Source organism: Bacillus sp. K2I17, from assembly GCF_002209985.1.
Taxonomy (GTDB): Bacteria; Bacillota; Bacilli; order Bacillales; family Bacillaceae_G; genus Bacillus_A; species Bacillus_A wiedmannii.
Window position 1 is genome coordinate 461374 of record NZ_NJGF01000001.1, and the last position, 57671, is coordinate 519044.

Below are 57671 nucleotides of genomic sequence, written 5' to 3' on the forward strand. Positions count from 1 at the left end.
GTTTCTATATGTTCTTGACTCCCAATTAATATACTTTCTCCTTTGGCAAAAAGAGATCCATACGCCATCGCAACCTTCACAATAAATTGAGGAGTGATTTCAACATTACCTCTTCCTACAATGCGGCTTTTTTGCAACCATCCTGCACTCTTTTCACTTTCTTGAACACCAGCCGATCCTACTACTGAATAGCTGTCAATCGCCTTATATGGCCATAGTTTTCCCTTTTGCTTAATTACCGTACTTTTCCCTATATGACAATGATCCGCTACAATGCTTTTTTGAAACAGTGTAACGTCATCTTCCACCATTGTATGCTCTCCTATGGTCGTTTCTAATAGCTCGCAATACTGACCAATGTGCGCATTTGCAAAAACAATACTTTTTTGAAGATGAGAATAACTTGAAACAACACTATTTTTCCCGATAATAGAGTATGGCTCAATTACAGCTCCAACACCAATCTTTGCTCCTTCTCCAATAAAAGAAGGACCGTGAATTTTCGTTCCTTTTCCAATCGTCACACCTTCCCCCATCCATACCATCGGCAATACTTCCGTGTAAGGAATAGGTACTTGCAATTTTTTCGTTAACAAATCAAATTGTGCTTGTCGATATTGATCAAATGTACCGATATCTAACCAATAACCTTCTGACAAATATGCAAATAACGCGTTCTTATTTGCCAAGAGCGGAAACACATCTTGACTGAAATCGAAAAACTCTCGGGGCGGTATGTAAGAAAAAATTTCTGGCTCCATAATATATATACCTGTATTCACAATATTAGAGACTACTTCATTCCAGCTCGGTTTTTCTATATATCGTGTAACCTCTTGTTCTTTGTTCATTACAACTAAACCGAATGAGAGTGGGTTTTCTACTTCCTTTACAAACATAGTTACCATTCTTTTCTTTTGTTCATGAAACGTAATTCCTTCTGATAATTGAAAATCAGTTAACGCATCCCCGCTTATCACAACAAACGTTTCATCTAAAAATGTTTCCGCTTGTTTAATACTCCCTGCGGTTCCAAGCGGGGGAGAATCTTCAAAGTAGTACAAGTTAACTCCCCATTTGCTACCGTCTCCAAAATATTGCTTAATGGCCGTACTCATATACTGAACAGTAATTGCAATTTCACGAATCCCATGCTGACGTAATAATTCAATATTGTATTCCAAAACTGGCTTTTCTAATAACGGTAACATCGGCTTTGGAGTATTACATGTTAATGGTCTAAGGCGTCGTCCTTTTCCTCCAGCTAAAATAACCCCCTTCATATACTTCAGCCTCCACTTATATAATGATCAGTAACTTCATATACGATATGTATATTATCTACCCCGCATTAACTAGCAGTATAAAATGAAACTTTAATTAGTAGGGATTTTGTGCATCTCCCACTGATTATTAGCCCTGACCACTCGGGCTTTTACAGGCGGTAAAACTGTCTATATACATGTACCTTTTCAACACCACAAAAGAAAGCGTTTACCATTAACTTAGTAAAATATCCCTTAATAAGTGAAAAACATATATGTCCTATTTTTTCCATTATATTATGATACATCTTATCATCATAAACTAAAGGAAACAACGAGCTTTTTTTGTCATGTTTTGACTAAAAAAAGCAGGTGATGTTTCACCTGCCTTTTTCTTTATTCATTTAATAAGTAATGCTTTCCTTTTACTAAATAAAAAACATTTTCAGCAATATTTGTAATATGATCTGCTACACGCTCGATATATCTCGCCACAAAGGATAATTGTGTAATTTGTGTAATTGCTTCTGGTTGTTCTGGAACTGAAGATATAAATTCACGAATCGCTTTCCCATATATTTCATCAACTGAATCATCCATTTCGGCAATTTGTTTCGCAAAAGTTAAATTTTCTTGCTCATATGCTTCTAGCGCTAACTGTAGCATCTTATTTGCAATTGCAAACATTTCATCAAGATTGTGCAAACTCACAACCACCTCTTTTTCCCCAAGACGAATTGTTGATTTCGCAATATTAACAGCATGATCTGCAATACGCTCTAAATCTGTCGCTGTTTTAATTGAAATGAAAATCCTTCTTAAATCACTTGCTACAGGTTGCTGCTTCGTAATAAGCATAAGCGCAAGATCATTTATTTCCTCTTCTAAATTATCCATACGATAATCACCATCTATTACCTCTAACGCTTTCTCTACATCCCTTTTATGAAGACCTTCCATAGCAAGCAATAATGCTTCCCTCGCTAGCTCTCCAAGCTCAATCACCTTTAGCTGTAACATTTTTAAATCACATTGAAACTGTTCTCTTACCATTGTTTCTTCCCCCTCAATATTATGTGCCATTATATATAGATCTCCTACCTAGCCTACTTGTAATAAGCCTTAAGATAGGAGAAGTATTACTTCTCTAATTAAATGAGGTAAAAATAAGAAATACCCTCTGTTAAGAGGGTATTTGCTCTTAGCCTTGCAACGATATCAACCGAATCGGCCTGTAATATAGTCTTCTGTACGCTTATCTGAAGGTGTCGTAAATAATTTATTTGTATCTGTATATTCCACAACTTCTCCACTTAAGAAGAAAGCAGTTTTGTCTGAAATACGTGCTGCTTGTTGCATGTTATGCGTTACGATCACAATACTAAAGTCTTTCTTTAACTCTTGAATTAATTCTTCTACTTTTAATGTTGAAATTGGATCTAGTGCCGATGTTGGCTCATCCATTAAAATAACGTCTGGTTCAATTGCTAAACAACGTGCGATACATAGACGCTGTTGCTGTCCACCAGATAAACCGTATGCATTATCATGCAAACGATCTTTTAACTCATCCCAAATCGCTGCTCCACGTAAACTTTTTTCAACAATTTCATCCAATGTTTTTTTATCACGAATACCATGAATTTTCGGGCCATATGCTACATTTTCATAAATAGATTTCGGAAATGGGTTTGGCTTTTGGAACACCATTCCCACATGAGTTCTTAATTCTTCAACTGGGTATGATTTTTCAAATATATTGCGCTCTCTGTATTCAATTACACCTGTAGTTCGCACGATTGGTACTAACTCTACCATACGATTTAATGTTTTTAAGTACGTTGATTTACCACAACCACTTGGCCCGATAATTGCTGTAACTTCATTCTCATGAATGCTTAAGTTAATATCTTTTAAAGCATGGTCTTCTCCGTACCATAAATTTAAGTTTTTCGTATCAAATACTACTTTCTTTAGTGCAGTCTCGATTTTCTCCTCGTTTTTCACCTGTACATTTACTACTGTTGCTACCATTTGAATTCCCCTTTCATCCATTTCCAACTTATTTTCGATTTCGTAACCATAAGACAAATATATTGATAAAGAGTAATAAACCTAACAAAACAATCATCCCAGCAGCTGCTACGTACTGAAATTCTTCTTGCGGTCTACTCATCCAATTAAAAATTTGAATTGGTAAAACTGTAAATCTATCAAACATACTAAATGGAACATAATTTGCAAATGCAAGTGCCCCGATAACTAATAGCGGTGCCGCTTCTCCGATCGCCCTTGATATCGCTAACGTACAACCCGTTATAATTCCTGGGAAAGCAGATGGCAATACAATTTGATACATCGTTTGCCACTTCGTAGCACCTAATCCGTAAGAGGCTTCTAATAATGAACTTGATACAGATCGTATCGCTTCTTGACTCGCTACAACAACTGTCGGTAAAACGAGTAAACTCATCGTCAGTGCCGCCGCAATAATACTCTCACCTAAATGAAGAGCATATACAAAAATAGTTAAGCCGAGTAATCCAAATACAACGGAAGGTACTCCTGCTAACGTTTGATTATTAATTTCTATTACCTTTTTAAATATAGATTCCTTCGCATATTGCTCTAAATAAAGAGCAGTTCCGACTCCAAATATAAAGGAGACCGGTATAACAATACTCATAAATAATATTGTTCCTGACAAAGCTGCAGCAATCCCAGCTTCTTTCGGATTACGCGAAGCGAAGTTTGTAAAGAAATCTAACGAAAGGTAACTTATACCTTTTTCAAAAATTTGAAAAAGTAAAATAAGCAGTATTACTATTGAAAACAAAATTGCTATATAAAATAACAATTTGTAAACTCGGTCTTTTAAAAAGCGTGATGCCATATTCTCTTGTATTTTTTTATGATTCAACATTCGCATATTATGTCACCCTCCTAAAGCGGCGCATAATAGACTGCGAAATGATGTTCATGATAAAAGTAAATAAGAATAAAGTTGCGCCTACAGCATACATGCTGTAATACGTAATTGTTCCATGCGGAGCATCACCTAAACTCACTTGCACAATATAGGCTGTTAGCGTTTGAATAGAGTGTGTCGGATCGAGCGATACATTCGGTGTAGATCCCGCTGCAATTACAACTATCATCGTTTCACCAATTGCCCTGGAAACAGCTAATATGATCGCTGCCATAATCCCTGTAAAAGCCGAAGGAAACACGACTTGTTTTACCATCTCAAACCGAGTTGCTCCAAGTGCTAACGAAGCTTCTTTCGTTCCTTTCGCTACAGCTCTCATCGCATCTTCAGATAGAGATGCAATTGTAGGTATCATCATAAAGCCAATAACAATACCTGGACTGATCGCATTAAAAAACTGTAAATCTGGTATAATCCGTTGTAAAAGTGGTGTGACAACTGTTAATGCAAAAAAACCATATACAATTGTCGGAATACCTGCTAATAGTTCTAACATCGGTTTTAATACTTTCCTTGCACCGTTTGAAGCATATTCGCTTAAAAATACGGCACAGGCTAAACCGATAGGAATTGCTACGAGCATGGCAATTCCTGTTACAAGGAACGTTCCACATATAAGTGGTAATATACCGAATTTAGGATCTTCAAAAAAAGGTAACCATTCTTTTCCCGTCAAAAAGGAGAGTAATGGTATTTTTTGAAAAAACATCAATGTTTCATTTGCCAATGTAAAAATAATTCCAAGTGTCGTTACAATAGATACGCTAGCAATTATTTTTAGTAATAATGGAACGATTCGATTGATTCGCTGCGTTTTTTTTCTTTGTTTTGTATTTCTTTCAATCAAATGTTGTACAGAAAATGTAATTTGACTTTTGTCATTATGAGCCAAAGATGAAAACCCCTTTCCACCCTGACATTACCTTTTTGTTTCTGTTAACATCCGCAGCTGTTCATTGTATTTTTCTTTTGGTAATTTTACATATCCAACCTCTTCAGCAAGATTACCTACATGCTGAATCATAAACTCAATATAATTTGCTACATTCATTTCATTTCGGATAGATGCATCATTTACATAAGCAAATAACGGCCTAGATAATGGCTTATACTTACCTGATTGAATGGTATCTTTTGTCGGAAGTACACCATTCACTTTTATTGCTCTCACCTTATCTCGATTGGCCATATAATAAGCATATCCTACAAAAGCAATGGCATTTTTATCATTCATTACCCCTTGCATAATAACTTGATCATCTTCAGACAAAGAGACTTTTTTTACAATGCGACTATTTTGTAAGATGACATTTTGAAAATAATCATACGTACCAGAGTCTACACCTGGCGCATAAAACTTCACCTGTTCACGTGGCCATGATGAATGAATTTGTGACCATCGCTTTTCGCTTCCATCTTCACTCCATAATAGACGTAACTCGTCTACCGTCATATTGTCTACCCAAGTATTTTGGCGACTCACAACGATCGTAAGGCCATCGTAAGCGACTTCAAACGGTGTAAACTGAATGGAGTTTTTTTTCATCTCATTTTCTTCCACTTGTTTCATTGCTCTCGAAGCATTATTTATATCTACTTCTCCTTTACTGAAACGATTAAATCCTCCTCCTGTTCCAGAAACACTGATGGAAATTTTCACGTTTGGATGCACCTTTGTATATTCCTCCGCTACCGCTTCTATAATAGGAAAAACTGTTGAGGATCCATCAACTCTCACTTCTCCCATTTCATTCACAGCAAATGCAGTAGACGTGCCAACATAAAAGAAACATGTCGACAATATGAAAACTTTAATCGATGCACTTATCCATTTCACGTGTTCTTCCTCCTAGAAGTAACCGGAAATAACAGGATTACAGATATAAGAATACTGCTAAACTATTAATTCGGTTTTAATTGTTTGTAAAAGTTTTGTAAAGTTCCACAAGAATCAACATTAGGTGAAATTCTAATCCGTAGCCATTGTTCATCTTCACTGATGATTGGTCCATAAAACCGTTATCCTCCAGAAAGATGCATAAGTATCATTTATGAGGCCCCTTAATTTTCCGCTATGATACGCTTGTCCATTTTATTAAAACGTATGCATGAACCATAAAAAAAAGCACACTATCTTTTCAGATAGTGTGCTTTTTTTACAACTTTTTTATTCATCATCTTGCTCTTTATTTTTCTTATCTATTTCATCTTTTGTAGCTTCGCCATTTTCTACCTTTTTCAAATCAAAGTACGCGTCCATAATGTCACGGCTAATATATCCATTAATACCTGATTTATCATCTACCCAAGGTACAACAACAGAAAATGCTACTTCAGGGTCTTCAAATGGCGCATAACCTACTAACGTTAAGTTATATGTCTCTTTGCGCTCACCTTTTGCATTTCTACCAATCTCTTTATCTCCGCCATACACAGTTTCGGCTGTACCTGTTTTACCAGCAGCTTTATACGGTGCACCTGTAAAGTATTTCGCAGCTGTACCACCTGTATCGTTAAATACTTGTCTAAATCCTTCCTGAACACGTTTAATTTGTGATTCAGGCATATCTACACGGTTTAGTACTTTCGGTTCCATTGAATGAACAACTTTTCCAACTTCATCTGGTTTCACTGCCGGTTGACGAATTTCTTTTACAACTTGCGGCTGCATACGGTAACCACCATTTGCAATTGTTGAAACATATTGTGCTAATTGAAGTGGTGTATACGTATCATACTGTCCAATTGATAAATCCAATAAGAAACCTGGCATATGATCTGTTCTACCTCTTTGTCCAGCCGTTTCATTCGGTAAATCAATGCCAGTTTTTACACCAAGTCCAAATTGACCGAAATAGTAACGCATCGTATCATATGATTTTTGTTTTATATCTAACGTACCGCCTCTTACATAGGGAACACCAGCAATATTCATCGCTGTTTTAAACATATAAACGTTTGAAGACATTTTTAACGCTGTAAGGTCATTAATATATCCCATCGTCTTCCAAGACGATTTTTTTAGCGGTCCTTTTAATACAATTGGTTCATCGAGTTGAACTGAACCTGGTTGAATCGCGCCTGTTTGATATCCAGTAAGTATTGTCGCGCCTTTTACAGTTGATCCCATCGGATAAGAACTTGTCATCGTTCCTAATGCGAAATCTTGTACTTTCGTTTCGCCATTTTCATTCACTAACTGTTTCCCTGCCATAGATAAAACTTCACCATTTTTCGGATTCATCATTACAACGAATGCACGATCTAAAAGAGGTTGCCCACCTTTATATTTCAATAAACTTTTAGTGATAATTTCTTCTACACGCTTTTGTAATTCCATATCAATTGTTAAATTCAAATCATTACCACTTTGCCCTTTTGATACATTAATCGTTTCTAAAATATTACCGTTTTTATCTGTAATATTTTTCACTTCCGCTTTCGTACCGTGCAAACTATCTTCATATTGCTGTTCAAGATAACTTTTTCCTACTCGTTCATTTCGATTATAATCACGAACAAGATAGTAATCTAGTCTTTCTCTCGGTAAACCTTCATCAGACGTTGACACCCCGCCAAGTACACTTCGGAATAAATCATCATACGTATATTTTCGATCCCAATCAACATTCGTATCTACGCCTGGTAATGCTGCTAGGTTTTCACTAATAATCGCATATTCTTCTGGTGTAGCATCTTTTTTTATAACTTGTGGTGTCATTGCATATCCGCCGTCCATTTTGCTTTTAATCGCTAGTATTTCTAAATCTTTTGCGGATAATTGATTCACTTCTTCTTCTGTCACGCGACTTCGTTGACGCTCATCTAATTCTTTATCGTCAATTTTTTTATCTTTTAACTCTTGACGATCTTTATTCGTAATTTTTTCTTTCGCTTCCTCTTTATGCATAGCAAGCCAATAATCTTTTTTATCACGATCTGTTAATTTATCTGTCGGTACTTCAATCAAATCTGCCAGCTTTTTCGCTGTTTCTAAGCGAGCCTCTGCAGTTGATCCTTTCATTTTTGTAAATGTAATCGTACGTACAGCTGCATTATCTACTACAGCTCGCCCATAACGGTCAAATATTTTCCCACGTGGTACAGGATTACTTATCGTCGAGTTCTCTTTCCTCTCCACTTCATTCTTATATTCCTCACCGCGAACAATTTGTACATAACCAAGCCTTACAATAACCGCGGAGAACATTAAAAACACGCAGAAAAACAGCACGTTTAACCGAAAAGGAACGTGAGTCTTTTTCTTTTGTTGTTTCTGCTTCTTGCTCATACAAACCCCCTCTACCAACAGCTATGTAATGTGAAAGGGACACCTTCATACAGGTGTCCTCACTGCTGTCTTACATCTTTTTCTATTCTAGCATAAAACAACCGAGAAGTTAACCTTCTGGTTCTGTTTGATTCTGCGCATTTGCTTGCGTTACAACACTTGTTTTACTTGCATTTCCCTCATCATATTTGACATTTTTAACTGCAAAATAAATAAGAAAATGTCCTGCACCTAAAATACATAATAAGTAAGGTAAACTTTTTTCGGGCGGAAAGAATAGTACAGCACATAAAAAACTTAAAATCGAGCAAATCCTTCCTGCATTTAACCATAATTCTCGGACAACTACATACTCTACACGCCACTCTCTCGCATTTTTTGCTCTGCCAATTACATCATATGTCATGGACCCGTACGGAACAAGCAAAATAGGGTATGCAACCGCAATACACGCTGCATAAATAAGTAATTTTGCGTATGTAACGTTGAATATAACTAAAAATACGACAGCATATAAAATAATGCCTCCAAGCAAAATTGCTTTTTTCCGCCACTCTTTCTTTAACATACGAGTGACTAAGTAGTAACATACAAATGATACAGCAGAATTTACTAAGCTATATTTTCCTAAGGCGAGTTCGCTATCCGTCGCTAAATACACGTACACGGAAATCACAAAAATAAACGTTCCCTCTCTCAACCCTTGGAAAAAATGAGCACGTGTAATTCTTCCCCAATTTTTATCAATCTGCCGCTCTTTCAATACTTGTACAATTTCATACCGTCCTTCACATTCTCTCTTAGATACAAAAAAGCTTAAAATAACAGCAATTGCAAATAACACTAACGAAAGAAAGAATATGACCGTATAGCCACTCCATTTTTCCATACGTGAAATTGTGTATCCAGCTGCTATCGGTCCAATCATGCCAGAGAAGGATGTAAGAAGTCCAAGAAACCCATTAAAGAAATCTCTTGTTTCTGGTTCTGTAATCTCAAATGTTAATAAGTTAAACGCGAGCCAGTAAAAACCATATCCGACTCCTAAAAGAGCCCCCATTAATAAAATATAGTGAGAAGCGCTTTTTCCCGCTACTAAAACAACGATAAAAAAAATAGCTAACGTGCCTACGCCTATTCGTAACAAGATTGAGCGATCAATACGCTTCGCTAATTTCCCACCTATAAGAAATGTGAGAGGCTGTAATACAACGCTGGCCAAATTATACAAGCCAAGATTCACATAATTTTGTGTCTGTTTCCATAAATAAATGTTAACAAACGTATTCGATAAAGAAATTGCGAGCGTGTATAAACCTCCAATAAGGAGCAACAACACTAAATCCCGATTCACTTCAACGTCACCAATTATATGTTTCCACTTCATACACAACTCTCCTTTACTTCATGTTCTAGTCTTCCAAAGACAAGCCCAATTATGTAAAAGGAAAGCATAGAAAAAAGCTAGGAGCATTCTCCTAGCTTTTTCTATCGTTATTACAATTATTTTGCTTCTTGGTAACGTTTTTCAGCAGCGTTCCAATCTACAACGTTCCAGAATGCACCGATGTAGTCAGGACGACGGTTTTGGTAATTTAAGTAGTAAGCATGTTCCCAAACATCTAAACCTACAACTGGAGTTTTACCTTCAGTTAGAGGAGAATCTTGGTTTGGCGTGCTTGTTACTTCTAACTCACCATTGTTTACTACTAACCAAGCCCAACCAGAACCGAAACGAGTTGCGCCAGCTTTTGCGAATTCTTCTTTGAATGCATCGAAGCTACCGAATTTCGCTTCAATTGCAGTTGCAAGTTCGCCTACTGGTTGTCCGCCGCCGTTTGGAGATAAGATTGTCCAGAAGAATGTATGGTTAGCATGTCCGCCACCATTGTTACGTACTGCTGTACGGATTGCTTCTGGTACTTCGTTTAAGTTTGCAACTAATTCTTCTACGCTTTTGTCAGCTAATTCTGCATGACCTTCTAAAGCAGCGTTTAAGTTTGTAATGTAAGTGTTATGATGTTTTGTATGATGGATGTTCATTGTTTCTTTGTCAAAGTGAGGCTCTAAAGCATCATACGCATAAGGTAAATTTGGTAATTCGTGTTTTGCCATTGTTATATTCCTCCCAGTTTATGTATTGCCACTTAAGTGACATACAACTTCATTCTACCCTAATTGCCATAGGGTGCAAACAAATAAATCACATTGTCTTGCTATCATTAACGTAGCAAAAATCCCACTTCTTTTCAATTAAAATGCTCATATATTCCGTAAAAAAAGCTCCCTTCTACAAGGAAGCTTCCCACTGACATAATAAACATGCGAAATGGATATGGACCCTGTAGGACTCGAACCTACGACCGGACGGTTATGAGCCGTCTGCTCTAACCAGCTGAGCTAAGGGTCCACAATTATGTGTGTAACAACATATCAAATAAAGGAATTCCTATCGGATATATCCTTTAAGAAATGTAAGATAAATTTACCATATGGCAAAGAAAAGTGTCAATTGTATTTTTCTCATATAAAAGAAGAAAATTAATAAAAAGAAATTTAGTTATCTCCACTATATGTAAATATAATATATCTTGAGATTCTCTAGATTCCTACGTTACAATGATTTTATACATACATAAAGGAAGTGAATCTATGTCCATATTTACCCAATTAGCAAAAAGCGTATATTCGCCTAAAGATATGGCGTTATTCCGTTTTCAAAAAATCGGAAAAACCATTTTGTATATTATGCTACTTTGTCTAATCACTACTATTCCAAGAACATTCTTTTACGGCAGCTTTATTCAAGATAGTGTTACCATGGTAAATCAAGCAATTGAAAAAGATTTACCTGATTTTAAAATCGAAAACGGTGAACTAAAAGCAGATATTGAACAACCTATTCTAAAGGAAGAAGGAGATGCTCTTTTCGTATTTGATCCCAATACAACAGATATAGAAACATATCAAAACAAAACTGGTTTATTTATTTTAAAAGATAAAGTAGTTTCTATAGGAAATGGTCAAACACAAACATACTCCTATAATGATTTATTAGGGACATCTCTTGAGAAGAAAGACTTGCAAGATTTCATTTCTGTATTCGATAGTATTTATCCAATTTTACTAGCTGTTATCGGCGTGTTAGTATATCTATTCCAATTGTTTATTACTTTCTTAGGAATTACTTTACTTGCGTTTATAGGTTCTGCTATGAGTGGTCAACGTAAATTATCTTATAAGCAAGTATGGACGTTAACTGCATACAGCTACACAATTCCAACAATCTTCTTTATGATTATGGATCTATTCAAAATTGTTGTACCTGGTTCAACATTCATTTATATCGCAGTTGTTTTAATTGTTCTTTACTTAACGATTAAAGAAGTTCCAAAACCGAAAGAAAAATAAAAACGAAAAAATGCCTAAATAGGCATTTTTTTTTTGGACAAGCATATATTCCTAGCAAAGGAGTGAAGAATATGAAAAGATTAGGTATATTCTTATTCGTGCTTGTTCTTGGTTATATATTTTATTACGATATAAAAATCGGCACTTTACCGATGTTAAGTTCATATAAAAAAACAACCGCTGCCCAAACGATAAAGCAAGAAAATACAGATACAAAACAAAAGAAAGAGAACAAAGCAGAAAAAGAAACAGATGTAACTTATAAAACAATCGAAGTCAAAACAGGTGAGACAGTTCTTTCTATTACCGAACAAATTAATAAGAAAAAAATCCCTTCCATTGAAAAGGTAATTGATGACTTTAAACAACTAAACAAAAGTACATCTGCTACAAAAATACAAATTGGAAAGTCTTATAAATTCCCGTTATATCAATGAGCAATCACTTAATCCTTGTCAATTACATAAAGGCGCTGATACAATAGTAAAAGTGAAACCGAGCACTTCGGTTTCTATAGCCCTGTATCACGTATACTTTCATTGATATGAGGGACTAAATAAGAAACTTCTTTTATAAGGAGAGCGATCTATTCGTGAATGAAATGACTCATCGTACAAAAACACGTCCAGTTAAAGTCGGTAATTTAACAATTGGCGGTAATAATGAATTAATTATACAAAGTATGACAACAACAAAAACACATGATGTTGAAGCAACAGTTGCTGAAATTAAACGTTTAGAAGAAGCTGGCTGTCAAGTCGTCCGTGTTGCTGTTCCAGACGAACGCGCAGCAAATGCTATTGCTGATATTAAAAAACAAATCAACATTCCACTTGTTGCTGATATTCATTTTGATTATCGTCTTGCTTTAAAAGCAATTGAAGGTGGCATTGATAAAGTACGTATCAATCCAGGTAACATTGGTCGTCGCCATAAAGTAGAAGCTGTTGTAAATGCAGCAAAAGAACGCGGTATTCCAATCCGTATCGGTGTAAACGCAGGTTCATTAGAACGTCACATTTTAGAAAAGTACGGATACCCAACTGCAGATGGTATGGTCGAGAGCGCCCTACATCACATTAAAATTTTAGAGGATTTAGATTTCCACGATATTATCGTATCTATGAAAGCCTCTGATGTTAACTTAGCAATTGAAGCATATGAAAAAGCTGCTCGTGCTTTTGATTACCCATTACATTTAGGTATTACAGAATCCGGAACATTATTTGCCGGAACTGTAAAAAGTGCCGCTGGTCTTGGCGCAATCTTAAATAAGGGCATCGGAAATACACTACGCATTTCATTAAGTGCTGACCCAGTTGAAGAAGTAAAAGTTGCGCGTGAACTATTAAAGTCATTCGGTCTTGCATCTAATGCAGCAACACTTATTTCTTGTCCAACTTGTGGTCGTATTGAAATTGATTTAATTAGCATCGCTAACGAGGTGGAAGAATACATCTCTACACTAAAAGTACCAATTAAAGTTGCAGTACTTGGTTGCGCTGTAAACGGTCCTGGTGAAGCTCGTGAAGCTGATATCGGTATTGCCGGTGCACGTGGAGAAGGATTATTATTCCGTAAAGGGCAAGTTGTTCGTAAAGTACCAGAAGAAATAATGGTAGAAGAACTGAAAAAAGAAATTGATGTAATTGCTGCTGAAATGGCTGCTGAACGAGAAAAAGAAAAAGAAACACAAGAACAATAAAAAGAAGGTTGCCACAATATTTGTGGGCAACCTTCTTTTTTACGTAAAAAAGCTCGTCAGTTATGTAACCGACGAGTTCTTATTTTGCACATTTTGGACAACGGCCATATATTTCAAACTTATGACCGGTTACTTCATAACCGTTAAAATCTTTATTCATAAAATCCATCGGGCAGGAAGTAATCTCTTTCGTTCCCCCGCAATCTAAACAAATAAAATGATGATGATGTTCCATAATAGAACATGTAAAACGAAAATGTTTTTCACCATTTAATTCCGTTTGTTCTAAAACACCGATTTCAGCAAACACCGTTAAGTTACGATAAATCGTATCAAAGCTAAGACCTGGATAATCATCCTTCATATGCTCTAAAACGTCTTTCGCCGTTAAATAACGATTGTGAGCTGCAAATAACCTGAGCATTTCTTCCCTTTTCCCCGTATGTTTGTATCCTTTATCTTTCATTAGGCGTAAAGCTTCTGTTAGATTCATATCTATCCCTACTTTATGCAGTTTTTTTCTTTTTCCATAAAATCGCACCAATTAAAATAAGAACTGCTATCATAACAATTGTACCACCTGGTGCTAGATCAAGTTGATATGAAGCAAACATTCCACCAATTACTGAAATTTCACCAAATAAAATGGAAAAGAAAATTGTTTGTTTAAATCCATTTGCAATACGAATACTTGCTGCAACTGGTAACGTCATTAATGATGATACGAGGAGAACCCCTACTACACGCATTGATACTGCAATAACAAGAGCAACCAATATAATGAAAATAAAGTGAATCCACTTTGCACTCAAACCGGTTGATACAGCATATTCCTCATCAAACGATAGTAAAAATAACTCTTTGTATAATAAAGTGATCGTTACAATAACAACAATTGCTACAATGCCGATGATTATTAAATCCGTACTTGTTACAGCACTTACACTCCCAAATAAATAACTAAATAAATCAGTGTTAAATCCATTTGCAAGTGATATAAAAATAACCCCAATCCCCATTCCTGCTGAAAGAATAATCGGAATTGCTAATTCTTGATAATGTTTATATACAGTACGTAATTTTTCAATTAGTAACGCCCCACCAATAGAAAAAATCATTCCCATATATAACGGATTTAAAAATCCTCCTGTGAAAATTGTTTTTTCTAGTAGTAAACTTGCAGCAATACCCGATAATGTCACGTGACTTAAAGCATCCGCAATAAGCGACATTCGGCGAATGACAACAAATACACCGATAAGCGGCGCAACAAGTCCTATTAAAATCCCTGCATATAAAGAGTTCCGTAAAAAGTCATATTGTAAAAAATCTTGTATCATTATATCCTCCCGTGATGCTCATGCTCGTGTTCTAAACGATGAACATGATGTCCATATAAGACGGACATTTCTGCATCTTCTAACTCTCGGAACTTCTCTACATTTCCATGGAAATGTAGATGTTGGTTTAAGCATGCAACATGTGTTACCTTCTCTGTAACAGCTCCCATATCATGAGTAACGAGAATTAATGTGATTCCTAACCTTTTGTTTAAATCCTCTAATATCTCATAAAAACTTTCTACATTCTTCACATCGATTCCAACAGTGGGCTCGTCCAAAATAAGTAATTCAGGATCACTAACGAGCGCACGAGCAATAAATACACGCTGTTGTTGTCCACCAGAAAGTTCTCCGATATTGCGCCCTTGAAACGCACTCATCCCTACATCAGCAATCGCTTTTTCTACCTTTTCCTTATCGTTTTTCGTGAAAAAGCGAAACAGCCCTTTTTTCGAAACGAGTCCCATTGATACAACTTCAAAAACAGTGGCCGGAAAACCAGAATTAAAGCTATTTGCCTTTTGCGACACATAACCGACTTTGTTCCATTCTTTAAACTTCTTACTGTCAACACCAAACAAACGAATACTTCCCTGTTTTGGCTTTAAAACGCCTAATAAACATTTTAGCAAAGTAGATTTCCCAGAACCATTTGGCCCAACTAAACCTAAAAAAGCTCCCTTCGGAACTTGCAAATTAATATCTTCTAACACATTTCGATCTTCATATCGAAATGACAATCCTTCTATTTCTAATATATTATTCATAGCATCTCACCTATTTTAATTCAGAATGATTCCGATTTATATCTATTTGAATTATAGTACAGCTTATTATAGTTGTAAACCAATCTGCCTAAAATATATCAATTTTTTCAAGAAACCTTACTATTATAACAAAAAGCAGAGAAAAATTCTCTGCTTCCGAAAAATATTCCTATAAAATGAAACCTTAATCAGATGAGGCCATCCCCTAACGATTGGCGAGGGTTTTTACTGGATAAATTTTCTAGTGGATAGCCGATTTAAACTTGCCACCATTTGTCTCTTGTGTATTCATAATCGTAACAAACGCATTCGCATCAATTTCATACACAATTGATTTTAACTTCGTCACTTCCAGACGCGTTACAACTGCATAAATAACTTCTTTTTCTTTATCCGTGTAACCGCCTTTCGCTACAAGCTTTGTAGTTCCACGACCAAGACGATGCAAAATCGCATTTGATACTTCCTCATATTGATCCGATACAATTAAAACTGCTTTCGTTTCATCTAAACCTTGAATGACTGTATCAATTGTTTTGAATGCGATATAGTACGTCATAACAGAATACATAGCTTGTTCAACACCAAATACAAATGCTGCCCATGCAAAAATGAATAAGTTCACAAACATTACAAATTCGCCAACAGAGAAAGGTAATTTTTTCGTTAATAAAATACCCATAATTTCTGTTCCGTCCATTGATCCACCATGGCGAATAACGAGCCCTACACCAATACCTAAAATAAGACCACCAAACACTGTTGCTAAAATCGGCTCTGTTGTAAATGGCGGAACAGCATGTAACGTTGATTCAATAAACGCTAAAGCTACAATACCGAACGCCGAAGATAACATGAACGTTTTCCCGATTTGCTTATAACCTGAATACATAAATGGGATATTGAGAATAACGACTAAAGTAGAGAAACTTAACCACCAAATATTAGGAGTAAGATAATCTAATATAAGAGAAATACCAATAATTCCACCATCAATAATTTTATTTGGCATTAAAAATAGTTCAATCGCTACCGCTGCGCATGCTGCCCCAAAAATAATCATAACTAAACGATAAATAAGATGGATAACACTTTCTTTTCGATGTTGCTTTTGTTCCATAGGTCCTCCTTATACTCTTTTTCTATAGTTTTGTCCTTATATTATAACATACGCTTCTTTTTCTCATGGAAAAAGAAACTCTATACGAATATGTACAAGCTACGTACTCATATATTTCGATAGAAGAACGTGTGAAGGAGGATAACTCGATGAACCTCATTAAACAACTTGTAAATAAAAAATTAAATCATATTTCTACAAAAGAGTTATTGAAATATAGTAAAGAATATGAAGTTTCTATTACGACTGCACAAGCGGATCAAATTGTTTTACTTATGAAAGGAAAGAATATTAACATTTACGATAATGACGAACGGCTAGAGCTCTTAAAACAAATAGCAAAAGTAACCTCCCCTGCTACTGCCCAACAAGTAAATACTTTATTTCAGCAACTACTAAAATAAGGAGGGGAAAATCCCCTCCTTATTGCTTATTGCGCTTTAATTTTCTCAAGAATTCCTTCATCAAAAGTACCATTTTTCAGCATTTCGATTTCTAATTTATATGGTGGCTTCTTATCTTTTTTATCTTCACCTACATATGGCGTTTCAAGAATTTTTGGTACGTGCATTAACTGCGGATGATGCACAATATGATGTAACGCTTTATAACCGATATGACCGAAGCCGATATTTTCATGACGGTCCTTTCCTGCGCCGCATACATTTTTACTATCATTAATATGAAGTACTTGCAAACGATCCATACCAACAATCTTATCAAATTTATTTAATACGCCGTCAAAATCATTTACAATATCATATCCTGCATCGTGCGTATGACACGTATCAAAGCATACTGATAATTTTTCATTATATTTTACACCATCAATAATCTTTGCAATTTCTTCAAAGCTACGACCGCATTCTGTTCCTTTTCCTGCCATCGTTTCTAACGCAATGTTAACCGTCTGCTCTGGCATTAATACTTCATTAAGCCCTTTAATAATTTGTTGAATACCAGCATCCGCTCCTGCACCAACGTGCGCACCTGGGTGAAGAACGATTTGTTTCGCTACACCTAATGCCGATGTTCTTTCAATTTCCATGCGAAGGAAGTCTACACCTAATTGGAATGTTTCTGGCTTCGTCGTATTCCCAAGATTAATAATATATGGCGCATGTACGATAATTTCCTCAATACCGTTTAGTTCCATATGTTTTCTTCCTGCTTCTATGTTCAATTCTTCAATTGGTTTTCTTCGTGTATTTTGCGGTGCACCTGTATAAATCATAAACGTCGTTGCACCGTATGAAACAGCCTCTTCACTTGCTGCTAATAACATTTTCTTACCACTCATAGAAACATGAGATCCAATCTTTAACATACAATCACCTCTTCAATATACAATAGATATAATGATAGCATAATTTGTAGAAATATGTAGCGAATTGTTTGTTCCTAAAACACTACGCAAATTGTAACTAGCTACACCGAAACTTTAATCAGTGTTTTTTCATTCCCCACCGATTATTATCCCGCAAATATCCGGATAAAAAAAGATAAGGGGGCTCCCCTTATCTTTTTTTATTGCTATATTTTTTCTTCACTTTATCACGTTCTGTTGCAAGTTTACGTTTATAGTTTGGTTTTACTTTTTTCGGCTTTTTAATAACTTTCGTTGCCATAACATCAAGTTCATCATTTGGTTTTTTACGGCTCTTACGACGACGACGTTCACCTAAATCCGCCCACTCATCTCCGCGTAACTCTACATGCTTGAACTCAATATGACGTTGTTTTTCTAAACTATCTAACGCTTCTTCGTTTGCTGGATCATAAATCGTCACTGCAATACCTGAATGCCCCGCACGTGCTGTTCTTCCAACGCGGTGAACGAAGAAATCTAAATCTGATGGAAGTTCGTAGTTAATAACATGACTAATTCCTTCAATATCAATACCACGTGCTGCTAAATCAGTTGCAACAATATATTGGAATTCAAGATCACGAATTTGTTTCATCATTTTTTTACGATCACGCGGTGATAAATCTCCGTGAATTCGTCCAACTTTTAAGCCACGTTCCATTAATCCGTCAGCAACCTGATCCGCCATCTTCTTCGTATTCGTGAAAACAACTGCTAAATACGGTTTAAATTGTAGCAACATTTTTTTCACTAAATCGATTTTGTTACGATGTTTAGAAGGTACTAAATAATGCTCAATATTCCCAGCCGCAACTTGTTTTGGATTGATATGAATATGCTCTGGATTCTCCATATATTTCTTCAGAAACGGTTTTAGTTTTTGAGGAATTGTTGCAGAGAAAACTAGCATTTGCAGGTTTCTAGGCATGCGTGATGCAATTTTGTCTACATCATGAATGAATCCCATATCAAGCATTAAGTCTGCTTCATCGACAATAATAGTATTTGCTTTATGAACAAATAATGCTTGTGCTTCCACTAAATCTTTAATACGTCCTGGTGTTCCAACTACAATATGAGGTTGTTTTTTCAACTTTTCAATTGATCGTTGTTTATCAGTTCCACCAATTAAACAACGTGCTGTAATCATTTGATCTTCCGCACAAAACTTTGTTAATTTCACGATTTCTTCGTAAATTTGTTGTGCTAACTCACGAGTAGGCGCTGTAATAACAAGTTGTACTTCTTCACGACTTGCATTAATTCTGTTCAATGTAGGAAGTAAGTATGCATGTGTTTTCCCAGAACCTGTTTGGGATTGTCCAATTACACTTACACCTTTTTTCACGACCGGGAAAATTTTCTTTTGAATTCCTGTCGGCTCTGTAAAGCGTAGTTCACGAACTGCATCTATTAAAAATGGTTTAAAATCATACTGTGTAAAAGTTTGTTGTGTCATAAGTTACACCTTCTTTCTAAATTTCTACTGCGCGCACAAATCAGCCAAGTCTACATTATATCGAAATCTACAAGTAAAATCCATCTTTAGTTTAGGTTTTTACTTCAAAAACTAACCTTCTTCCCTCTTATTGCATATTGTATGTGTATATACCTAACTGAAGAAAGGAGGATTTCTCACATGTTTCCAAAATCCCATACAAGGCAAATGTATCCGAATCAAGGACAGCAACCTTATACACCATATCCAATTCCACAACTACCACCGATGGCACAAAAAAAGAAAGGGTTCCTTGCTAAACTCTTTAAAAAACACGATCCAACCGAGCCTTTCATGCAAATGGTTCCACCTTATCGACAAATGGATGGACCGCCGCCAATGATGCACCAGCAACCGCCGCCCCAATATCAACAACAATACCAATACCAATACCAACAACAATACCCGCAGCAATACTCACAACAATATCAACCATACATGCAGCAACACCCAGAGCAAATGATTCCCCCTCAAATGTATGAATCAAATGAAACGCGCGGCGGTGCAGCAACTACAGCAGCATCAAGTAGCGGCATCGGCAGTTTTTTTGCAAATTTAATTTCGAATCCAACTAATATGATAAACAATATTGAAAAAGTATCCCAAGTCGTTCAATCTGTAAGCCCTGTCGTCGAACAGTACGGTCCTATTATGCGTAACCTACCAAGCATTGTTAAAATCCTCACCTCTGGAAAAAGTACGGAAGAAGATCCAACTAAAAATCCAACTGAAGACATAACAGAAAAGGTTGAGGTAGCAACTCCGCCTCCTCCACAAAAAAAAAGAAAAAGAAAAAAAATAGTGATTGAGCCTGTCATAGAAAAAGAATTACGAGAGGAGCCTGTTCAAAAAATAGCAACAAAACCAAAACTATATGTGTAACAATCCTTTGTTTTCTATCCATTCCTCCTTTATAATGTAAAAGACTATGCACAAAAGTATCCCTTGTTTAGAAGGAGAGGATTACTCATATGAAAATTGTTAAAATTTCCCCTCGTGGTTATTGCTACGGTGTTGTGGACGCGATGGTTATTGCACGTAACGCCGCATTAGATACATCATTACCAAGACCTATTTATATTTTAGGTATGATTGTTCACAACAAACATGTAACAGATGCATTCGAAGAAGATGGCATCATTACATTAGACGGTCCAAGTCGATTAGAAATTTTAGATAAAATCGATTCTGGTACTGTTATTTTCACTGCACACGGTGTTTCTCCAGAAGTTAAACAACGTGCAAAAGAAAAAGGTTTAACGACAATCGATGCCACTTGTCCAGATGTTACAAAAACACATGACCTTATTGAAGCAAAGAAAGCTGAAGGTTACCATGTCATTTATATCGGCAAAAAAAATCATCCAGAACCAGAAGGTGCAGTTGGTATTGCACCTGACATCGTTCACCTTATCGAAAGAGCTGATGATTTAAAAACATTAGAAATTCCAACAGATAAAATTTTAGTTACAAATCAAACAACGATGAGCCAATGGGATGTTCAACATTTAATGGAGGACATTCAGAAGAAATTCCCAACAGCAGAATTCCATAAGGAAATTTGTTTAGCAACTCAAGTTCGCCAAGAAGCTGTCGCTAAACAAGCTGATGTTGCAGACTTAACAATTGTTGTCGGTGATCCGAAAAGTAACAACTCAAACCGTTTAGCACAAGTATCACAAGAAATCGCTGGTACGAAAGCATACCGCGTTGCAGACGTAAGTGAGATTAAATTAGAGTGGCTACAAGGTGTAGAAAACGTAGCTGTTACAGCAGGTGCTTCTACTCCAACTCCAATTACAAAAGAAGTTATCGCTTTCTTAGATCAATATGATCCAATGAATCCCGCTACATGGGAGAGAGTTCGAAAAGTACCATTACAAAAAATATTGCCTCGTGTAAAAGTGAAAAAAGAACAATAATAAAAACCGTTGCCTATAAGCAACGGTTTTTATTTTTCTTATACAAATGTAAATGGATCTGTATGTAATTGCGAAGCATGAATGTGTACATTGAGTTTCTTGTCATCCAATTTTTCTTGTAATTGCTTTTGTACACCTTGCTTCATTACTTTTTCAACGTTATGTCCTGGGTCAACTATATTTAAACCGAGCATCATCGCATCATGAGCAACATGATAATACATGTCACCTGTTACATATACATCCGCTCCTTTAAATTTAGCTTGATTGATGTATTTGTTACCATCGCCACCAAGTACAGCTACTTTGCGCACTTTATCATTTAAATCCCCAACAACTCGTGCACCCTTTACATCTAATGATTTCTTTACATGTTCCGCAAACTGTCCAAGTGTCATTTCTTCTTGTAAATATCCTATTTTTCCAAGCCCTAATGTTTCACCTTTGTTATCAAGTGGATACACATCATATGCTACTTCTTCATATGGATGTGCCGTTACCATTGCTTTAATCACTTTTCGCTGTAGTGAAGCTGGAATTATCGTTTCGATTCGCACTTCTTCTACGCGTTCTAACTGCCCAGTTTCCCCGATATAAGGATTTGTTCCCTCTTGAGGTACAAACGTACCTGTACCCTCGCTATTAAACGTACAGTGGCTATAATTGCCGATATGACCAGCACCTGCGTCTCCTAATGCTTTTCGTACTTCTTCTGCATGAGTTACTGGCACAAACACAACAACTTTTTTCATTTCTTCTGCATATGTCGGTGCCAAAACTTCTGTATTTTGCAATCCTAACGCCTCAGCAAGTAAATCATTTACCCCACCCTTAGCAACATCCACATTTGTATGTGCTGCATAAATGGCAATATCATTTTTAATACACGTTTCAATAATTCTTCCGTACGCTTTATCTGTATGAATTGCTTTTAACGGATTAAAAATTAAAGGGTGATGCGCAATAATGACATTCGCCCCTAATTGAATTGCTTCATCCACAACTTCCTCCGTTACATCTAACGCAATCAATACGTGTTGTACGGGTTTATTAAGCGCTCCAATTTGCAGGCCAATCTTATCTCCTTCCATCGCCAAATGCTTCGGATACATACTTTCAAATAAAGAAATAATTTCATGGCCATTTGGAATTTTACTCATGATAAAACCTCCCGTATCATTTTCATTTTCGCTTCTACTTCCGCACGCTTCGCTTTTGTTTCTTCAGAATCAGCCGCACGTTCTAACTGCTTTAAAATATTTTGGAAGTTTTTCAATTCCCCTTCCCATTTTTCAACGAAAGCTTCACCTTTTTCTTTTATTAAAAATGGTCCCATAAATAATTCCGCTTGTTTATTTTCAGAATAAGGCACCGCAACGTCTCCTCGCTCGCCTACTAAAATCTCGTAAATTTTCCCATCTTCTTTTACGATTTTTTCATGGATAAGCTCCCATCCATTCTCAATAAACCATTCACGAATGTGATGCGCTGCAATATTCGGCTGTAAAATTAAACGAGTTACCCCTTCTAATTTTTCTTTACCACTTTCTAAAATGTCACGAATTAACGCTCCGCCCATTCCAGCAACCGTAATTACATCTACTTCTCCTGGCGCGATAACAGCTAATCCATTCCCTTTACGCACATCTACTTTATCTTGTAAGCCACTTTCAGCTACAGTTGCTTGTGCAGAGCGAAATGGTCCATCTACAACCTCTCCAGCAACTGCTTTTGTAGCAATATTATTTATAATTGTATAACACGGTAAATACGCATGATCCGATCCAATATCAGCTACTGTAGATCCTACCGGTATTTCACGCACTACTTCTTCTAATCGTTTTGAAAGCTTTACTTCATTCATGTATTTCCATTACTCCTTCTCTTGTCAGTCTGTCTCCATGATAATGAATTTATAGTCGTTGTTGCAAGCCTATAAAAACAATTCACTTCTCTATCACTCATCGTATTTTAGAAAATATAGAAAAACAAGCCCTTTGCATAAGCAAAAGGCTTGTCATACGGAACTTTATTTTTTCTTCGATAACCAATCAGCTACTTTAGCGGCTTGATCAGCTGGAACTATATTTGGTGGCATATTTCCTTTTCCTTTCGAAAGAATTTCTTTAATTTCATCTTTTGAAAGTTTTCCACCAATTTTTTGTAAATTAGGTCCTACTGCCCCTTGTAACTGATCACCGTGGCAGCTCGTACAGCTTTGCTTCACAATATCCTCTGGTTTTGATGCTGTTTGTGCTGGCTTCCCGCCATTTTTTGCATCAGCTAACTCTTTAGATTTATTTAGCCCCTGAAATGAAAATACAAACATAACGATAATACCTAATGCTGCAATAAGAGCGAACGGAATCAGCGGATTACGTTTCATATCTCTTCTCCCCCCTCTATACCCCTAAATAGTTAGATGATTCAGTCATTTCCATTGTACTTGAAAACGCTCTATCAGAAAAGAGTAAACTACTAATCGTTAAAAATATTCCATAAATTCAGTTTATTGTTTTTTATTGTTATATCGCTTATTATTTCGATAATTATTAACGTTTCTCATCATATTTTTCACTTTTCTACATATATTTTTGTATAGAATACACAAAATTAATCGAAAAATCGAAAAATGAGCATTTGCAAATCAAAAGACAATTCTGTAAAATAAATTACAAGAAATTGTAATCGTTGCTGATAGCTAAAGTTTAACAAAAGTTAACAAAATAAAAAAGTTTACTTCACAAAGGTGAAGTAAACTTAAAGGTAGCCTATTCTAAGAAATCCTTAAGACGCTTACTACGGCTTGGATGTCTTAATTTACGAAGTGCTTTTGCTTCAATTTGACGGATACGTTCTCTCGTTACGCCGAATACTTTCCCAACTTCTTCAAGCGTACGAGTTCGTCCATCATCTAAACCAAAACGAAGACGTAGAACATTTTCTTCACGATCTGTTAGTGTATCTAACACATCTTCTAATTGTTCTTTTAGCAATTCATACGCTGCATGGTCCGCAGGCGATGTTGCTTCTTGGTCTTCAATAAAATCACCTAAATGGGAGTCATCTTCTTCACCGATCGGTGTTTCAAGAGAAACTGGCTCCTGTGCAATTTTTAAGATTTCGCGTACTTTTTCTGGAGCAAGATCCATTTCTTCACCAATCTCTTCAGGAGATGGTTCGCGTCCTAAATCTTGTAGTAATTGACGTTGTACACGAATTAACTTATTAATCGTTTCAACCATATGAACTGGGATACGAATTGTTCGTGCTTGGTCTGCAATCGCACGTGTAATCGCTTGGCGAATCCACCAAGTTGCATACGTACTAAATTTGAAACCTTTACGATAATCGAACTTTTCAACCGCTTTAATTAGACCCATATTCCCTTCTTGGATTAAGTCTAAGAAAAGCATACCACGGCCCACGTAGCGCTTTGCAATACTTACTACAAGACGTAAGTTTGCTTCTGCAAGACGACGTTTCGCTTCTTCATCGCCTTCTTCAATACGCGTTGCAAGTCGAATTTCTTCTTCTGCAGATAGTAAATCTACACGACCAATTTCTTTTAAATACATACGAACGGGATCATTGATTTTAACCCCAGGTGGTACACTTAAATCATTAAGGTCAAATTCTTCTTCCGCTTTTGTAATTTGGCGATTATTAGGACCTTCGTCGTTATCATTGTCACCAACTAAGTCAATCCCTTGTTCACCTAAATATTCATAGTATTCATCCATTTGATCGGATTCAATTTCAAATCCATTCATGCGTTCTGCAATCTCTTCATATGTAAGAACGCCACGTTTTTTTCCGAGCTCAGTGAGTTGTTCTTTCACTTGCTCAAGGGTCATTTCAGTTTCAATTTGTTTAGAACGAGCTGGTTTGTCAGCCATCTGTTCCCCTCCTTACGCGAGATACAAACATTCATTATACTAAAAATTTATCAAAAAAGCTATTTTCTCGCTTTTTGATTTTGTAAATATGCTACATAATATTTAGCAGCCTCTACAGGATCTGTTTTTTCCATTTGTTTTACCTTAAAGATGATTTCCATCTTTTCAAGTTTTTCTTGATGACGGCTGAGCGTCTCCAAATGGCCTTGTAACACTTCTTCTGTGTATTCTGGATTAATAAATTCATCCGTCGAAATATCAGTGATAATATTTTTCAACTTCTCATCAGAGAGCCAACTTAAAAATGTTCCGACTGAAGGTTCATTTCCCTTTTCATAATATGCGTATAGTTCATATAAAATCCCTTTATGTTCTTCTGTATGAAAATCTTCTATGTGGGATTCCATACGAACAGCCACTTCTGGACTTTGCAACATATGATAAATAATTTCTCTTTCTGCCCTTTCAAAACCTGTTAACTTCGGTTTTGTTTGAACAATTTGAGACGGCTTAGAAACCTGCTTTACTTGTTTTTGCTGTACCTTTTGTTCTTTGCGATATTGGTGCAATTGATTCAAAAGAGTTTCCATTGAATACGAAAATTCTTGCGATAATGACTTCAAATATGATTCTGCCTGCATCGCATCCTGTAGCAACGATAACTCTTTTAAAACACTTTTCACATATTCTTCTTTGCCAGACTCATCTTGCAAATTTTTCCCTAAACGCAAATAATTTATTTTAAAACCAACAAAACTTATACTTGATTTCACAAGATTTTCAAAAGCAGTTGTCCCATATTGTTGCACATATTCATCAGGATCAAGCTTATCTGGCAAGGATGTAACTTTCACTTGGCAACCAACTTTTAGCAATAATTGCCCTGCTTTCATCGTTGCTTCTCGCCCTGCTTTATCACCATCATAGCAAAGAACAACAGTTTCAACGTTACGTCGCAGAAGTTTTGCTTGTTCTTCAGTTAAAGCTGTTCCCATTGTCGCGACAGCTTCTTCCACACCACTTTTTACCGCAGCCATTACGTCGGCATACCCTTCAAAAAGGACCACTTGCCCACGCTTTCTAATAAACGGCCTCGCTTGGTGGAAGTTATACAACAATTTACTTTTATGAAAAATCGGTGTTTCAGGGCTATTTAAATATTTTGGAGTGTCATCTCCTAATGCCCTTCCACTAAACGCTATCACTTTACCTTGTAACGTATAGATTGGAAACATAACTCTTCCACGGAAGCGATCATAATGACTACCATCCTTCTCGCTTCTTATGAGAAGACCAGCTTGTTCCATACTAGACAGCGATAAACCTCTTTTTTGTAAAATTTTCGTTGCTGCATCCCAAGCAGGTGACGCATAACCAATTTCAAACTTCTCAATCATCTCTTTCGTAATACCACGTTTTAACAAATACGAAAGTGCTTCATTTCCTTCTTCTGTATTTACTAATAAATGATGATAGTACTTTTTCAAAAGTTCATGAGCCTGTTGCATGATGACAGTGTCATCAGATATGTCTTCTTGTTGTCCTTGCCCTGATGTATACTCTGCAACCGCCATTCCATTTCTTTCACCTAGCTTTTGAACAGCCTCGGTAAAAGCCAATCCTTCCATTTTCATTAGAAAGGAAAATACATTTCCACCTTCTCCACATCCGAAGCAATGAAAAATTTGCTTATCAGATGAAACAGAGAATGAAGGAGAATTCTCACCATGAAATGGACAAAGGCCAAAATAGTTACGCCCCTGTTTTCTAAGTTGAACGTATTCACCAATCACTTCTACAATATCCGATGACGTCCGAATCTGTTCAACAACTTCTTCGGGAATTCTGTTCCCCATAAATCCATCTCCGTGTCGTATTTTGTATTCGATAAAAATTAAAAAATTCCTTTATAATTCGACAATATTTTTTCTAAACTTATTAGAAAGTGTTGTCGATCACGTTATCAAACGATTTTGTAGGCCCTTTTCTGCGTAATTTCGCAGATACGTACCTACTATATAAAATTGTATCCATTTGCTCACCTGTTACAAATGTACCTCCTGGAGACAATACATATACACTTTTTACAAGAAGACTAGCAAGCACCATATCCTATGTGATCACGAGATCTGTTTTTTTTGCATGTTGATACATATAAAAAATCAACTGTAGCTTATTCAGTATCTACGTAGATCCAATTTCCCTTGCTACTTCCTTAAACGATGAGCATACGATGTGACAAACAAAATTTCGACATGAACTTTCGTTCCAACTTGCACAATTTTCAGCATTCACAGGCTATGCATCTGCATCAACTAATACGATATTGATGTTTTGCATATTTCTGTATTCTACATCCCTTCTGCGAATCCTTCCATAATGTGCGTTTTCTTGTATAGATTTTGTCGATTTAACGTAATTACATGTCTTTTCGTAAATCCTATCCCTAGTTTATTCTGAAAAATTAAAGTCTAAACGTAAAATATAGGTTTTTATCACAATTTTTTATTATAATATATTTTCTTCAACTACGCTACATATCCCTTTATTTTTTCATCTTCTATTTCAGGATAACGAAACCCTGCCTTTAGCATAATAAAAAGACAGAAGAATATAAGTATAACCACTCCGCTATAATCTATTACGAAATTAACAGGTATTGTGTTTCTCACGAGCGAAAAAAGCACATTCACCTTTGGTAAATGTGCTAAAACAATTTTTGGTTTTGCACTGCATTCACAATAATGTTGGCTGTTTCTTCAATCGCTTTATTCGATACATCAATTACTTGACAATTTATTTTACCAACTACATTCTCAAAGTGATCAATTTCTTCTTTAATACGATTAATATTGGCATATGTTGCACCATCACTTAGTCCAAGTGATTTCAATCGCTCTTTTCGAATATGATTCAACTTCTCTGGCGTAATTTTCAAACCGAAGCATTTTTCTTTAGCCACTTGATATAACTCTTCAGGCGGATCTACTTCTGGTACGAGCGGTACATTAGCAACTTTCAAACGTTTGTTATGAGCTAAATATTGAGAAAGTGGTGTTTTTGATGTGCGCGAAATCCCAATCAACACGATATCTGCTTTTAAAATACCACGCGCGTCTCTACCATCATCATACTTTACAGCAAACTCAATCGCTTCAATCTTTTTAAAGTATTCTTCATCTAATCTACGAACAACACCCGGCTCATATCTTGGTACTTGCCCTGTAATTTCTTCAATTTGATCGATAAGAGGCCCGATAATATCATATGCCTCTACGCCTTCTTTCGCAGCCTCTGTCACTAAATACTGACGCATGTCAGGCTTTACTAACGTAAAACAAATAAGCGCTTGATTGCTCTTAGCAATCGAAATCACTTCTTTTAATGTCCCTGTATCTTCTACATACGGTACACGTCTAATATCAGGAGCAAATGGGAATTGCCCCATCGCTGCTCGAACAACCAAATCAGCCGTTTCTCCAACAGAGTCAGATACGACATATACGATTTTATTATCCATTATATTACCTCACTTTAAACAAATTACACTTATTCGTTATTTACTAAGTTTACAAACGCACGTGTAATATTTGTTTTTGTAATTCGTCCAATCACTTCTAAACCTTGCTTCGTATCTTTCACAACCGGCATCGCATCAATCTGTCTTTCTATTAATTCCATCGCAATATCATACAAAGAATCCTCTCTACGACACATCGCAATGTTTGGCATCCTTGTCATGATAATATTAACCGGAAGAGAGGTTAAATCCTGCTTTCCAAGGCTAGCTCTTAATAAATCTTTACGAGACACAACACCAACTAATAGAATCGCCTGATCTACAACAAATAAGGTACCTACGTCCTCTAAAAACATTGTACAAATCGCATCGTATACTGATACATTTTTATCAATTACAGCTGGTCTAGATTGATAATCTTGTACTTTAATTTTCTTAACAGCCTCAGATAATAGCTGCCCCCCGGTTTTACCCGTATAAAAATAACCTACGCGTGGACGCGCTTCTAAATAACCAGCCATCGTTAAAATTGCTAAGTCTGGTCTTAGTGTTGCACGTGTTAATCCTAATTGCGCAGCAATTGACTCCCCTGTAATAGGACCGTGATCTTTTACAATCTGAATGATATGTTCTTGCCGTTTATTCAGCTCTATGATAATCACCACCTTTAATGCACAACGAAAAAAGTTATACTATCTCTTAAATATTATATACTAAATATGCTATTTGAAAAAGATAGGATGTAAAAAGGACCGTATACGGCCCCAAATTATATTTGAAACTTATCAAGTTGTTCTAAGAAACGTCTTGACTTCAAATAAATCCCGCAATATTCATCATAATATGTATTCAATACTAAACGCATTTGTTTTTTTGTGCTATCCTTCACCGATACATTGCCAAGTCTATGTAAATCGAAGTGGTAGAAAAGACGTAATAATTTATGAACAGCTTCCCCCACTGGTATACGATACTGGTCTTGCTCAGCATGACGCGAGCACAGAAAACCGCCTTCCCGGACAGAGAAGGCGACAAAATCTGTTTCTTGATGACAAATCGCACATGTATCAAAGTACGGGCGCATCCCTAATACCGGAAGCATTTTCGTTTGATAAATTAATGATAATACTTCTGAATCAACACCCTCACACATATAATGCAACGTTTGATATAACATTTCAAATAAATATGGATTATGTTTTTTATCTTCTGTTGCTTTATCAGTTAACTCAACAATAAATGATGCATAAGCAGTTAAAAATATATCCTCGCGAATTTCTTTCATAGTTGAAATAATCTCGCCTTGTTGCAAAGTTCCAAGTCCAGATCCCATTTGAATAAGAAAATTACCATGGGTCATAAGTTGCGAAACAGATGCTAACCGGCTTTTCGGTTTTTTCGCTCCTCTTGCCATTGCACTTACCTTACCCAATTCTCTTGAGAATATTGTAACAATCTTGTTCGTTTCTCCGTAATCTGTCGTACGGATAACGATGCCCTCAACTTTTTGAAACATGTTCGTCACCATCCAAGGTTTGAACAAAACGGGTCAAGAAATTGGAGAGTCTAGATGCGCTAGCTCCTCTTCATGTTGATCCATCTCATCGTTTACGTCTTTTTCCATTTCTTTCAAAAGCAAGTACGTTTCAATGCTTCCTGTTTTGGAGAAAAACTTCCAGGTAAAATCTAGCATAAGAATCCACCTTTCTCAATAAGCGTAGCCTATAAACCAATTTCCTTTGTTGTTATTAAATTGACCCATTTTGTCCATTTTCATGTGAGAAAAATTTTTCCTAATTTATCAAAACTCATAAAAACCAATAATCAGCGGATGAACAAAACATCCGCTGATTACAGATTTACTCTATTTTAGTACTCGTCTTCGCGGAAACCAAGGTCACGAAGCTGAGACATTTTATTACGCCAATCTTTTTGCACTTTTACCCATACTTCTAAAAATACTTTAGAACCAAGTAATGCTTCAATGTCAAAACGAGCTCGCTTACCGACTTCTTTTAACATCTTTCCTTGCTTACCTATAATAATTCCTTTTTGTGATGCACGTTCAACAACAATCGTTGCGTTTATATAAACCGCTCCGCCCTCACGTTTTTGAATTGCATCAATAACAACCGCTACAGAGTGCGGCACTTCTTCACGTGTTAAATGTAATACTTTTTCACGAATAAGCTCTGAAATAATAAATCGCTCTGGATGATCCGTTACTTGATTATCTGGATAGTATTGCGGTCCTTCTGGTAAATACTTTTTAATTGTTCCAATTAAAGCATCCACATTATTGCCGTCTAATGCAGAAATTGGTACAATCTCTGCAAACTCATATAGTCTACGGTATTGATCAATTAACTCTAATAATTGCTCTGGATGAAGTTGGTCAATTTTATTAATTACTAAAAATACTGGTTGTTTCGTTTCTTTTAATTTCTCAATAATGAATTCCTCACCGCGACCAAATCCTTCAACTGCATTGACCATAAACAGAACAATATCAACTTCTTTTAATGTCGTTTGAGCCATCTTCACCATGAAGTCGCCTAATTTATGTTTAGGTTTATGTATTCCTGGTGTATCAATAAAAATTACTTGTGAATCATTTTCTGTATACACGCCTTGAATTTTATTACGAGTTGTTTGTGGCTTATCACTCATAATGGCAATTTTCTGGCCGATAATACGATTTAAAAATGTAGATTTCCCAACATTCGGTCTGCCAATAATAGAGACAAAACCTGATTTATAACCTTTTCTATTCATGTAAATCCTCCGCTAAAAATGCTCCTGGTAACAATTCTCCGACTGTCGTCTCTTGAACGTCACCATGTAAATTTGATAGGTATACTTTCGTATCCTGTTTACATAATTCTACCATAACTTGTCGACATGCTCCACAAGGAGGTACTGGACGCTTTGTATCCGCCACAATCGCGATAGCTACAAACTCTTTATCTCCTTCAGAAACCGCCTTAAATAAAGCTGTTCTTTCTGCACAGTTACATAAGCCATATGATGCATTCTCAACATTACATCCACGATATACTTTTCCATCCTGTGTTAATAATGCTGCACCTACTTGAAATTTAGAATATGGTACGTACGCTTGTTTACGCGCTTCGATTGCTTCTTGAATTAATTGTTTACTATTCATATTCCCGCATCCTTCCTGTCCACAGCTGTGAATAGATACACTCTCTCATTAAAGGCCTTTACGGCACTTTCAAAGCTTCATAAAAGCTTTGGAATGCAACTATACCACATACGGCAAAAAGATAATAGCACCAATTATAACGGCTATTATCGCAAACAATAAAACCGATCCGGCTGCGACATCCTTTGCAATTTTCGCAAACGGATGTATATCGGTAGTCGCTAAATCTACTGTTTTTTCCACAGCCGTATTTACCATCTCTAAACTCATTACAATTCCTATTACAATAAGTAATACCATCCACTCTACTTTCGTAATATGGAAATAAAAGCCGCAGCATATAACAATGACTGCGGCTACATAATGAATTTTCATATTGCGTTCATGACGAAGACAAAAGAATATACCTGCTATAGCATATCCAAAACTATTTATAAGTTTTCCTTTTTTCATCGACCTAATCCAAATGCCTCTAAAATTTCTTTTTGTCTTCCAAACATTTCTTTTTCATCCTCTTCTGTCATGTGGTCATAACCAAGTAAATGTAAAAAGCCATGTAACGCTAAAAAGCCAAGTTCACGATCAAAAGAATGTCCATACTCTTCAGCTTGTTCTTTCGCTCTCGGAATAGAAATAATAAGGTCACCTAACATACGAGGCATCTCTGCACCTACAATTTCCATTTCTCCTTCTCCCATTTCTTCCATAGCAAAGGAAATGACATCAGTAGGCTGATCCTTATCTCGGTAATCTCGATTAATCTCGCGAATGCGTTCGTTATCTACAAATGTCACTGATAACTCCGCACCATCCTCTATTTTTTCCATTTGAGCTGCTTTTTCTAATATCTCACGAATTAAATTCACATATTCTTCTTTCACTTCTTCTGTTTCATCAATGAAATCAATTAATAAACTCATTCTTTCTCCTTCTCTTCCGGTGGTTCCGGATATGTAATACGCGAATGGAAAATACCATTTAACGTTTCACATAACGTTTTTCCAACGATTTGTAGTTCCTTAAACGTCAAATCACATTCACTAAATTGCCCATCTTGCAGGCGATCTTTAATAATACTTTGTACTAAATTATTAATTTGATCTGGCGTTGGGTGATTCATAGAACGTACTGCCGCCTCAACACTATCAGCAATACCAACAATTGCCGACTCTTTAGAAGTTGCTTTTGATCCTGGATAGCGAAACATCTCTTCTGTATATTTTTCTTTATCTTCTTTAATCGCCTTATAATAAAAATATTTAAGTAATGTTGTACCATGGTGTTGTCCAGCAATATCGATAATTTCTTGCGGAATATGGTATTCTTCGAGCATTCTGACTCCATCTGTTACATGAGCAATGATAATATCTTTACTCGTCACAGGATCTAATTTATCATGTGGATTTTCAATTCCCATCTGGTTTTCAATAAAGAATTGCGGTTGTACTGTTTTTCCTACATCATGATAATACGCCCCTACACGTGCTAATACACCATTTGCTCCAACCGCTTCACACGCTGCCTCAGAAAGATTCGCTACCATTACACTGTGGTGATACGTTCCTGGCGCTTCTAACAAAATTCTACGTAAAAGCGGATGATTCGGACTTGATAGTTCCATAAGCTTCATGCTTGATACAATTCCAAGTCCACTCTCTAAATATGGTAATATCCCCATAGCCAAAACGGATGAGATAATTCCTGAAACGGAAGCCATCAATAATTGCGTTCCAATTTCAAGAGGTGAAAAATTCCCATTACGTAATAATAATAACGCCGCTAAGACGACCACATTTAAGATAGAAACGAGTATACCAGCTTGCAAAATCATCGTACGACGATTTTTTTCTCTTAAGAAAATGCTTACTGATAATGAACTTAACAACACATAAATACCTACACTATAATTCAGTGTACTTGTTACCCCTTCATTAAACATAATACTTCCGCACACAGAAAAAATCATACTTGTTAAAAATACAAATCGGTCGCCAATCATTAGTTTTACAAGTATTGTTCCCATCGCAACCGGGACAACATACGCAATTCCTGCATATTCAAGCTTTTGAAACAAACTAATCGTTTTCATTAAAACAATCGTGATAGATAAAATTGTAATATACGCTAAAATATACGGTCTATCTTCTCTTTTACGCTGTAAAAATACTTCAAACTGCTTATGCATAAAGTACAGTAACACACCAATGAGCACTGCTAATCCAACATAAGGCTGAAAACTATTACCTTTCTCTAATAAACCGACTAATTTCAACTGATTATACATATCACTTGAAATTGTTTCACCTTCTCTAACAATAACTTGTCCTTGAAGAATATAAACAGGTGGAATTAAATCTTCTTCCGCTTTCTTCTTCTCTTTCGTTACAGCCGGATCATAAAAATAATTTGCTGTAATCGCATATGATCCTAGCGCGTTCACAGCTTCCTTCAATCCACTATTCACATTGAGGCTTTTCATTTCATTAACAAATCGCTCTTTTGCTGCTATTTCTTCGGACATTTTAATATTTCCACCCATAATAACACTAATAGACGTTAGAGCCGCGTTCTTTGCTAATTCTAATTGATCCGGTTCTGCATTAATAAAATATAATAAATTCTCATCAGATAATTCCTTTGTTAAATTAGATGGCAACTTCTTCTTCAATTTTTCTAATTTATTTGCATCGGTCATCTTTTTTTGCTCTTCAGGTCCAGCAGCTTTCATCTCTTGAATCGCTTCATTTACCTTAGCAAAAACATCATTTACAATATCTACTCTATTTTGTTTATATTCACTTCTATATGTATATTGATCTCCAACTTTTTGAGCGGCCTCTTGTTTTTTTCTGTCCGTTATAACCTTATCTTCAATTTTAATAGGAGAATGAATTGTTTTTTTTGCAATAGAATACATATCAACATCTAATTGCTCTGGTTTTACATTATTCATAAGTGCAAAAAACAGCACTGCTCCTAATAAAACGTAAGAAATCCAACTTAGTTTTTTCGAATGTTGTAAATTACGAAACCACTTAGAAATTTCTTCAGATCTTAACATGATTTCAATACCTTCTCCTCTCCAGAAATAAAGTGAAACTATTTATAGCTTTCATTTCTTCTAGCCAACAATACTTTTAAGTAACATTTTGATACACCAGCACCTATAGTTTATTTCTCTTATCTTTTATGATAGTAAAAAATATGCCGTTCGCCAACCTTAATACAAAAAGAAATGATCCTGACAAATAGGATCATTCCATTTTATCATATGCCTCAATAATACGTTGCACCAGCGGATGCCTCACAACGTCCGTTTGTTCTAATGTAATGAATGAAAGACCTGATACACCAGATAAAATGTTAGAAGCTAGCGAAAGCCCTGATTTTACCCCTTTTGGTAAGTCTACTTGTGAAGGGTCCCCCGTAATAACCATTTTAGAACTAAAACCTAATCTAGTTAAAAACATTTTTATTTGTGCACCCGTTGTATTTTGCGCTTCATCTAAAATAACAAATGAATCATCAAGCGTACGCCCTCTCATATAAGCAAGAGGTGCAATTTCAATTACCCCTCGCTCCATCATACGTTGCGTATATTCTTGTCCAAGAATATCGTGCAAAGCATCATACAATGGACGTAAATACGGATCTACCTTCTCTTTCAAATCTCCTGGTAAAAAACCTAAACTTTCTCCAGCTTCTACAGCCGGTCTCGTTAAAATAATTTTCTTTACATACCCTTGCTTTAAAGCTCTCACAGCCATTACTACAGCTAAGTATGTTTTCCCAGTCCCAGCAGGTCCCATTCCAAATACAATATCATTCTTCTTCATTGCATGAATATATCTTCTTTGCCCCATTGTTTTTACACGAATGGATTTACCTTTTGCCGTTTTAAAGATTTCTTCTTCATATAACTCTTCAAATTGAGCAATTTTCCCTTGTTGTGCGAGCTGAATTGCATACGCAACATCTCTTTCAGTAATTGATATACCTTTTCGAATAACAACAAGTAATTGCTGTAAGATTTTTTCTACGAGTGTCACAGTTTCAACTGCTCCAGATGCATGAACAGTTTCACCTCTAGTTACAATCGATACATTCAATTCCCGTTCAATTACTTTCAAATGAGCATCATTGACTCCAAAAAGAGCGATTGCTTCGTTAGCATTTTCCAATTGTTGGTTCATTTCTACTAATTGTTCTGCCATTACTCAGTCTCCTTGAATATCGGATTCGGATATTGGTTGTGGCTCTGCAATATTTTCGATCACAGTATAATGCAATGTGACTTTTAGTTGATCCGCCTCAACCTCTTTACTCAAAATCTTATCACTTACAATCATAGCATGTTCATCCAATTTTTTCTTTAGTTCTTTTTCAGCCATCTCTTTCGCTACTTTCATTGCCTGTTTTTCTGTATATTCCCGATTCGCTTCTTCCTCTTCTCGTACAATATCTTTTTCATACGCGATCGGCAGTGTAAAACCAAATAGTTTCACATCGTGTTTTACACTTTCAGTACGAGAGCGTTTATACTTATCATGTTGAAATCCCCATATTTTTATTTTCGCACTCCCAAATGTAAGGTAATGCTCATTATACGCATTGCCAGTATATACTTGAAATTGCGTCTTTAGTGGTACACTCACCTCAGATGTGTACCACGTTTCTCCATATACAATACCTTTCGCCGAAACAATCGTCGGACTCTCCTCATTACCGTATATCCCTGATACGAGAAGCTGTCCTTTTTCGACATGGTCATTTTTCAAGACAACTGGTTTTCCTACTTCAACAAATGTTTTTGTCACAATCGCTTCTTTTTTTGCAACTAAATTTTGCGGTCTTTGTTCCTTTTCTTTTTTCGGCTCGTTTTTTTCAACAATTTTAAAATGGTACGTCGTTCCTCTTATTTCTAATCCCGCCCAAGTAATCGCATTAATATTGTCTGTCAAATGACGTTGTACATCTTCTACATTAGGCATTTGGAATTGTAATTTTCCTTTTTTAATACCCATTTTGTCCAATTCTTTCATCAATATATATTCTGTTTCAGGTTTCGCTCCTGTAATTTCAATTTTCCAAACCATATTGGATAATGCAATCATGCCAAAAAAGAAAATTAAAAAACCAATTAAGAATCCACTATTTTTAATTAAACGCTTATTCAAAAAAGGAAAACCGTAACGCCCAATAAAATATAATTTACATTCATTTTTTCTATAAATTGGTTTTATTTTCTTCACATCTCGTAATAACATACAAAAAACTAACGTTTCATCAGCAATTTTCTTAACATCCCAAACTAATAATTTTCTACGTACACATTCGTTAACGAACCGTTCTGCACCTCTACCTTCAATTCGTACTTTTACATATCCAAGCCACTTTATAAACCATTTATTTTTCATCTACTATCTCCACTACCTTTCCAAAAGTATACACACTACTTTTTTCACTTTAATTAGCAAAATAGCTCGTACGAAAATGAAATAAAGAGTTCTACCACCCATAAATAGCGAGATAAACTGAATAGTAAGGTCGAATCACGAAAATAACGAAGAAAAACTTCACATATGGAAGTTTCCCTCACTCCTCTTTTTTTTCGTTTTCTAAAAATGTCACTTGCTCAATTATTCCTTCAAGCAAAAGTTCTTCTGGAAGGATTGTTTTAATAATAAAGGATTGCCCTTTAATTAATAATTGACCGTGCTTTAATAACAATCTTACTTCTTTATCTGAAAACACTAATAAACCCCGATGATTTTCTATATAGATATGCACTTGCCCAACAAGCGTGATCCGAGGTAGATCCATTAGCACATCCACTGGCAGGTCTATTTGCTTTGTTAACCAATTCTTCATTTGTTCTAATTTTTTCATCTCAAAAGACCCCCTCTCATCCCATATGTATGAAAAAAGAGCTTGTAATATCACGTCCAAACTGAAAAAAGCATAAAAAAACGTCTCATACGAAATGAGACGTTTTTTTATGCTAATAGCTGGATAACCAACTTATTCACAAGTGATCCGTCTGTTTTACCTTTTACTTTCGGCATAACAGCAGTCATCACCTTACCCATATCTGCTTTAGAAGTTGCACCAACTTCAGAAATAACTTGCTTAATTACATTCGCTAGTTCTTCTTCTGTTAATTGCTCCGGCAAATATGCGCTTAAAATCTGAATTTCACTTTGCAGTTTATTAACAAGGTCTTCACGACCAGCTTTTTTAAATTCAAGGAGGGAGTCCTTATACTGTTTTACTTCACGAGCTAAAACTGTTAATTCCTCTTCTTCAGTAAGAGTATGTTGCAGTTTAATACCTTCATTTTGTAAAGCAGCCTTAACCATACGAATAACGGTTAATTTTTCTTTTTGTTTATTCTTCATCGCTTGTTTCATATCATCGTTTAAACGACCGAGAAGACTCATCACTTACACCCTCTCTTAGAATTTACGCTTTCTTGCCGCTTCAGATTTCTTCTTACGTTTTACACTTGGTTTTTCATAAAACTCGCGCTTTCTTGCTTCAGCAAGTGTACCAGTTTTAGAAACCGATCTTTTAAAACGGCGAAGTGCATCCTCCAAAGACTCGTTTTTACGAACGACTGTTTTTGACATTCTCTTTCCCTCCCTCCGAAACATCACACTTACATACTAATTTCAGCATGCAAAAAGAAACCCTTCTTCAGCATGTCTTTTACGATTATAATACATTTTATCACTTCAGGTCAACTATTTGGCAGAATAAAAGAAGAATAGATGCCCTTTCCTGTTCAAAAGCTACGTAGATAGCTATTATCCATTTCCCCTGAAGACAACTATATTTTTATCATTACATCTTTTTTAATGCAGGAATGTACGAAACAACTACTCATTCGACGTACCTGCCTTTTTCAGTACTTAACTTCTCCACGAAAAAAAGAAAGCATGCAAATCGTTTCCGTTTGCATGCTTTTTTTATTCCGCTATTTGCCGGGCAGTAAGCCCCCCCACCTCAAAATTCAGCACAAGCAAAGAACTTAGGTAGGAATCCGGCTGATAATTAGTGGGGAGGAACAAAAACCCCACTGATTAAAGTTTCATTTTATGCGCTTGCTGATTCTTTTTTTACATCATCTTCAAGAACACGAACAAATTGCGCTTCGTTATATGGATAACCAGCTTTCGTAATTTTCACTTTCACTAGCTTACCAATTAACTCTTCTGATCCTTCAAATACAATTTTTAAGTAGTTATCCGTATAGCCTACATATAACCCTTTACGGTCGCCCTCTTTAAATTGCTCTTCCGGAATGATCTCAAGCACTTCCCCTTCAAACTGTGACGCATACTCTTTCGCTAATTGGTTAGATAATTCAATTAAACGATGAACACGATCATTCTTCACATCTTCAGGAACTTGATCTTCCATACGCGCTGCAGGTGTTCCTGTACGCTTTGAGTAAGGGAATACGTGTAACTCAGAGAAGCGATTCTCTTTAATGAAATTGTATGTTTCCATGAATTCTTCTTCTGTTTCACCTGGGAAACCAACAATTACATCCGATGTAATCGCAAGGCCTGGTAACGCTTCTTTCAATCGATCTAAACGCTCTTGGAAAAATTCCATCGTATACTTACGACGCATACGCTTTAATACAGTATTAGATCCAGATTGCAATGGAATGTGCAAGTGGCGTACAACTACTTCAGACTTATCTAACACTTCAATTACTTCATCTGAAATCTGACTCGCTTCAATAGAAGAAATACGAAGACGTTTTAATCCGCCTACTTCCGCTTCCATATCACGAAGTAATCCAGCTAAGTTATAATCTTTAATATCTTCACCGTACCCACCTGTATGAATACCTGTTAATACGATTTCTTTATAACCTGCATCTACTAATTGCTGCGCTTGTTTAATAACTTCTTTTCCATCACGAGAACGCATTAAACCACGTGCCCAAGGAATAATACAGAATGTACAGAAATTATTACAACCTTCTTGTATTTTTAAAGATGCACGTGTACGATCCGTGAAATAAGGTACATCCAGTTCTTCGTATACACGTGTTTTCATAATGTTGCGGACCGCATTAATTGGTTGACGCTCTTTGCGGAATTCTTCAATGTATCCTAACATCTTTTCACGATCCTGTGTACCAACTACAATATCTACACCTGGAATCGCCATAATTTCCGCTGGAGATGTTTGTGCATAACATCCCGTTACACAAATAACCGCATCCGGATTTTGACGAACAGCACGTCTAATAACTTGACGGCTTTTCTTATCCCCCGTATTCGTTACTGTACACGTATTAATAACATATACATCAGCTTTCTTTTCATATTCAGTTCTTTCATATCCACCTTGTTTAAACAATTGCCAAATGGCCTCTGTTTCATAGTGGTTTACTTTACAACCTAACGTATGGAACGCAACAGTTGACATTGATCATCACCCCATCAATTCAAAATGATACGAAGCAGCACTTAACGCATATAACGGTGCCGTTTCTGTTCTTAAAATTCTTGGTCCTAAACTACATGGTACAAATTTATGTTCACGAAGCGTAGTAATCTCTTCCTCCGCTAAACCACCTTCTGGTCCAAATACAATCAATAGTTTTTGGCCTGGTTTCATCGTCGTTAAAGCTTTAGCAAAATTGGATTTCTCACCTTGTTTTGCTTCCTCTTCGTACGCAACAAGACATACATCATACTCATTGCTCATTGAAAGCAATTGCTTAAATGATGCCGGAGCATGCACTTCTGGAATTTCGCTTCTATGCGATTGTTCCGCAGCTTCTTTCACAATTTTTCTTAAACGCTCAACTTTTTTATCAGCTTTTTTCGCATCCCATTTTACAATAGAGCGAGATGCTTGAAATGGTAAAAATGCGGCCGCCCCAAGCTCAGTTCCTTTTTGGAAAATTAACTCTAGCTTGTCTCCTTTTGGCAGTCCACTTGCAATCGTCACGAAAACAGGAAGTTCACTTGACGCCTCTACCCATTCTACAATAGCCGTATTAATAAATTCACTGGTAATTTCATCAATTGAACATACTGCTGTTTTTCCGTTTACACAGCAATAAATGTGATCACCAGCTGACATACGCATCACTCTTGCGATATGATGTACGTCATCACCTACAATGCGAATACTTGTCTCATTTACATATTTCTCTTCTACAAAATAACGTTGCATATAATCACCTTAGTAGAGTTTCGTTCCTTTCGTAAGTCAACACTTACGAAAGGAACGAAACGTTATCATTTTTTCATATAACAAACGGCAAGTCCCTCACCTTATAGTGAGAGACTCCCCTTTTCATTATAAACTAAAATCTATATTACGCATTTCGTGCAATAATTGCTACCCAATCTTCCATTCGTAATACTTCTTCAATTGTAAATCCAGCTTTTTCTAGCGCTTCAGAAATTATCTTTTCCTTCGCTGCAATAATGCCCGATGTAATAAATAATCCGCCCGACTTCACAACTCTTGCTGCATCCTCAGGGAATAAAAGAATAATTTCTGCTAATAAGTTAGCTACGATTAGATCAACAGGACCTTCAATACCTTCTAAAAGACTATTTTGCCCAACAGACACGATATCATCTGTTTTATTTAAACGTACATTCATTTCTGCACTTTCCACTGCAACCGGATCTAAATCATACGCTTGAACAGAAGACGCACCTAATTTTGCCGCTGCAATACTAAGTACACCAGAACCTGTTCCTACATCAATGACAGTATCACCTGGCTGAACTGTTTTTTCTAAAGCACGAATACACATCGTTGTTGTCGGATGAGTTCCTGTTCCAAACGCCATACCTGGATCTAATTCAATAATTTTTTCTTCCGGAGAAGCTGGTGTATATTCTTCCCACGTCGGCACAATTGTGAATGTATCAGAAATTTGTACTGGATGGTAATATTTTTTCCAAGCAGTAGCCCAATCTTCTTCATTGACTTCGTTAACGGTAATATTTCCAGTACCAATTTCGATGTCGTAAGATGGAAGCATATCAATAGATGATTTTACACCCGCAATCGTTTCCTGTAAAGAATCCGTTTGTGGGAAATATGCTTTTATTAATACACCTTCCGCCGGATATTCATCTGGGTTCAATGCATAAATTTCACCATATTGTTGCTCGCGCTCTTTCGTCAACTCCGCTGGATCCTCAATCGCAACTCCACTAGCACCAGCTTCATGTAAAATATGAGAGACAGCTTCTACTGCTTCTTCTGTTGTATGAATACTAACTTCTGACCATTTCACAATTTACCAACTCCATTTTTCATTTCCATTATTCCCCTTTGAAAGCACGTTTAAGCTTTCCAAATAAACTATCATCCTGCTCTTCTTGTCCCGCAAATTCACGTAATAACTCTTTTTGATGTGAAGTTAATTTCGTCGGTACAACAACACGAACGACTACATATTGATCTCCTTGACCGTATCCACGTACGTTCGGAGCACCTTTTCCTTTTAAGCGGAATTCTGTTCCTGTTTGTGTTCCTGCTGGAATTTTCAGCTTCACTTTCCCATGAACAGTAGGAACTTCCACTTCAGCACCAAGTGCCATTTGCGCAAATGTTAATGGCATTTCACAAATAATGTGATCTCCTTCACGCTCAAAGAATTCATGATTTCTCACATGAACAACAACATATAAATCTCCTGCCGGTCCGCCATTTACGCCCGCTTCACCTTTTCCAGATACACGAATTTGTTGACCATTATCAATACCTGCTGGAATTTTAACATTGATTTTTTTACGTTTACGTACTTTACCAGAACCGTGACATGTCGTACATTTTTCTTTAATCATTTGACCAGTTCCTGAACAATGACCACAAGCTTGACGGTTTACGATACGACCAAATGGTGTATTTTGTTCTACACTTACTTGCCCTGATCCTGAACAATGTTTACATGTTTCTTTTGAAGTTCCTGGTTTCGCTCCGCTACCTTTACAAGTATCACATGGATCTTCTACTGGAATCTCAACATTTAATTCTTTACCAAAAATAGCTTCCTCAAACTCTAAAGTAACTTGATATTGTAAGTCAGCACCTTGACGCGGAGCATTTGGATCACGACGTCTACCGCCACCGCCGCCAAAGAACGAACTAAAGATATCTTCGAAACCGAAGCCACCGCCGAAGTCTCCTCCGCCGCCAAAGCCACCGAAACCTTGATTTGCACCAGCATGACCAAATTGATCATATTGCGCGCGCTTTTGATCGTCGCTTAATACTTCGTATGCTTCTTGTACTTCTTTAAACTTTTCAATTGCATTTTCTTCTTTACTTACGTCTGGATGGTATTTTTTAGCCAAACGACGATACGCTTTTTTTATTTCATCTTTTGAAGCACCCTGGCTAAGTCCAAGGACCTCATAATAGTCTCGTTTACTCATAAATTTACAACCCCCGAATCTTTCACATAAACGTAATTTTAACACCGAAAGAAAGTGCTTTGCAACAAAGTTTCCTCACTTACAGTATGCAAAGTAAAAAACTTAAGAACCTCACACTTTTCTTTTCATTCGTGAAAAAAGCCAAAGTCAAGGCACGCTTGACTTTGACTTTTTGTCATCTTACTTATTTATATTACTTATCTTCTTTTACTTCTTCGAACTCAGCGTCTACTACATTGTCTTTCTTCGCGCCAGCATCTTGTGCTCCTTGTGCACCTTCTGCTTGCCCTGCAGCTGCTTGAGCTTGCTCGTATAATTTAACAGTTAATTGTTGTACGATTTCTTGTAAAGCGTCTTTTTTCGCACGGATTTCCTCAAGCTCGTTCTTCTCGATCGCAGCTTGTAATGCTTCTTTCGCTTCTGTTGCTTTTGCAACTTCAGCCGCATCCACTTTACCTTCTAAATCTTTTACAACTTTATCCGTTTGGAATACAAGTTGGTCAGCTTCGTTACGAAGTTCAACTTCTTCCTTACGTTTTTGGTCAGCGTCAGCATTTGCTTCCGCTTCTTGTACCATACGATCTACTTCTTCATCAGAAAGACCTGAAGAAGATTGGATTGTGATAGTTTGCTCTTTGCTTGTTCCTAAGTCTTTTGCACGTACGTTAACGATACCGTTCGCATCAATATCGAATGTTACTTCGATTTGTGGAATACCACGTGGTGCTGGTGGAAGGTCTGTTAATTGGAAACGACCTAATGTTTTGTTGTCAGCTGACATTGGACGCTCACCTTGTAATACGTGAATATCTACTGCCGGTTGGTTATCAGCAGCTGTTGAGAATACTTGTGACTTACTTGTTGGAATTGTAGTGTTACGCTCGATTAATTTCGTGAACACACCACCCATAGTTTCAATACCTAAAGAAAGTGGAGTTACGTCTAATAATAGTACGCCTTCTACATCACCAGTAAGTACGCCACCTTGAACTGCAGCACCTAATGCTACAACTTCATCAGGGTTTACACCTTTATATGGTTCTTTACCAGTTTCACGTTTAATAGCTTCTTGTACAGCTGGGATACGAGTAGATCCACCAACAAGGATAACTTTATCTAATTCACTTGGAGCAAAACCAGCGTCTTTTAATGCACGACGAGTTGGCTCTAACGTTCTTTCAACAAGACCTGCTGAAATCTCTTCGAATTTCGCTCTTGTTAACGTTAATTCTAAGTGTAATGGACCAGCAGCTCCAGCACTAATGAATGGTAATGAAATTTGTGTTTGTGTTACGCCAGAAAGATCTTTTTTCGCTTTTTCAGCTGCATCTTTCAAACGTTGAAGTGCCATTTTATCTTGGCTTAAATCAATGTTATTTTCTTTTTTGAACTCAGCTACTAAGTGGTCAATAATAACTTGGTCAAAGTCATCTCCACCAAGACGGTTGTCACCAGCAGTTGAAATAACTTCGAATGTTCCATCTGCTAACTCAAGGATAGATACGTCAAATGTACCGCCACCTAAGTCATATACTAAGATTTTTTGCTCTTCATCTTGTTTTTCTAAACCGTAAGCAAGCGCTGCTGCTGTTGGTTCGTTAATGATACGCTCAACTTCTAAACCAGCGATACGACCAGCATCTTTTGTTGCTTGACGTTCTGCATCGTTGAAGTATGCAGGTACTGTAATAACAGCTTTCGTTACTGTTTCACCTAAGTATGCTTCAGCAGAAGCTTTTAAGTTTTGTAAAATGATTGCAGAAATTTCTTGAGGTGTATAATCTTTACCTTCAACTTCTACTTTGTAGTCTGTACCCATATGACGTTTAACAGACATGATTGTATTTGGGTTTGTAATTGCTTGACGCTTTGCAACTTCCCCAACTTGACGCTCTTCATTTTTGAAAGCTACAACAGAAGGTGTTGTACGGTTTCCTTCTGGATTTGGGATAACCTTTGGTTCTCCACCTTCCATAACAGCTACACAAGAGTTTGTTGTACCTAAGTCAATACCGATAATTTTACTCATGGCGAATCCTCCTACTTTTATGTAAATTATTGATTTACTTTTACCATTGATGGGCGAATCACACGGTCTTTTAGTTTATAACCTTTTTGGAATTCTTCAACTACCGCGTTTGATTCAAATTCACTATCTTCCACTTGCATAATAGCTTGGTGTTCATTAGGATCAAACTGTTTACCAACAGCTTCAATCGCTTCAACGCCTTCTTTAGTCAACGCTTCTAGCAATTGACGATGCACCATTTCCATACCTTGTAACAAGGATTTCGTTTGCTCATCAGTTGCTTCCACTTGCATCGCTCTTTCAAAATTATCAAGAGCTGGCAAAATATCTGAAACTAGACTTTGTGCTCTATATTTTTCAGCAGCCTGTTTATCCATTTGGACACGACGCTTATAATTTTCAAAATCAGCTTGTAGACGTAATGTGCGACCTTCCGTTTCCGTTAGCTTCGCTTGTAACTCATCTACTTTTTCTTGTAAAAGAGCAGCCTCACTTTTTTCTTCTACAGTTTTTTCACTGTTTTCTGTCGTGACAGCTTCTTCAACTTGCGCTTCTTTTACTTCTTCTACCACTTGTTCGTTACGCTCTTCCACAATATTCACCTCCTTAAAAGGTATTAGGTATTATGCTGAACACAATTCCTTAAGCATTATATATTACACACAGCAATGAAAATTTCATTACTTGAGCGAATGTATTACTCTCATTTACTTTTTAAGTCCATCAGTAAATTGTCTCGTAAATAACTGTAACAAACTAATTACCCGAGAGTATTGCATTCTTGTCGGACCTAAAATAGCAATTGTTCCAAGCTGTTCTTCTCCAATCGAATATGTTGCAGAAATTAAACTACAATCTTCCATGGCCGTCGCAGAGTTTTCCCTACCAATGTTCACTTGAATACCTACTTGTTTATGACGCAAAATGTCATAAAACTCGGCTTCATTATCAATCATCGTCAGCAAGGATCTTACTTTGTGAATGTCATGGAACTCTGGTTGCGAGAGCATATTTGCTTTGCCTCCAAAGTATATCTTTTCCGATAAAGGAACTTGAAATGTACCATCTAACATTTTTATTGCACTATCGTAATTATGAACATATCCACGTAAAACTGTAACAATCTCTTTAAAGATTTTGTTATGCAGTTCTGCCATTGGTACACCCGACAGCTTTTCATTTAAAATATTAACCATTTTTTCTAAATCTGATAAATCAACAGATTCCGGAACGGTAATCGTTTTGCTTTGTACATGCCCTGTATCAGTTACAATAATAGCGACTGCAGTTTGACGATCAAGCGGTACAATTTGTACGTTTTTAAGTTTATTTGTGCTTAACTTCGGTCCAAGAACAATGGCCGTATAATTCGTAAGCTCTGATAAAATTTGAGCAGATTGCTGTGCAATCTTTTCCGCTTCAAAAATTCTTTCAGCAAATAAATCTTTAATTTGTACAATTTCATCGTTCGGTAAGTTTTGCGGCGCTAAAAGATGGTCTACATAAAAACGATATCCTTTTTCAGAAGGAACACGTCCTGAAGAACTATGCGTTTTCTCAATAAATCCTAGTTCCTCTAAATCAGCCATTTCATTTCGAATAGTAGCTGAACTAAACGTAATTTCATCTTTCTTAGCCAACGTCCTCGACCCAACAGGTTGCGCTGATCCAATAAAGTCATCAATAATTGTTTGTAAAATTAAGAGCTGACGTTCCGTAAGCATCTCATCATCACCTCTGTTAGCACTCTTTGTCTTCGAGTGCTAAATCTATTAATAACTTACCAAAATTGACATTCAATTGTCAACGGAAACGTCACGAAATAATGAAACTTTTTCACGTTTATGGAACATTTAATTAGTCAATCAAAAATGATTGGAATACTTCATTCCCTAATAATTTTCCTTTTCGCGTTAAACGAACATATCCATCTTTCTCTTCAAGCAATCCTTGTTCTTGATTTTTTTGCAACTGCTTCGCGAAAACTTGATTCATCTCCATATTAAATTTCTTTTGAAACAATATTTTAGATACACCTTGTGTTTTTCGAAGTCCTAAGAACAACTCTTCTTCCATCCTTTCTTTCTCCGTCACCGCGTGAACATCTAAATACGGAAATCCAGTTTCATCGATTTTATTGAAATATTGCTTGAGCGGCCCTACATTTTGGATACGTTCTCCATTTACATAACTATGCGCTCCAGCTCCAAATCCATAATACTCCTCATTATTCCAGTATGTGAGATTGTGTCTACTTTCATTATCACCTTTTGAGAAATTGCTAATTTCATACTGGCTATAGCCGTGTTTCTCCATTTCATCCATTACCATTTCATACATTTTTGCTTCATGATCTTCACCTGGAAGTCTTAATTTCCCTTTATTCATTAAGTTATAAAACACAGTTTTCGGTTCCACAATTAATGAATATGCTGAGAAATGTTGTACACCAAGCGTAAAAGCAATGTCTAATGTTTCTTTTACATCTTCTATCGTCTGCCCTGGCAGAGCATAAATAATATCTACATTTATATTTTCAAAGCCCACTTCCTGCGCTTCTCTAATTGCTACAAATGCATCTTCCCTCGTATGCTTACGCCCAATTTTCTCAAGCAACTCATCCCGAAATGTTTGCACACCAAAACTAATTCGGTTCACTCCACCTTCTAGCAATACATTTAACTTCTCTTTTGGTAAATCACCTGGATTCGCTTCAAATGTTAATTCACAATTTGGAGCAAACGGACGTAAGCGACGGTTTATAATATCTAGTAACTTTTTTGTCTGTTCCATATTTAACGCTGTCGGAGTTCCTCCACCAACAAAAATCGTTTTCATACTATCAAACGGTACTTTTTGAACTGTATTTATTATTTCTTTCTCTAAATACTCTAAATATTGATCGACCGGTTGGCGTTCAATAAACACTTTATTAAAATCACAATAGTGACAAATATGCTGACAAAATGGAATATGAATATATGCAGCTTGAACCAAATATAACTCCTACCTTTCTAAAAAGAAAACCTCCGCACTCCGGAGGAATCTTCACTTCTCTAACGTATTACGAATTTGTTCCATTCGCATTTTTCCCCAATCATACATCATTTCAACAATCGGTAAAAGCGACATGCCTAATTCCGTCATATAATACTCTACTCGCGGAGGAATTTCTGGGTATACCGTTCGGTCAACAATCCCATCTTCCATTAACTCTTTTAATTGGTTCGACAAAACTTTATGAGAAATGCTTGGGAATAATCGTTGTAATTCACTAAAACGATGAGGCCCTTCCACACCAAGATGCCACAGTATCACAACTTTCCACTTCCCGCTAATAATAGAAAGCGTCAATTCCTTTTCACAATTAAAATTGCCATTTTGTATTTTTTCGTGAATATCTTTTCGAATATTTTCGGACATTAATAGTCTCCTAACTCTATATCAATCATTCATAAATATAGCCACCTCACTATTGTAAATGAGAGAAGCTACGTTGTCTAAAAAGTAATTATACATAAAAAAGAAGCCGTATAAACGACTTCTTTTTTTATCTCAATCCGCATGAAATAACAATCAATTATTAGTTGTCATCCATTTTCAGTACAGCCATGAATGCTTCTTGCGGTACTTCTACAGAACCAACAGACTTCATACGTTTTTTACCTTCTTTTTGCTTATCAAGAAGTTTACGCTTACGAGAAATGTCACCACCGTAACATTTCGCAAGTACGTTTTTACGCATTGCCTTAATTGTAGAACGTGCTACAACCTTGTTTCCGATAGTCGCCTGAATTGGTACTTCGAACTGTTGTCTTGGAATTAATTCTTTTAATTTCTCTACGATTACTTTACCACGATCATACGCTGAATCACGGTGTACGATAAATGATAGAGCATCGACTTGTTCGTTATTTAAAAGAATATCCATTTTCACAAGTTTCGATGGTTTGTAACCAATTAACTCGTAGTCAAACGATGCATATCCTTTCGTATTTGATTTCAACTGATCGAAGAAGTCATATACGATTTCTGATAACGGGATTTCGTATGTTAGTGTAACACGTGTTTCATCTAAATATTGCATATCAATAAACGTTCCACGTTTACCTTGGCAAATTTCCATTACAGCTCCAACATAGTCATTCGGAACCATAATTGAAGCCTTCACAAACGGCTCTTCTACACGATCAATAGACTGTGGATCTGGCATATTAGATGGATTATCAACAATAACATCTTCACCGTTCGTTAAATAAACTTTATAAATAACGCTTGGTGCTGTTGTAATTAAATCGATTTTAAATTCACGTTCAATACGTTCTTGAATGATTTCCATGTGAAGAAGTCCTAAGAAACCACAACGGAAACCAAATCCTAGCGCTTGAGATGTTTCTGGTTCAAACTCAAGAGCAGAATCGTTTAACTCTAATTTTTCTAACGCATCACGTAAGTCGTTGTAACGTGCAGAATCGATTGGATATAAACCACAGAATACCATCGGGTTTAATTTACGATAACCTGCTAACGCCTCTGCAGCCGGACGTTTTGCATGTGTGATCGTATCACCTACGCGTGTATCACCTACGTTTTTAATAGATGCTGCTAAGAAACCTACATCACCTACTGTTAACTCGTCACGTTGCGTTGTTTTCGGTGTAAACACACCTACTTCTGTTACTTCAAATTCTTTTCCAGTTGCCATCATACGTACTTTATCGCCAACTTTTACCGTTCCATTTACAACACGGATATATGCAATTACACCGCGGTACGGGTCATATAAAGAATCGAAAATCATACATTGTAAAGGCTCTTCTGAATCCCCTGTTGGAGCTGGTACCTTTTCAACGATTTGTTCTAAAATATCTTCAATACCAATACCAGCTTTCGCTGAAGCAAGTACAGCTTCCGATGCATCTAAACCAATTACATCTTCTACCTCTTGACGTACACGTTCTGGGTCCGCACTTGGTAAGTCGATCTTATTAATAACTGGTAATATTTCTAAATTATTATCAAGCGCTAAATATACGTTCGCTAATGTTTGCGCCTCAATCCCTTGTGCTGCATCCACAACAAGAATCGCACCTTCACAAGCCGCTAAACTACGAGATACTTCGTACGTAAAGTCGACGTGTCCTGGAGTATCGATTAAGTGAAGAATATACTCTTCACCGTCTTTCGCTTTATACGTTAGTTGTACTGCATTTAATTTAATTGTAATACCGCGCTCACGCTCTAAATCCATAGAGTCAAGCAATTGAGCTTTCATTTCACGTTGTGTTAACGCGTTTGTTTTCTCTAAAATACGGTCTGCTAACGTTGATTTTCCGTGGTCAATATGAGCAATGATAGAGAAATTACGGATTTTGGACTGTCTTTTTGCTCTTTCTTCTTTGTTCATCTATGTTCTCAACTCCTAATAGTCTCGCCAATATACACTAGCACTGATTATATCAATAGAGCAGCAAAGATTCAATGAAAACTCGTGCTGCTTACAATACAAATCATTCTATTTATATCTTATGCGAACAAACCATAAGAGACAAACCTTTTTCAAATTTAAAAACGGCTGTCGTACAAAATGGTAAGACAACCGTTCTTCCTGCTACCCTTAACTAAAAATCTCTCTCACTTTCCCAACAACTATATCCGTTCCGAACTTTGTTACTTCATAAGTAGCACTTGCTATTGCCATACCAATTCCTTCTACAACATTAAAGCTTTTCAAGCTTTCTAATTGTTTTTGTTTTTCAGCAACGGAAAACGAACTTCCCAAAATTTCTGATTCAGCACCCGCACCCTCTGTTCCTGTCATATGAGCGATTTGTTCATACGACATTTGCTGATAACCTTTCATACTTTTCAAACCATGATTAGCAAGTGCCACCCCTGCTATTATCATAAGTAAACATAAGGCCGCACTACATATACATAAAAGCGAAAAACGGCTTAAACGATTATCGTCTCTTCCCATCAATGTGTATATGCTCCTGTATTATCTTGGTCAATTTGATGATGCAAGGCTGCATTTAAACCACTCGCTATTACATTCGCCATATCCTCTATGAAAGCATCCACTTCTTTCGGAGTCACCATTAAATTATGACCAAGAGGAGATAACACTTCATAAATTAATTTTCTCTTCTCTTCATCTTCCAGTGTACCTACAGCACCTAAAAACATATTCCGACTCTTTTCATCCGGCATATCTTCTTCTGTTAATTTTTTCTTTTCTCCAAATGTAAAACCGGCTGGCAACAAAGAACGGGAAGGTTTGTTTCCTTCTTTCATCTCCCGTCCAAAATGTTTCAAAATAAAATCAATTGTATCGCTTGTAATCGAAACTGCATCAACCACAGTCGGAACACCAATGGCGATAACAGGAATACCCAATGTTTCTTTACTAAGTTCCTTACGCTTATTCCCAACACCCGATCCAGGATGAATTCCCGTATCAGAAATTTGTATCGTACTATTTACTCGTTCAATAGAGCGGGCAGCTAATGCATCAATTGCAATGACAAAGTCTGGCTTCGTCTTCTCAATGATTCCATAAATGACATCGCTCGTTTCGATTCCTGTAATTCCCATTACCCCCGGCCGAATTGCACTAACAGGCCTAAACCCTTCTTCTACACTTTCAGGCTGCAATTGAAACAAATGTCTCGTTACCAATACATTTTCTACAACGATTGGTCCAAGCGCATCTGGCGTTACATTCCAATTCCCAAGGCCAACAATTAAACAACTCGCTTCTTTCGTAACGCCAACCTCTTCTAAGAAATAAGAAAATTCTTTTGCAAAAATGCGCTCTACTTTTTGTTGCAGTTCCGTATCTTGTTGACGTATACCTTGTACTTCAAGCGTTAAATAACTCCCAGGTTTTTTACCCATCGATTCAGAGGCAATTTCATCAATCGTTACTTTTGTAATGGTAATACCTTCTTCTTCCCTCTCTTTGACAATAACTCCTTGTATCCCTTTTTGCTCTTCTTGACTCTCTTGCAGCATTTCATGTGCCTCTACAGCAAGGTCCGTTCTAACACTATATTTACTTAAATCTAATGGTTCTTTCATCGTATCTCCTCCGTAATTCATAGTAAATATCGTTAGATTTCCCAAAGTTATATAAGGTCATTCTTTCCTTTACGTGAAATTTCATTGATATACTATTGCAATTCTCTTCACCGTTTGATAGAATATCACTTGTTCTATGTTAAGAATCGAGTCATTCGATTGCACCAGGGAGGTGAAAAGTATGGCAAACATCAAATCTGCTATCAAACGCGCTAAACTTAGCGAAGAGCGTCGTTCACATAACGCTTCTATCAAGTCTGACATGCGTTCTGCTGTTAAAACTGTAGAAGCTTTAGTTACTAATAACGATCTTGAAAATGCTAAAGAAGCTTTCAAAACTGCTTCTAAAAAACTTGACAAAGCAGCTCGTAAAGGTCTTATCCACCAAAACGCTGCAGCTCGTCAAAAATCTCGCTTAGCGAAACAAGTAAACGCGTAAGGCGTTTAAAAAACGATCCATTTGGATCGTTTTTTTATATACAAAAAGTTCACGTGCTAAGCACGTGAACTTTTTGTTTCATCACATATGATTTAACCGCATTAAGAAAAACTCAAGCACAAGTTTCTTATCCATTTTTCCAGTCTTCATACTATAATCAGCTTCCGCTAATTCTATAATCACTTTTTTTAATTCTTCAAAAGAGAAAAACTTCGTTTGATTCATCGCTAACTTTACACGATATGGATGCACACCAATATGAGACGCAATTTGATTTTGTCCATAACCACGCTGCTGTAACTCTTTCACTTGATAGAGCAAGCGGAATTGACTTACTAATAACGCAAGCAGTTTAATTGGTTCCTCTTGCTGCGTAAATAATCCATCCAAAATTTGCATCGCACCCGCGATATCTTTTTTTACCACTTTTTCTGTCAAAGCAAACACATTTTGTTCAACCGATTTTGGCACAAGCTCCCCAACAAGTTTCGGTGTAATCTCTCCGCCCATACCGACGTATAACGTTAACTTGTCCATTTCCTTCGCCAACATTGTTACATTACTTCCCACAAGCTCTAACAACAAACTAACAGCTGCATTATCTATATGCACATGCACTTCATCTGCACGAGCAACAATCCACTTCTGAACATCCTGCACTTGCATCGCATTCGCTTCTACTACGTCCGCTGTTTTCTTTAATAGTTTTGTAATTTTTTTTCGTTCATCAAGTTTTTCGTAAGGCGCAACAAAAACAAGAATAGAAAATGGAGAAGGCTCTCCAATATATTCTTCTAAAATTTTTATATTTTGCTCTAATTTTTCTTTTTGTGAAGTTAAAAATAGTGGTGATTTTATTAATATCACTTTACGTTCCCCGAAAAAAGGAAGTGTACGTGCATCCTCAACCACATCTTCTAAATACGCTTCTTCTAAATCATATGTCACAACATTAAACTCGCGATCTTCCTCTTCAAGCGCTTCTGTTGTAATAAGCTTTATCGTTTCATTTATAAAAAACGCTTCCGTTCCATACAGTAAATACACTGGAGCAAACTGCTTCTTTTTAATCTTTTTATGTATATCACTCATACTTTTTCCTACTCCCTAACTTGGCAATATATATTTATACTAATGCCCTAGCTTTCGTTTTACAAGTACAAAGGAACAGGCTTTATGACCCGTTCCTTTATTTATATTAAACGCCACGCAATAAGCCCCGGGTTTCTTATTGGTGTGCGGTAATCACCTTCCCTTTATTATTCACAATAAAAATTCGAGTATAAGTGCCAACTGTTAACATGCTTGGAAACAAAAAACTCGCGTTCCTTAATGATCTAAAGTAGTAAAAACGCTCGATTTCTCTTCATATGGAAATTGTAGATTTTTTTCTGACAATATTTTATACTAAAGTGGAATGTTGGGGAGGGATTCTAAATGAATGATTTTGAACAGAACGTTCAAAGTAAACGCAATGACGCTATTGATTCAGGGGTAGGATTTATCGTCTCATTTGGTTTTTTCGCAACACTTTTCATCATTGCAACTGTTATTAAATTTATCGGTTCTTAAAGACTGCTGCTTACTGGCAGTCTTCTTTTTTATCTATCATGTGTTTCATCATATGTGATTTTGCTACGAAAGGTTCCGTGTTCCACTTTAAAAACATAGGAAATAGCGCCTTGCTTATCCGTACGCCATATTTCAATCCCCATCTTCTCCAAACGCTCTATCACTTCCTTATGAGGATGCCCATACCTATTACGCTCACCGACAGAAATAATCGCTACATCAGGCTGTACAGCGCTCAAAAAAGGCACTATAGATGACGTATTACTCCCATGATGAGCAACCTTTAAAACATCCGCCCGTAAATCTGGATACGTAGCTATTAAAAATTTCTCTCCTTCTTCTTCTAAATCACCTGTAAACAGCCACGTTGCCCCTCCTAATTTTGCCCACATTACAATTGAAGCATTATTTTCACTTCTCGCTTTTCCTGTTGGAGCTAACACAAAAAATTCCGCTTCATTTACGCTCCAACTCTCTCCTTCCCCCACTTCACTTATTTTCACTTCCTTTTCTAATGCCTGTTTCTTTAATACTTTTTCTAATACCGCATCTTGTTCTTTTCGGCCAAATACAACTTCTTTTACGGTTATATTTGATAATAACTCTTGCGCAGCACCTATATGATCCGCATCTCCATGCGTTACAATTAATTTATCAATTGTTTTAATCCCTTCCTTTTGTAAATAAGGGATTAAAATATCATTTCCAACAGAAAATTCATGCTTTTTCCGTTGCCATTCTTCCTTATTTGCACGCATTGTGCCACCGGTATCAATGAGGTAAATCTCTTTATCGTACGGGAGGCGAATTAAAATTGCGTCTCCCTGTCCAACATCAAGAAATGTAACACTCCCACTTTCTCGAAAATACGGATATACATAATGACATGTACAAACGAAAAGAAATATACCCGAAGCTACGAACATAATTTTCTTCGACACCCGCCTTTCCCAAACCATCAATATACTAACAATACTCGCGTAATATAGAGCTACAAGAAGTATAGATGTTTGCCCGAAAACAAGGCGGATAAACGGTAAATTTTCACAATAACTTAGAAAATCATTAGAAAGATTCAAACCTATTGATAGTACATTCGCAAGTCCTTTCGCAAGAAACGGGACGATCGGTATACATACCAAAACGATAATACTACACGGCAATACAATAAGAGATAAAAACGGAACGTATAGGATATTAAGAAAAATACTATATGGAGAAAAATAACCGAAGTGATATAACAAAATCGGAGTACTAACGAGTTGTGAAATAAAAGAAATATAAATGGAATTTCGGATTACTCCATTGCTACTATCTAGTAAAAGCGGGGCTGACAAAAGCAAGGCGAAACTACCAACGAACGAAAACTGAAAGCCAATATTAAAGACAAGATACGGATCAAATATAAGCATACATATAGCTGTAACACTTAAAGCATCTAAGCTAGATAAACGAATAGAACATATGAAAGCAATCAACATCAACACTCCTGTTATAGAAGCTCTTATAACAGACGGTGATGCTCCTGCTAAAATCATATATAGAGGAATGCAAAAGATAAGACATACTGTTGCTATCTCCCTCGTCACACCACTTCTTAGCAAAATAAAATACACAATTACCATTAACAATACGATATGCGATCCTGAAATCGCCAACAAATGTACAAGACCAAATTGCTGATATTGCTCTTCAACTTCAAATGTCATTTGTTGTCTATCACCAAATACTAATGCATTCATAAAAGCACCTGATTGCTCCGGAAACATTTCTGTAACGCCCGAGATTGCTTGCTGTCTCAAAAGAAGAATCCATTGCACGAGTGACAACGATGTTTTTTGGCATTCAGAAATATGTATAGCCTCCAATATGAAATGAATATTTTGCTTATACAAATAATCACGGTAATTAAAACCATGAAAGTTCCGAGCTATTGGTGGTTCTTTCCTCTCACCTTCGAATACACATGATACTCCTGCATGTAATTGTCGCAGTTGTTTCTTTTCCAAGGCCGATTTAATTTTGTAACTTAACTGCACTATATTTTTATTCTGATCTTCAACTTGAAATGTTAGGCGATCCCCGTTAATAAGAGGTGTATTTTGTATTAGCCCCCTTGTAACTTCGTAAGACTCTCCTAGAGGCTTGTTTTGCCCTTGAATATACGTAGTGTACATAGCGCCACTAAAACACGCTAACATACAAAAAAAGAAGGTTTTACGCGAAGTACGGTATAAACAATAGAAAACATACAAAACGAGACAACAAGTCAGCAATAAAACTGAAGTGGAAAAGGCAATTGCAATCCCTATGATAAATGAGATTGCAACATAACCCCATTGTCCATACAACTATACTCACTCCTTATAGCATCATTTTTGCTTTCGTGAATACATGCTGTAATTCTTCCATTGATAAGTTTTCTTTTTCTAAAGATGCAAATAGTTCTTTTAACTCCATATGACGCTTTTGATCCTCTAATGCTGCAATATTATATTCTAGCGGAACGTGTTTCACTGTCACATCCGCTTTTTCAAATAACTCTACGGCATATGGATGATTTTTATAATCCTGCGCATAATAAACTGCTGTAATACCACTTTGAATAATCGCCTTACAGCATTGTAAACAAGGGAAATGCGTAACATAAATTTCCGCTTCCTCCGTTTTCACACCGAATTTTGCACACTGTAATAAAGCATTCATTTCTGCGTGAATTGTACGAACACAATGATTATCAATAACGTAACATCCATCATCTATACAATGTACGCCACCTTTAATTGAACCATTATATCCACCAGCAATAATTCGTTTATCACGAACGATTGTCGCTCCTACTGCAAGCCTT

The 57671-nt window shown here is 36.5% G+C and carries 58 protein-coding genes and 1 tRNA gene (2 of these 59 only partly in view); 8 read left to right on the plus strand and 51 right to left on the minus strand.

All coding sequences use genetic code 11. The annotated features are described in order from the left end of the window. From CER22_RS02650 to CER22_RS02695, 10 genes are all read right to left on the minus strand, one after another. Positions 1-1283 carry the 5' portion of a sugar phosphate nucleotidyltransferase gene (locus CER22_RS02650; RefSeq protein WP_088608151.1) on the minus strand. It extends 1072 nt beyond the left edge of the window, so 1283 of the gene's 2355 nt are visible here — the first part of the coding sequence; it begins with the start codon at positions 1281-1283; its stop codon lies beyond the left edge, outside the window. Between the two features lie 378 nt (positions 1284-1661). Continuing rightward, positions 1662-2318: a phosphate signaling complex protein PhoU gene (gene phoU / locus CER22_RS02655; RefSeq protein ID WP_088082409.1), complete on the minus strand. Its 657-nt coding sequence runs from the start codon at positions 2316-2318 to the stop codon at positions 1662-1664. Between the two features lie 165 nt (positions 2319-2483). Beyond that, positions 2484-3299 (minus strand): phosphate ABC transporter ATP-binding protein, encoded by an 816-nt coding sequence (gene pstB / locus CER22_RS02660; RefSeq protein ID WP_088123406.1) that lies wholly within the window; start codon positions 3297-3299, stop codon positions 2484-2486. A 28-nt stretch (positions 3300-3327) separates the two neighbouring features. After that, positions 3328-4194, minus strand: coding sequence for a phosphate ABC transporter permease PstA (gene pstA / locus CER22_RS02665; protein ID WP_060488268.1), 867 nt, complete (start codon positions 4192-4194; stop codon positions 3328-3330). Position 4195: 1 nt separating this feature from the next. Further along, positions 4196-5146: a phosphate ABC transporter permease subunit PstC gene (gene pstC, locus CER22_RS02670; RefSeq protein ID WP_088123407.1), complete on the minus strand. Its 951-nt coding sequence runs from the start codon at positions 5144-5146 to the stop codon at positions 4196-4198. Between the two features lie 27 nt (positions 5147-5173). Further along, positions 5174-6091: a phosphate ABC transporter substrate-binding protein PhoX gene (gene phoX, locus CER22_RS02675; protein WP_088608152.1), complete on the minus strand. Its 918-nt coding sequence runs from the start codon at positions 6089-6091 to the stop codon at positions 5174-5176. Positions 6092-6421: 330 nt separating this feature from the next. Beyond that, entirely contained in the window at positions 6422-8545 is a 2124-nt protein-coding gene (locus CER22_RS02680; RefSeq protein ID WP_088123409.1) for a peptidoglycan D,D-transpeptidase FtsI family protein, read from the minus strand. A 109-nt stretch (positions 8546-8654) separates the two neighbouring features. Next, on the minus strand, positions 8655-9932 hold the full coding sequence (locus CER22_RS02685; protein ID WP_000871369.1) for an MFS transporter: 1278 nt from the start codon (positions 9930-9932) through the stop codon (positions 8655-8657). Between the two features lie 116 nt (positions 9933-10048). Then, positions 10049-10660 (minus strand): superoxide dismutase [Mn], encoded by a 612-nt coding sequence (gene sodA, locus CER22_RS02690; RefSeq protein WP_001052034.1) that lies wholly within the window; start codon positions 10658-10660, stop codon positions 10049-10051. A 221-nt stretch (positions 10661-10881) separates the two neighbouring features. Beyond that, positions 10882-10955 (minus strand) — tRNA-Ile (locus CER22_RS02695). Between the two features lie 242 nt (positions 10956-11197). Here CER22_RS02695 and CER22_RS02700 point away from each other — a divergent pair. From CER22_RS02700 to ispG, 3 genes are all read left to right on the plus strand, one after another. Then, complete coding sequence (locus tag CER22_RS02700; protein ID WP_000021902.1) at positions 11198-11956, plus strand: DUF1189 domain-containing protein; 759 nt, start codon at positions 11198-11200, stop codon at positions 11954-11956. Positions 11957-12027: 71 nt separating this feature from the next. Then, positions 12028-12393, plus strand: coding sequence for a protein YqfZ (gene yqfZ / locus CER22_RS02705; protein WP_048541536.1), 366 nt, complete (start codon positions 12028-12030; stop codon positions 12391-12393). Positions 12394-12557: 164 nt separating this feature from the next. Next, positions 12558-13661, plus strand: a complete 1104-nt coding sequence (ispG, locus tag CER22_RS02710; protein WP_075308387.1) for a flavodoxin-dependent (E)-4-hydroxy-3-methylbut-2-enyl-diphosphate synthase — start codon at positions 12558-12560, stop codon at positions 13659-13661. Between the two features lie 79 nt (positions 13662-13740). Here ispG and CER22_RS02715 read toward each other — a convergent pair whose 3' ends face one another. The 4 genes from CER22_RS02715 to CER22_RS02730 form a co-directional block, all read right to left on the minus strand. Next, on the minus strand, positions 13741-14154 hold the full coding sequence (locus CER22_RS02715; protein ID WP_001054512.1) for a Fur family transcriptional regulator: 414 nt from the start codon (positions 14152-14154) through the stop codon (positions 13741-13743). 13 nt (positions 14155-14167) lie between these two features. Continuing rightward, positions 14168-15001 carry a metal ABC transporter permease gene (locus tag CER22_RS02720; RefSeq protein ID WP_088608153.1) on the minus strand — a complete coding sequence of 278 codons (834 nt, stop codon included), beginning with the start codon at positions 14999-15001 and terminating at the stop codon, positions 14168-14170. Next, positions 15001-15771: a metal ABC transporter ATP-binding protein gene (locus tag CER22_RS02725; RefSeq protein WP_001059648.1), complete on the minus strand. Its 771-nt coding sequence runs from the start codon at positions 15769-15771 to the stop codon at positions 15001-15003. The genes CER22_RS02720 and CER22_RS02725 overlap by 1 nt, the downstream gene beginning before the upstream one ends. 241 nt (positions 15772-16012) lie before the next feature. Beyond that, positions 16013-16891: a YitT family protein gene (locus CER22_RS02730; RefSeq protein WP_000435955.1), complete on the minus strand. Its 879-nt coding sequence runs from the start codon at positions 16889-16891 to the stop codon at positions 16013-16015. Between the two features lie 149 nt (positions 16892-17040). On the opposite strand from CER22_RS02730, the gene CER22_RS02735 reads away from it, so the two are divergent. After that, on the plus strand, positions 17041-17295 hold the full coding sequence (locus CER22_RS02735) for a DUF2624 domain-containing protein (protein ID WP_001048965.1): 255 nt from the start codon (positions 17041-17043) through the stop codon (positions 17293-17295). 26 nt (positions 17296-17321) lie between these two features. On the opposite strand, the gene CER22_RS02740 is transcribed toward CER22_RS02735, so the two are convergent. Continuing rightward, complete coding sequence (locus CER22_RS02740) at positions 17322-18218, minus strand: deoxyribonuclease IV (protein WP_088064422.1); 897 nt, start codon at positions 18216-18218, stop codon at positions 17322-17324. Positions 18219-18408: 190 nt separating this feature from the next. Further along, entirely contained in the window at positions 18409-19719 is a 1311-nt protein-coding gene (locus CER22_RS02745) for a DEAD/DEAH box helicase (protein WP_088608154.1), read from the minus strand. A gap of 180 nt (positions 19720-19899) precedes the next feature. Between CER22_RS02745 and vrrA the strand changes: the two genes are divergently transcribed. Next, positions 19900-20640, plus strand: coding sequence for a VrrA/YqfQ family protein (gene vrrA, locus CER22_RS02750; protein ID WP_088064423.1), 741 nt, complete (start codon positions 19900-19902; stop codon positions 20638-20640). A gap of 89 nt (positions 20641-20729) precedes the next feature. After that, complete coding sequence (locus CER22_RS02755; protein WP_087985254.1) at positions 20730-21680, plus strand: 4-hydroxy-3-methylbut-2-enyl diphosphate reductase; 951 nt, start codon at positions 20730-20732, stop codon at positions 21678-21680. Between the two features lie 38 nt (positions 21681-21718). Here CER22_RS02755 and CER22_RS02760 read toward each other — a convergent pair whose 3' ends face one another. The 32 genes from CER22_RS02760 to gpr form a co-directional block, all read right to left on the minus strand. Continuing rightward, the gene (locus CER22_RS02760; RefSeq protein ID WP_088608155.1) at positions 21719-22840 is read right to left on the minus strand and encodes a Nif3-like dinuclear metal center hexameric protein; all 1122 of its coding nucleotides are present in this window, start codon (positions 22838-22840) and stop codon (positions 21719-21721) included. Continuing rightward, positions 22837-23544 (minus strand): tRNA (adenine(22)-N(1))-methyltransferase, encoded by a 708-nt coding sequence (locus tag CER22_RS02765; protein WP_088608156.1) that lies wholly within the window; start codon positions 23542-23544, stop codon positions 22837-22839. The genes CER22_RS02760 and CER22_RS02765 overlap by 4 nt, the downstream gene beginning before the upstream one ends. A 165-nt stretch (positions 23545-23709) precedes the next feature. Beyond that, positions 23710-24066, minus strand: a complete 357-nt coding sequence (cccA, locus tag CER22_RS02770; protein ID WP_000828145.1) for a cytochrome c550 — start codon at positions 24064-24066, stop codon at positions 23710-23712. 385 nt (positions 24067-24451) lie between these two features. After that, positions 24452-25579, minus strand: a complete 1128-nt coding sequence (gene rpoD, locus CER22_RS02775) for an RNA polymerase sigma factor RpoD (protein ID WP_000764061.1) — start codon at positions 25577-25579, stop codon at positions 24452-24454. Positions 25580-25638: 59 nt separating this feature from the next. Beyond that, entirely contained in the window at positions 25639-27435 is a 1797-nt protein-coding gene (gene dnaG, locus CER22_RS02780; protein WP_000528234.1) for a DNA primase, read from the minus strand. An 82-nt stretch (positions 27436-27517) separates the two neighbouring features. Next, entirely contained in the window at positions 27518-27688 is a 171-nt protein-coding gene (locus CER22_RS34170) for a DUF188 domain-containing protein (RefSeq protein WP_179862445.1), read from the minus strand. Between the two features lie 598 nt (positions 27689-28286). Next, positions 28287-29099, minus strand: a complete 813-nt coding sequence (locus CER22_RS02800) for a pyruvate, water dikinase regulatory protein (protein WP_000368941.1) — start codon at positions 29097-29099, stop codon at positions 28287-28289. A 29-nt stretch (positions 29100-29128) separates the two neighbouring features. After that, positions 29129-29761: a helix-turn-helix transcriptional regulator gene (locus tag CER22_RS02805; RefSeq protein WP_002077328.1), complete on the minus strand. Its 633-nt coding sequence runs from the start codon at positions 29759-29761 to the stop codon at positions 29129-29131. 107 nt (positions 29762-29868) lie between these two features. Then, complete coding sequence (gene recO / locus CER22_RS02810) at positions 29869-30615, minus strand: DNA repair protein RecO (RefSeq protein ID WP_000487012.1); 747 nt, start codon at positions 30613-30615, stop codon at positions 29869-29871. A 33-nt stretch (positions 30616-30648) separates the two neighbouring features. Further along, positions 30649-30792, minus strand: a complete 144-nt coding sequence (locus CER22_RS02815) for a YqzL family protein (protein ID WP_000883924.1) — start codon at positions 30790-30792, stop codon at positions 30649-30651. Between the two features lie 176 nt (positions 30793-30968). Then, positions 30969-31874, minus strand: coding sequence for a GTPase Era (gene era / locus CER22_RS02820; RefSeq protein WP_088608157.1), 906 nt, complete (start codon positions 31872-31874; stop codon positions 30969-30971). Continuing rightward, entirely contained in the window at positions 31867-32265 is a 399-nt protein-coding gene (locus CER22_RS02825; protein ID WP_001086294.1) for a cytidine deaminase, read from the minus strand. The genes era and CER22_RS02825 overlap by 8 nt, the downstream gene beginning before the upstream one ends. Before the next feature lie 99 nt (positions 32266-32364). Then, positions 32365-32718 (minus strand): diacylglycerol kinase family protein, encoded by a 354-nt coding sequence (locus CER22_RS02830; protein ID WP_000715485.1) that lies wholly within the window; start codon positions 32716-32718, stop codon positions 32365-32367. Next, positions 32715-33185, minus strand: coding sequence for an rRNA maturation RNase YbeY (gene ybeY, locus CER22_RS02835; RefSeq protein WP_000054689.1), 471 nt, complete (start codon positions 33183-33185; stop codon positions 32715-32717). The genes CER22_RS02830 and ybeY overlap by 4 nt, the downstream gene beginning before the upstream one ends. Beyond that, positions 33182-35326 (minus strand): HD family phosphohydrolase, encoded by a 2145-nt coding sequence (locus tag CER22_RS02840; RefSeq protein WP_048541521.1) that lies wholly within the window; start codon positions 35324-35326, stop codon positions 33182-33184. Before CER22_RS02840 ends, ybeY begins: the two co-directional genes overlap by 4 nt. Before the next feature lie 193 nt (positions 35327-35519). Beyond that, positions 35520-36479, minus strand: a complete 960-nt coding sequence (locus tag CER22_RS02845) for a PhoH family protein (RefSeq protein WP_000840500.1) — start codon at positions 36477-36479, stop codon at positions 35520-35522. Positions 36480-36482: 3 nt separating this feature from the next. Then, a complete protein-coding gene (gene yqfD, locus CER22_RS02850) occupies positions 36483-37682 on the minus strand; it encodes a sporulation protein YqfD (protein WP_000792473.1) in 1200 nt (399 codons plus the stop codon). Between the two features lie 178 nt (positions 37683-37860). Next, positions 37861-38154 carry a sporulation protein YqfC gene (gene yqfC, locus CER22_RS02860; protein ID WP_000732264.1) on the minus strand — a complete coding sequence of 98 codons (294 nt, stop codon included), beginning with the start codon at positions 38152-38154 and terminating at the stop codon, positions 37861-37863. 107 nt (positions 38155-38261) lie between these two features. Continuing rightward, positions 38262-38705 (minus strand): GatB/YqeY domain-containing protein, encoded by a 444-nt coding sequence (locus CER22_RS02865; RefSeq protein ID WP_000054579.1) that lies wholly within the window; start codon positions 38703-38705, stop codon positions 38262-38264. 15 nt (positions 38706-38720) lie between these two features. Next, entirely contained in the window at positions 38721-38894 is a 174-nt protein-coding gene (rpsU, locus tag CER22_RS02870; protein WP_000048061.1) for a 30S ribosomal protein S21, read from the minus strand. Between the two features lie 466 nt (positions 38895-39360). Then, positions 39361-40713, minus strand: a complete 1353-nt coding sequence (mtaB, locus tag CER22_RS02875) for a tRNA (N(6)-L-threonylcarbamoyladenosine(37)-C(2))-methylthiotransferase MtaB (protein ID WP_000108688.1) — start codon at positions 40711-40713, stop codon at positions 39361-39363. Between the two features lie 6 nt (positions 40714-40719). After that, positions 40720-41469, minus strand: a complete 750-nt coding sequence (locus tag CER22_RS02880; RefSeq protein ID WP_064474770.1) for a 16S rRNA (uracil(1498)-N(3))-methyltransferase — start codon at positions 41467-41469, stop codon at positions 40720-40722. A gap of 145 nt (positions 41470-41614) precedes the next feature. Further along, the gene (prmA, locus tag CER22_RS02885; protein WP_000872122.1) at positions 41615-42553 is read right to left on the minus strand and encodes a 50S ribosomal protein L11 methyltransferase; all 939 of its coding nucleotides are present in this window, start codon (positions 42551-42553) and stop codon (positions 41615-41617) included. A 28-nt stretch (positions 42554-42581) separates the two neighbouring features. Next, a complete protein-coding gene (dnaJ, locus tag CER22_RS02890; RefSeq protein WP_000043954.1) occupies positions 42582-43697 on the minus strand; it encodes a chaperone protein DnaJ in 1116 nt (371 codons plus the stop codon). Between the two features lie 193 nt (positions 43698-43890). Then, positions 43891-45726 (minus strand): chaperone protein DnaK, encoded by a 1836-nt coding sequence (dnaK, locus tag CER22_RS02895; protein WP_000034697.1) that lies wholly within the window; start codon positions 45724-45726, stop codon positions 43891-43893. Between the two features lie 26 nt (positions 45727-45752). Continuing rightward, positions 45753-46319, minus strand: coding sequence for a nucleotide exchange factor GrpE (gene grpE, locus CER22_RS02900; RefSeq protein ID WP_000392716.1), 567 nt, complete (start codon positions 46317-46319; stop codon positions 45753-45755). 114 nt (positions 46320-46433) lie between these two features. After that, the gene (hrcA, locus tag CER22_RS02905; protein ID WP_000954947.1) at positions 46434-47450 is read right to left on the minus strand and encodes a heat-inducible transcriptional repressor HrcA; all 1017 of its coding nucleotides are present in this window, start codon (positions 47448-47450) and stop codon (positions 46434-46436) included. A gap of 133 nt (positions 47451-47583) precedes the next feature. Beyond that, on the minus strand, positions 47584-48723 hold the full coding sequence (hemW, locus tag CER22_RS02910) for a radical SAM family heme chaperone HemW (RefSeq protein ID WP_088608158.1): 1140 nt from the start codon (positions 48721-48723) through the stop codon (positions 47584-47586). A 51-nt stretch (positions 48724-48774) separates the two neighbouring features. Then, complete coding sequence (locus tag CER22_RS02915) at positions 48775-49149, minus strand: winged helix-turn-helix transcriptional regulator (protein WP_001293536.1); 375 nt, start codon at positions 49147-49149, stop codon at positions 48775-48777. 160 nt (positions 49150-49309) lie between these two features. Further along, the gene (gene lepA / locus CER22_RS02920) at positions 49310-51133 is read right to left on the minus strand and encodes an elongation factor 4 (protein ID WP_001030960.1); all 1824 of its coding nucleotides are present in this window, start codon (positions 51131-51133) and stop codon (positions 49310-49312) included. 210 nt (positions 51134-51343) lie between these two features. Continuing rightward, a complete protein-coding gene (locus CER22_RS02925) occupies positions 51344-51709 on the minus strand; it encodes a YqxA family protein (RefSeq protein WP_002107663.1) in 366 nt (121 codons plus the stop codon). Next, complete coding sequence (gene gpr / locus CER22_RS02930; protein ID WP_000662625.1) at positions 51706-52809, minus strand: GPR endopeptidase; 1104 nt, start codon at positions 52807-52809, stop codon at positions 51706-51708. The genes CER22_RS02925 and gpr overlap by 4 nt, the downstream gene beginning before the upstream one ends. A gap of 181 nt (positions 52810-52990) precedes the next feature. Between gpr and rpsT the strand changes: the two genes are divergently transcribed. Then, positions 52991-53248, plus strand: a complete 258-nt coding sequence (gene rpsT / locus CER22_RS02935) for a 30S ribosomal protein S20 (protein ID WP_001274014.1) — start codon at positions 52991-52993, stop codon at positions 53246-53248. A gap of 81 nt (positions 53249-53329) precedes the next feature. On the opposite strand, the gene holA is transcribed toward rpsT, so the two are convergent. Then, positions 53330-54340, minus strand: a complete 1011-nt coding sequence (gene holA, locus CER22_RS02940; RefSeq protein WP_001279932.1) for a DNA polymerase III subunit delta — start codon at positions 54338-54340, stop codon at positions 53330-53332. 345 nt (positions 54341-54685) lie between these two features. Between holA and CER22_RS02945 the strand changes: the two genes are divergently transcribed. Then, a complete protein-coding gene (locus tag CER22_RS02945) occupies positions 54686-54820 on the plus strand; it encodes a YqzM family protein (protein ID WP_000997609.1) in 135 nt (44 codons plus the stop codon). A 29-nt stretch (positions 54821-54849) separates the two neighbouring features. Here CER22_RS02945 and CER22_RS02950 read toward each other — a convergent pair whose 3' ends face one another. Both CER22_RS02950 and CER22_RS02955 read right to left on the minus strand, forming a co-directional pair. Beyond that, entirely contained in the window at positions 54850-57171 is a 2322-nt protein-coding gene (locus CER22_RS02950) for a DNA internalization-related competence protein ComEC/Rec2 (protein WP_088608159.1), read from the minus strand. Positions 57172-57184: 13 nt separating this feature from the next. After that, a protein-coding gene (locus CER22_RS02955; RefSeq protein WP_000439780.1) for a ComE operon protein 2 crosses the window boundary here: on the minus strand, positions 57185-57671 show its 3' portion. It continues 71 nt past the right edge of the window; only the last 487 of its 558 coding nucleotides appear in the window; the start codon falls outside the window, past its right edge; its stop codon occupies positions 57185-57187.

What these genes read in the sequence shown, in the direction of transcription:
- phoU (WP_088082409.1), bottom strand. Translation starts at nt 2,318, where the DNA reads ATGGTAAGAGAACAGTTTCAATGTGATTTAAAAATGTTACAGCTAAAG.
- pstB (WP_088123406.1), bottom strand. Translation starts at nt 3,299, where the DNA reads ATGGTAGCAACAGTAGTAAATGTACAGGTGAAAAACGAGGAGAAAATC.
- pstA (WP_060488268.1), bottom strand. Translation starts at nt 4,194, where the DNA reads ATGCGAATGTTGAATCATAAAAAAATACAAGAGAATATGGCATCACGC.
- CER22_RS02680 (WP_088123409.1), bottom strand. Translation starts at nt 8,545, where the DNA reads ATGAGCAAGAAGCAGAAACAACAAAAGAAAAAGACTCACGTTCCTTTT.
- CER22_RS02685 (WP_000871369.1), bottom strand. Translation starts at nt 9,932, where the DNA reads ATGAAGTGGAAACATATAATTGGTGACGTTGAAGTGAATCGGGATTTA.
- sodA (WP_001052034.1), bottom strand. Translation starts at nt 10,660, where the DNA reads ATGGCAAAACACGAATTACCAAATTTACCTTATGCGTATGATGCTTTA.
- CER22_RS02700 (WP_000021902.1), top strand. Translation starts at nt 11,198, where the DNA reads ATGTCCATATTTACCCAATTAGCAAAAAGCGTATATTCGCCTAAAGAT.
- yqfZ (WP_048541536.1), top strand. Translation starts at nt 12,028, where the DNA reads ATGAAAAGATTAGGTATATTCTTATTCGTGCTTGTTCTTGGTTATATA.
- ispG (WP_075308387.1), top strand. Translation starts at nt 12,558, where the DNA reads ATGACTCATCGTACAAAAACACGTCCAGTTAAAGTCGGTAATTTAACA.
- CER22_RS02715 (WP_001054512.1), bottom strand. Translation starts at nt 14,154, where the DNA reads ATGAATCTAACAGAAGCTTTACGCCTAATGAAAGATAAAGGATACAAA.
- CER22_RS02720 (WP_088608153.1), bottom strand. Translation starts at nt 15,001, where the DNA reads ATGATACAAGATTTTTTACAATATGACTTTTTACGGAACTCTTTATAT.
- CER22_RS02725 (WP_001059648.1), bottom strand. Translation starts at nt 15,771, where the DNA reads ATGAATAATATATTAGAAATAGAAGGATTGTCATTTCGATATGAAGAT.
- CER22_RS02730 (WP_000435955.1), bottom strand. Translation starts at nt 16,891, where the DNA reads ATGGAACAAAAGCAACATCGAAAAGAAAGTGTTATCCATCTTATTTAT.
- CER22_RS02735 (WP_001048965.1), top strand. Translation starts at nt 17,041, where the DNA reads ATGAACCTCATTAAACAACTTGTAAATAAAAAATTAAATCATATTTCT.
- CER22_RS02740 (WP_088064422.1), bottom strand. Translation starts at nt 18,218, where the DNA reads ATGTTAAAGATTGGATCTCATGTTTCTATGAGTGGTAAGAAAATGTTA.
- CER22_RS02745 (WP_088608154.1), bottom strand. Translation starts at nt 19,719, where the DNA reads ATGACACAACAAACTTTTACACAGTATGATTTTAAACCATTTTTAATA.
- vrrA (WP_088064423.1), top strand. Translation starts at nt 19,900, where the DNA reads ATGTTTCCAAAATCCCATACAAGGCAAATGTATCCGAATCAAGGACAG.
- CER22_RS02755 (WP_087985254.1), top strand. Translation starts at nt 20,730, where the DNA reads ATGAAAATTGTTAAAATTTCCCCTCGTGGTTATTGCTACGGTGTTGTG.
- CER22_RS02760 (WP_088608155.1), bottom strand. Translation starts at nt 22,840, where the DNA reads ATGAGTAAAATTCCAAATGGCCATGAAATTATTTCTTTATTTGAAAGT.
- CER22_RS02765 (WP_088608156.1), bottom strand. Translation starts at nt 23,544, where the DNA reads ATGAATGAAGTAAAGCTTTCAAAACGATTAGAAGAAGTAGTGCGTGAA.
- cccA (WP_000828145.1), bottom strand. Translation starts at nt 24,066, where the DNA reads ATGAAACGTAATCCGCTGATTCCGTTCGCTCTTATTGCAGCATTAGGT.
- rpoD (WP_000764061.1), bottom strand. Translation starts at nt 25,579, where the DNA reads ATGGCTGACAAACCAGCTCGTTCTAAACAAATTGAAACTGAAATGACC.
- dnaG (WP_000528234.1), bottom strand. Translation starts at nt 27,435, where the DNA reads ATGGGGAACAGAATTCCCGAAGAAGTTGTTGAACAGATTCGGACGTCA.
- CER22_RS34170 (WP_179862445.1), bottom strand. Translation starts at nt 27,688, where the DNA reads ATGGTGCTTGCTAGTCTTCTTGTAAAAAGTGTATATGTATTGTCTCCA.
- CER22_RS02800 (WP_000368941.1), bottom strand. Translation starts at nt 29,099, where the DNA reads ATGGATAATAAAATCGTATATGTCGTATCTGACTCTGTTGGAGAAACG.
- recO (WP_000487012.1), bottom strand. Translation starts at nt 30,615, where the DNA reads ATGTTTCAAAAAGTTGAGGGCATCGTTATCCGTACGACAGATTACGGA.
- CER22_RS02815 (WP_000883924.1), bottom strand. Translation starts at nt 30,792, where the DNA reads ATGCTAGATTTTACCTGGAAGTTTTTCTCCAAAACAGGAAGCATTGAA.
- era (WP_088608157.1), bottom strand. Translation starts at nt 31,874, where the DNA reads ATGAATAGAAAAGGTTATAAATCAGGTTTTGTCTCTATTATTGGCAGA.
- CER22_RS02825 (WP_001086294.1), bottom strand. Translation starts at nt 32,265, where the DNA reads ATGAATAGTAAACAATTAATTCAAGAAGCAATCGAAGCGCGTAAACAA.
- CER22_RS02830 (WP_000715485.1), bottom strand. Translation starts at nt 32,718, where the DNA reads ATGAAAAAAGGAAAACTTATAAATAGTTTTGGATATGCTATAGCAGGT.
- ybeY (WP_000054689.1), bottom strand. Translation starts at nt 33,185, where the DNA reads ATGAGTTTATTAATTGATTTCATTGATGAAACAGAAGAAGTGAAAGAA.
- CER22_RS02840 (WP_048541521.1), bottom strand. Translation starts at nt 35,326, where the DNA reads ATGTTAAGATCTGAAGAAATTTCTAAGTGGTTTCGTAATTTACAACAT.
- CER22_RS02845 (WP_000840500.1), bottom strand. Translation starts at nt 36,479, where the DNA reads ATGGCAGAACAATTAGTAGAAATGAACCAACAATTGGAAAATGCTAAC.
- yqfD (WP_000792473.1), bottom strand. Translation starts at nt 37,682, where the DNA reads ATGAAAAATAAATGGTTTATAAAGTGGCTTGGATATGTAAAAGTACGA.
- yqfC (WP_000732264.1), bottom strand. Translation starts at nt 38,154, where the DNA reads ATGAAAAAATTAGAACAAATGAAGAATTGGTTAACAAAGCAAATAGAC.
- CER22_RS02865 (WP_000054579.1), bottom strand. Translation starts at nt 38,705, where the DNA reads ATGAGTCTTCTCGGTCGTTTAAACGATGATATGAAACAAGCGATGAAG.
- rpsU (WP_000048061.1), bottom strand. Translation starts at nt 38,894, where the DNA reads ATGTCAAAAACAGTCGTTCGTAAAAACGAGTCTTTGGAGGATGCACTT.
- mtaB (WP_000108688.1), bottom strand. Translation starts at nt 40,713, where the DNA reads ATGTCAACTGTTGCGTTCCATACGTTAGGTTGTAAAGTAAACCACTAT.
- CER22_RS02880 (WP_064474770.1), bottom strand. Translation starts at nt 41,469, where the DNA reads ATGCAACGTTATTTTGTAGAAGAGAAATATGTAAATGAGACAAGTATT.
- dnaJ (WP_000043954.1), bottom strand. Translation starts at nt 43,697, where the DNA reads ATGAGTAAACGAGACTATTATGAGGTCCTTGGACTTAGCCAGGGTGCT.
- dnaK (WP_000034697.1), bottom strand. Translation starts at nt 45,726, where the DNA reads ATGAGTAAAATTATCGGTATTGACTTAGGTACAACAAACTCTTGTGTA.
- hrcA (WP_000954947.1), bottom strand. Translation starts at nt 47,450, where the DNA reads ATGCTTACGGAACGTCAGCTCTTAATTTTACAAACAATTATTGATGAC.
- CER22_RS02915 (WP_001293536.1), bottom strand. Translation starts at nt 49,149, where the DNA reads ATGTCCGAAAATATTCGAAAAGATATTCACGAAAAAATACAAAATGGC.
- lepA (WP_001030960.1), bottom strand. Translation starts at nt 51,133, where the DNA reads ATGAACAAAGAAGAAAGAGCAAAAAGACAGTCCAAAATCCGTAATTTC.
- gpr (WP_000662625.1), bottom strand. Translation starts at nt 52,809, where the DNA reads ATGAAAGAACCATTAGATTTAAGTAAATATAGTGTTAGAACGGACCTT.
- rpsT (WP_001274014.1), top strand. Translation starts at nt 52,991, where the DNA reads ATGGCAAACATCAAATCTGCTATCAAACGCGCTAAACTTAGCGAAGAG.
- holA (WP_001279932.1), bottom strand. Translation starts at nt 54,340, where the DNA reads ATGAGTGATATACATAAAAAGATTAAAAAGAAGCAGTTTGCTCCAGTG.
- CER22_RS02945 (WP_000997609.1), top strand. Translation starts at nt 54,686, where the DNA reads ATGAATGATTTTGAACAGAACGTTCAAAGTAAACGCAATGACGCTATT.